Origin of the sequence: Arthrobacter rhizosphaerae (genome assembly GCF_023062595.1) — a bacterium.
In the GTDB taxonomy this organism is placed as follows: Bacteria; Actinomycetota; Actinomycetes; order Actinomycetales; family Micrococcaceae; genus Arthrobacter; species Arthrobacter rhizosphaerae.
In genome coordinates, this window is record NZ_JALLAN010000009.1 from 1 (window position 1) to 57,671 (window position 57,671).

The following is a 57,671-nucleotide window of genomic DNA, read 5'->3' on the forward strand; positions in this document are numbered from 1 at the left end:
GAAAATCCTGGACCTGGGCCGCGAAAACTTCGCAGGCGGCAATGCGTCCGTCTTTAATATGGCTAAACAGGGGCCTCCGCCTCCGAGGGTTCCCTGGCCGAGCGAAGCGAGGCGAGGGAGGCGGTGGGGATGGAGCTTTGAATCAGATGTTGAACCCGAGGGCGCGCATCTGGTCCTTGCCGTCATCGGTGATCCGTTCGGGACCCCATGGCGGCATCCACACCCAATTCAGACGCCATTCGTCCACAACACCGTCCAGTGCCTTGCCGACCTGCTCCTCGAGCACGTCCGTCAGCGGGCACGCAGCGGTGGTGAGCGTCATATCGATCAGCAGTGCGCCGTCGTCGTCGGAGTATTTCAACCCGTAGAGCAGTCCGAGGTCGACAATGTTAACCCCGAGCTCCGGGTCAATGACGTCCTTGAGGGCCTCTTCGACATCCTCAAGGCCCGTCCGGGCGGTATTGATTTCGGTCATGACTGGTCCTTACTAGGCCTGTGCTGCTGCTGCCGCGGCTGCGATGCTCGCTGCCCCGGCGCCTTTAGCGTAGCGGTCGTAGCCTTCTTCTTCGAGTCGGTCGGCCAATTCCGGGCCGCCCTCTTCGACTACCTGTCCGTCAACGAACACGTGGACGAAGTCCGGCTTGATGTAGCGCAGGATCCGTGTGTAGTGCGTGATGAGCAGGGTACCCATGTTGCCCTCGGCGTGAGCGCGGTTGACGCCCTCTGACACGACCTTGAGTGCGTCGACGTCGAGACCTGAGTCGGTTTCGTCGAGGATGGCGAAGCGCGGCTTGAAGAGTTCCAGCTGGAGGATCTCGACGCGCTTCTTCTCGCCACCGGAGAAGCCCTCGTTGACGTTGCGCTGCGTGAAGTCAGCATCGATGCGGAGCTGGGCCATTGCAGCCTTGACGTCCTTGGTCCAGTGACGCAGGGACGGTGCTTCGCCGTCGATTGCGGTCTTCGCGGTGCGCAGGAAGTTGGTCATGCTGACGCCGGGGACCTCCACCGGGTACTGCATGGCCAGGAAGAGGCCTGCCCTGGCGCGCTCGTCGACACTCATGGCCAGCACGTCTTCGCCGTCGAGGGTGATGGTGCCGCCCGTGACGTTGTAGCGGGGGTGGCCGGCAATGGTGGAGGCCAGCGTGGACTTGCCCGAGCCGTTGGGGCCCATGATGGCGTGGGTCTCGCCGGTCTTGATGGTCAGGCTGACGCCCTTCAGGATCTCTTTGGTGCCCTGTTCGGTGTCAATGCTGACGTGCAGGTCCTTGATCTCAAGAGTAGACATGTGTCTTGTTCTCCTCTGCACCATGCCCTCCGGCTGCGGTGCTGTTTCTTGGCTAGAAGTTTTTAATGTGCGGTTGGCGATTAGCTGAAGTTCGGGGCTTCGGCGCCATTGAGTACGTTGCTGAAGTCCACATAGACGTCGTCGCCATCGATGGTGACCGCGAAAACCGGCACCGGGTCGTAGGCAGGCAGCTGAAGTGGCTCTCCTGTACGGAGATCGAACTGGGATCCGTGACCCCAGCACTCGATCATGCAACCTTCGACTTCACCCTCCGAAAGGGAGACGTCCGCATGCGAGCAGGTATCGCCAATCGCGTGGATGTCACCCATCGAGTCCTTCACGATGGCGACGGGGTAATCGTCGATCAGGATCCGCAGTGCCTGCTTGAGTTTGATCTCACTGGCGCTGCAGACGAGGTCACCCTTCGGCTGTTCAGTCATGTGGTGGTTTCCGTACCCGTTCAGTTATTGGTAGCGGCGAGCTCGCGCTCGACCGCGGCAGTGAGGCGCTCCTCGAGCGCCGGAACCTTGATCTTCTGGATGATTTCGTTCAGGAAGCCTCGAACCACCAGGCGGCGGGCGACCTCTTCCGAGATTCCGCGTGCCATCAGGTAGAACAGGTGCTCGTCGTCGAAACGTCCGGTGGCGCTTGCGTGCCCCGCACCCTCGATCAGTCCGGTCTCAATTTCCAGGTTCGGAACAGAGTCGGCGCGGGCGCCATCCGTCAATACCAGGTTGCGGTTGGCCTCGTAGGTGTCCGTGCCTTCTGCTTCCTTACGGATGAGGACGTCGCCTACCCAGACGGTGTGGGCATTCTTGCCCTGCAGCGCACCCTTATACAGAACATTGGACTTGCAGTTGGCCACAGAGTGGTCAACGAACAGCCGCTGCTCAAGGTGCTGGCCGGCGTCGGCGAAGTACAGGCCCAGCAGTTCAACTTCGGCGCCGGTGGCAGTGAAGCGCGCTGACGGGGTCATGCGCACCAGGTCGCCACCCAGGCTCACCACGATGTGCTTGAACTTCGCGTCGCGGCCAAGCTTTGCCTGCTGTGAGGACGCGTGCACTGAATCGTCATGCCATTCCTGGAGGGAAATGACAGTGAGGTCAGCGCCGTCCCCCACCAGGATTTCGACGTTCTGCGAGACAACGGCGGTGCCTTGGTGATCAAGGACTACCACGGCCTTGGAGAACTTCTTCGCTTCGATGACGATGTGCTGTGCAGACGCCTCGGTGCCCTGGCCGGTGATCAGAACACTGATTTCATCCGTTACCTGAGCTTCAGCGGGCACCGTGATGACAGTTGCCTCAGTGAAGTTTTCCCAGGCATTGGCGGAGACCCTGTCCTCAGGAATCGCTGCGGAACCGATGCGCTTGTCGTTGCGGTCAACCGTTTCCACCAGGACTCCCAACGGCGCTGTGACAAGCACCTCGGGAGCAGTTCCGGTCAAGGCGTCCGTGTGGAGCCCGCGGAGGCGCTTCAGCGGTGTGAAGCGCCAGTCTTCCTCCATGCCCGTGAGCGGCTTGAAGTCGGCAAGGTTGTAGGACGTCAGGCGTCCGGCGCGTGAGCTGTCGGGAATCCCGACGCCGCCACCATGTGAGTGGCTCTTGGCGGAAGCTCCGGCCAACGGGGCCTTGGATTCAGCGGAATTGATGGGAGAAAGGCTCTCGCCCTCTTCGGTGAAACCGTTGATGAACGGCTGGGCTGACGGCGCGCCAATGCGTGCCTTTTCAGTAGTGATATCAGTCATCGTTAACCGACGGATCCTTCCATCTGCAGTTCAATCAAGCGGTTCAGCTCGAGGGCGTATTCCATCGGCAGTTCACGGGCAATCGGTTCGATGAAGCCACGGACGATCATCGCCATGGCTTCGTCCTCACGCATACCGCGGGACATCAGGTAGAAGAGCTGTTCTTCACTGACCCGGGAAACCGTTGCTTCGTGTCCCATAACGACGTCGTCTTCACGGATGTCGATGTACGGGTAGGTGTCCGAGCGGCTGATGGTGTCCACCAGCAGGGCGTCACAGCGGACGGTGTTCGCGGAGTGCTTGGCACCTTCGCGCACCTGGACCAGACCACGGTAGGCCGCACGGCCTCCACCACGGGCCACGGACTTGGACACAATCGAGCTCTTGGTGTTGGGCGCGATGTGGACCATCTTGGAGCCGGTGTCCTGGTGCTGGCCCTCGCCTGCGAAAGCGATGGACAGGGTTTCACCCTTGGCATGCTCGCCCACAAGGTAAACGGCGGGGTACTTCATGGTCACCTTGGAACCGATGTTGCCATCGATCCACTCCATGGTGGCGCCCTCTTCGCAGATGGCGCGCTTGGTGACCAGGTTGTACACGTTGTTGGACCAGTTCTGGATGGTCGTGTAGCGGACGCGGGCGCCCTTCTTCACGATGATCTCCACAACAGCCGAGTGCAGCGAGTCCGAGGTGTAAATCGGCGCGGTGCAGCCCTCAATGTAGTGAACATAGGAGTCTTCGTCCGCGATAATCAGGGTGCGTTCGAACTGGCCCATGTTTTCCGTGTTGATACGGAAGTATGCCTGGAGGGGGATGTCTACGTGGACGCCCTTGGGCACGTACACGAAGGAACCGCCCGACCAGACGGCAGTGTTCAGGGACGCGAACTTGTTGTCACCCACGGGAATGATGGTGCCGAAGTACTCCTGGAAGATCTCAGGGTGCTCCCGCAGTGCAGTATCGGTATCAAGGAAGATGACGCCCTGCTTTTCAAGGTCTTCACGCAGCTGGTGGTAGACGACCTCGGACTCGTACTGGGCGGCGACGCCGGAGACCAGCCGCTGCTTTTCGGCCTCGGGGATGCCGAGCTTGTCATACGTGTTCTTGATGTCGTCCGGCAGGTCCTCCCAGCTGGTGGCCTGCTTCTCGGTGGATCGCACGAAGTACTTGATGTTGTCGAAGTCGATGCCCGACAGGTCCGCACCCCAGGTGGGCATGGGCTTGCGGTCGAAGTACTTCAGGCCCTTGAGGCGGAGGTCCAGCATCCACTGGGGCTCGCTCTTTTTCTCCGAAATGTCCCGGACAACGTCCTCATTGATTCCACGGCGGGCGTTGGCGCCGACGTCGTTCTTGTCGGACCAGCCGTACTCGTAGTTGCCGATTCCGTGGAGCTCGGGATTCTTTTCCAGAATCTCCGAAATCACAGTAGAGTCAGCAACCTTTTTCTCTGATAGTTGGTCCGTCATCACGGCCTTTCTTGCAGATGGTTGGATACTTCGTCCGGGTTTTCCGGCAATACTTCTGAGGTCCCGGGTGCTGCGGGTGTTTCCCGCCCCTGAACCGCCGGTCGACCCGTAGGTATGTGGGTAGTACAAACATGCCCCCCGCGGGCCAACGTGGAGAGGCGGCGCACGTCAACGCCTACCAGCCGGGAAAAAACTTCGGTTTCCACGTCGCAGAACACCGGGAACTGGGCAGCGAGCTGTTGAACCGGGCAGTGGCCCTGGCAGAGCTGGACGCTGGAGAGCGCGGCGGGAAGGGGCGCCTTGGCTTCGATGGAAGCTGCGGATGAAACGTAACCGTCCCTGGAGAGGGCCGCGGACAGGGCCCGCGCCCTTGCAGTGATATCAGCCCCGGCTGCTTCAACTTCCGGAGCATAGCGGCGTTCCATATCGGAGAAACGCTCGACGGCGAACTCCCGGACTGCTTCCGAGCCAGCCATGTTCTCGAGCTGCTTGAGTGCAGAGCTTGCAATATTCAGGTAGTCGTCGCCGAGGCTCGACTGGCCCTGTGAGCTCAGAACATAACGGCGGGCGGGACGGCCTGCACCGGCGCCAGCCCTGGCCACGCGCTTTACTTCGATCACTCCCCTGCGGGCGAGGTGATCAAGGTGGCGGCGGACTGCAGCCGGGGTGAAGCCCAGGAGGTCGCCAAGCTCAGCGGCACTCACCGGTCCATGCTCCAGAACGGCGTTCAGAACGCGGTCGCGTGTACGCTCCTCAGCCTCGGCAGTTGCCGACGCCGGAACAGGGTGGAGCACCGCCGGCACGCCTGCTGGCGCGCTGCGGCTGATCAAGCGCGCAGAAGTGGATGAGCTCATGGAATACACAACATAATGATGTCGTAATTTAGTCCCGGCATCCAGTAAGGCTAGGCTCGCCTGCTCGCTGCCTCATTGTGATCTCGGACACCCCGGAACCCGGACTGAGTGCACTGCTACTACATCACGTAGAATGCTTTGGTGCAATCCCCCCAATCCACTGTTCTGTCCATAGACGGGTTAGTCAAGGACGTTGGTCCGCTCCCGGCCCTGGATGGCAAGATGCTCCGGATAGTGGGTGGCCTGTCCCTCGTGGCCGAACGCGGCAAGGTCACTGCCCTCCTGGGCGCCAACGGCGCTGGCAAAACCACCACGATTGAATGCGCACAAGGCCTTCAAAAACGCACTGGTGGAACTATCTCGCTGCTGGGGCAGGATCCGGATACAGCAGATGCAGGCCTTCGTTCCCGGGTAGGTGTGATGCTGCAGGATGGCGGACTGCCGCCGTCGGCCCGACCTATCCCGTTGCTCCGCCACATAGCGGGAATGTACCGGAACCCCTGGCCTCTGGACGAACTGATTCAGCGGCTGGGAATCGATACCTTCAGCAGGACCAGCGTGCGCCGTCTTTCCGGTGGGCAGAAGCAGCGCCTCGCCCTCGCTGCCGCCCTGGTGGGCCGGCCCGAGGTGCTTTTCCTTGACGAGCCAAGCGCAGGCCTGGATCCGCAGTCGCGCAACATCGTCTTTGAACTCATCACCGAACTGCGTTCGGCGGGGATGGGAATCATCCTTACAACCCACCTCATGGACGACGCACAGCGTCTCGCCGACTACGTCTACATCATTGACGCCGGAAGGAACGTGGCCGAGGGAACCGTGGCGCAACTGCTGCAGCGGAACGTTTCGCCTGACCCGAGCCAACCTCACATCCGCACCCTCCTGTTCGAGGCGAGGCCAGGCCTGGACTTCACCGGTGTTTTTGCTCCCGGAATCGATGTCAGGGAGAGCAGGGCCGGCAGCTACTCCGCCACAGGTGCGCTCAGCCCGGAGGACCTTGCTGCTCTAACAACCTGGTGGGCAGCGCGCGGCATCATGCCAGGATCCCTGAGCCTGGAAGCCCGCAGCCTCGAAGATGTATTCCTCGACATTTCCGGAAGGGATATCCGATGAACGCGACGCTCGGAGGCGCCCCTGCGCCGTTGTTCAAGCGGATTGCCCTGCAGGGCGGCTATGAAGCCCTGACGATGGTCCGGAACGGTGAACAACTGATTCTTGCCATCGTGCTGCCGCTCCTGGCCTTGGTAGGACTGACCGTCACGCCCCTGCTGGACGGCCTGGGCGGCAGCCGGGTCGACGTCGCGGTGCCGGGCATCCTTGCTCTGTGCGCCATGTCCACCGGTTTCACGGGTCAAGGCATTGCGACCGGATTCGACCGCCGTTACGGCGTGTTGCGGTTCCTGTCCACCACCCCGCTGGGCCGGACGGGACTCATCGCAGGAAAGATCCTTGCGGTGCTGGCAGTCCTTGCTCTGCAGGTACTGGTGATTGGTTCAGTGGCCGCGATCCTGGGCTGGCAGCCCAATCCGGCAGGACTACTACCCGGCCTTCTCCTCCTTGTAATGGGTGGAGCGGCCTTCACGGCCCTGGGCCTGCTGGTCGCGGGCACGGTCCGACCCGAAGCAACACTGGCCATCACCAACCTGCTCTGGATTCTGCTCGGCGCCCTTGGCGGCATCGTGATCCCCGCCGAACGGCTTCCCGGCGCGGCTCAGCACCTGGTGCACTTTCTGCCCTCCGGCGCCCTTGGTGAGGCCTTGAGGGACGCACTGGTGCATGGCGCCGTCAACGCCCCGGCCGTTCTTGTCCTGCTGCTGTGGACGGCTGTCGCCGGCGTAGCGGCCACCCGTTGGTTCAAGTGGAATTGAGAAAACTGTGAGCACGGCGTCGCGCCTCCCCGGGATCGTGTCCCGGTTTACTTCCAAGCTCCCCGCATCCGTTGACAGAACAGTGCTCCGCCTCGCGGTCCTGTCCCTCATCGGCCAGACGATTCTGGTGGTGACCGGAGGAGCCGTACGCCTCACATCCTCAGGACTGGGCTGCCCCACGTGGCCGCGTTGCACCGCAGATTCTCTGGTCAACACTCCCGAAATGGGACTGCACGGCTTCATCGAGTTCGGCAATAGACTTCTCACCTTCGCCCTGGCGGCCGTTGCGGCCCTGATGCTGGTGTATCTGTGGAACCTGCGCAAGGAACGTCGTGACTTGTTCCTCCTCGCCCTCGGACTGCTGGCCAGCATCCCGGCGCAGGCCATCATCGGTGGAATCACTGTCCTCACCCAGCTCAACCCCTGGGTTGTCGGCCTGCATTTCCTCGTGTCCATGGGGCTGGTGGTGCTGGCAACATTGCTGGTTAACCGGGCTTATGGCAGGACGGGCCGGTTCCGCTCAATACAGTTGGCCCCCCTGCCTGGCGTGGCCCGCCCGCTGATGGCCGCCGTCGCACTTTTCTCTGCTGTTGCTGTTTGCCTGGGAGTTGTCGTGACAGGGGCCGGGCCGCACGCCGGCGATGCCGATGCCCCGCGCAACAACCTCGATTGGGATTTGTTCTCGCACATCCATGCCGTCCCGGCGTACCTGATCACCGCAGGCTCCGTGGTTGCGCTGTACCTCGTATTGCGGGAAAGGATCAACGGTCCCTTCCGTTCCGCCGTTTTCCTGCTGCTCTCGGTCACCGTGCTGCAGGCAGTCATTGGCTTCAGCCAGTACTACAACGGGATCCCAGCGCTCCTGGTTGGCACACACATGCTCGGCGCGGCGCTGCTGATTATCGCCGCAACCAACGCAGCGGACCTCGCCCGCTCAAGCCCGGTCAAATAACACCGGACGCTCCCTCAGATCCCGCCCGCAAACACGAGACGCTCCCTCAGATCCCGCCCGCAAACACGAGACGCGCCCTCAGATCCCGCCAAAGCGTTTGTCGTTAGACGGCGGGACGTGAGGGAGCGTTCGGTGAAAACCTGCGAAACGTGAGGGAGCGTTTGTGCTTTAGCGGCGGGACGTGAGGGAGCGTTCGGTGAAAACCTGCGAAACGTGAGGGAGCGTTCGGTGAAAACCTGCGAAACGTGAGGGAGCGTTCGGTGAAAACCTGCGAAACGTGAGGGAGCGTCCGGTGAGGCTAGCCGCCCATGATCGGCGAGCCGACGAACGGATCGATGGCCAGGGCGATAAAGAGCAGGGTGAGGTAGCTGATGGAGCCGTGGAAAACCTTCATGGCACCCTTGTTCGAAACGTCTCCGGCCTGAGCCCTGGTATAGAGGGCGTGGGATTCGTAGAGGAACCATGCGCCTGCGAGTACGGCGGTTGCTGTGTAGACCCAGCCGGCGCCACCTGCGGGGACCATGAGCAGCGAACAGACCACCATGGCCCACGCGTAGAGGACCACCTGGACTGAAACCACGCGGGCCCCGGCGATGGCACCAAGCATGGGCACGTTGGCGTTCCGGTAGTCCTCGCCGTACCGCATGGAGAGCGGCCAGTAGTGCGGCGGGGTCCACAGGAAAATCACCATAAAGAGCACGACGGCGGGCCACTCAACGGTGTTGGTGACGGCGGCCCAGGCAATGAGGACGGGAAAGCACCCAGCAGCCCCGCCCCACACAATGTTCTGGGCCGTGCGCCGCTTCAGGATCATGGTGTAAATGACCACGTAGAAAAGGATGGCGCCGAGGCCGAGCCAGGCGGACAACGGGTTTGCGCCGAACCAGAGGATGGCAATCGCAGCGGCACCCAGGAGGGAAGCGAAAACCAGAGCTTCGCGGGGGGTGACCTCTCCCGTGACGAGAGGCCTCTTCTCAGTCCGGTGCATGAGTTTGTCGATGTCGCGGTCAATGTAGCAGTTGAAGGCGCCTGCACTGCCGGCGGCGAAGGCACCGCCAACCAGCGTCGCCAGGATGAGCCCGACAGATGGAAAGCCGCGCTCTGCATAGATCATGGTGGGGAGGGTGCTGACCAGGAGAAGTTCAATGACTCTTGGTTTTGTGAGGGCCAGGTACGCCTTGGCTTTGCGGGCGATGCCTGCCTTCCCCGGAAGCCGGGCAGCGTTGAGAGGCGTATCGGTTGTACTCACGTTGCAGTCACTCTGTTCTGTCTGGCTGTGTGTGGCGGTTTATTTCCGGTGGACCTCCACGGCGGGACCCGCAAAAACGGGCCTGCGCACCCCTTCGGCGGCCTTCGAATATCATACCGTGGAGCCACAGCCGGCATTGTTCACTGAGCATTACCCCGGCGTCGTTTGTTTTGCCTACGGCTTTGTCTGCGGCTTTCCTGCGAGTTTCCTAATGATTCCGGGACGTTAACTGATTCTCACAACCTCCCTGCTATACGGTGATTCATATAAGGAAAATTCAGTCCACTTAGTGAGATTCACGCTGACCAGAGTGTGGATTAGGGCTAAGCTGTCAGCAGATCAGCACGCAAGGGGTAGCGCTGGAAAGCGTATTCCCCCCTCTGCCATGCGACTGAAGTTAGATCAACGTTTCAATGGTGAACGGCTGGTACACACTGCAGCAGGCGCCATCAACTGCCCTGCTCCGGCCTGACCAGTACCAATTGCCGTCAGCACAGAGAGGGGCCCGGTTTTCGTGCCACATTTGGAAGAGCAAGAACTGTCATGGACCAGCTTGGACCAACGCGCCGTGGATACCGTCAGGGTATTGGCCGCGGACGCCGTGGAGAAGGTGGGCAATGGCCACCCCGGGACGGCCATGAGTTTGGCCCCCGCCGCATACCTTCTCTTCCAGAAGCTGATGCGCCACGATCCCCGAAATCCTGACTGGCTGGGACGCGACCGTTTCATCCTGTCACCGGGCCACACATCGCTGACGCTGTACATCCAGCTGTTCCTTTCGGGCTACGGCCTGGAGCTCAAGGACCTTGAAGCACTGCGTACCTGGGGTTCGCTGACCCCTGGGCACCCGGAGTACAAGCACACCGCCGGCGTGGAGATCACCACCGGGCCGCTGGGCCAGGGCCTGGCATCCTCCGTCGGGTTCGCATACTCGCAGCGCCGCATGCGCGGCCTGTTCGACGCCGATGCTGCCGCCGGCACCAGCCCGTTCGACCACACCATCTGGGTTATCGCGTCCGACGGCGACCTCCAGGAAGGCGTGACCTCCGAGGCCTCCTCGCTGGCCGGTCACCAGGAACTGGGCAACCTCGTTGTTATCTACGATGAGAACCACATCTCCATCGAGGACGACACCGACATCTCCTTCACCGAGGACGTGCTGAAGCGGTACGAGTCCTACGGCTGGCACACCCAGCGTGTTGACTGGACCAAGACCGGCGAATACAAGGAAGACGTGCAGGAGCTGTACTCGGCACTGCTCACCGCGAAGGCCGAAACGTCGAAGCCTTCCATCATTTCGCTGCGCACCATCATCGGCTACCCCGCTCCGAAGAAGCAGAATACGGGCAAGATCCATGGTTCGGCCCTGGGCGCTGAGGAAGTGGCCGGACTCAAAGAGGTCCTGGGCTTCGACCCCGCCAAGTCCTTTGACGTCGACCAGGAAGTCCTGGCCCACGCCCGCTCCGTAGTGGACCGCGGTGCCGAGGCCCGCAAGGAATGGGAAGAATCCTTCAACGCCTGGCAGGCAGCCAACCCGGAAAACGCCGCTCTGCTGGAGCGTGTCGAATCCCGCGAACTGCCTGAGGGCCTGGACGCCGCGCTTCCCGTCTTCCCGGCCGGCAAGGACGTTTCCACCCGCGCAGCCTCCGGAAAAGTGCTCAACGCGCTTGGCCCGGTCATGCCGGAACTGTGGGGCGGCTCCGCTGACCTTGCCGAATCCAATAACACCACGATCGAGGGCTCGCCGTCGTTCATTCCCGCGTCCAAGCAGACTGACGCCTGGTCCGGCAACCCGTACGGCCGCGTGCTCCACTTCGGTATCCGGGAGCATGCCGCGGCGTCAATCGTGAACGGCATTGCCCTCCACGGCAAGACCCGTGCCTTCTCGGGTACGTTCCTGATCTTCAGCGACTACCAGCGTCCGGCTATCCGCCTCGGTGCCCTCATGGGCGTTCCCTCGTTGTACGTCTGGACCCACGACTCCATCGGTCTGGGTGAAGACGGTCCCACCCACCAGCCTGTGGAACAGCTCGCCTCACTGCGCGCCATCGTTGGCCTGGACGTAGTCCGTCCCGGCGACGCGAACGAGGTTGCTGCGGCATGGAAGACCATGCTGGAGAACCACGAGAACCCGGCCGGCATCGTGCTGACCCGCCAGAACATTCCCACGTACGCCCGTGGCGAAGGCACCGCCGACGGCGACACCTTCGGTTCGACGGCGGGAGTCGCCAAGGGCGGTTACGTCCTGGCCGAGGCTTCGAAAGACGGCGCAACGGTCCCGGCAGACGTTATCCTCATCGGCACCGGCTCCGAGGTCCAGCTGGCCGTCCAGGCCCGCGAAGCCCTTCAGGCCGAAGGCATCGCTGCCCGCGTTGTCTCCATGCCCTGTGTCGAGTGGTTCAACAAGCAGGATGCCGCCTACCGCGAATCCGTGTTGCCCGCCGCCGTCAAGGCCCGGGTCTCCGTTGAAGCCGGGCTCGCCCTGGGCTGGAGGGAGTTCGTCGGCGACGCCGGGCGCTCCGTCTCGCTCGAGCACTATGGCGCTTCCGCTGACTACAAGCGCCTTTTCCAGGAGTTCGGCATCACTGCGGAGGCTGTTGCCGCCGCCGCCAAGGACTCCCTCGCTGGCCTGCAGGCCTGAATTCGAATTCCAGGAGATAAGAAAATGACTACCCCCACACAGCAGCTGTCCGACGCCGGAGTTTCCATCTGGCTTGATGACCTTTCCCGCGGACGTCTGGAAACAGGCACCCTGCAGAAGCTCATCGACGAGAAGAACGTTGTCGGCGTCACCACCAACCCGTCCATCTTCCACGCCGCCATCACCACCGGCACGGACTACGACGCCACGATCGCCGCGCAGGCAGCTGCCGGCGCCTCGATCGAAGAGACCATCTTCGAAATCACCACCACCGACGTCGCCGACGCCTGCGACCTGTTCGCTCCGGTCGCCGCAGCAAGCAACGGTGTTGACGGCCGCGTCTCCATCGAGGTGGACCCCCGCCTCGCCTGGGACACCGCAGGAACCGTGGCCGAGGCCCAGCACCTGTACAAGAAGGTCAACAAGGACAACGTCCACATCAAAATCCCGGCAACCCTTGAGGGCCTCGAAGCCATTACCACCACCCTGGCCGCGGGCATCAGCGTGAACGTGACGCTGATTTTCTCCCTCGAGCGATACCGCGCTGTCATCAACGCGTTCCAGTCAGGCCTGGAGCAGGCCAAGGACAACGGCCACGACCTCTCCAAGATCCACTCTGTGGCATCGTTCTTCGTCTCCCGCGTCGACTCCGAAATCGACAAGCGCCTCGACGCCATCGGCACCGAGGAGGCCAAGGCACTCAAGGGCAAGGCCGGCGTCGCGAACGCCCGCCTGGCCTACCAGGTCTACGAAGAGCTGTTCTCCACCGAGCGCTGGGCCTTGCTGGCCGACGCCGGAGCCCTCCCCCAGCGCCCGCTGTGGGCCTCCACCGGCGTGAAGGACCCGGCCTACCCGGACACCCTCTACGTTACCGAACTCGTCGCCCCCGGCGTTGTGAACACCATGCCGGAGAAAACCCTCGACGCCACGTTCGACCACGGAGTCATCACCGGTGACACCATCACCGGCCGCTACGACGAGGCCAACGCGACCCTTGACGCCCTGGATGCCCTGGGCATCTCCTACAACGAGGTCGTCGCGCTCCTCGAGTCCGAAGGACTCGACAAGTTCGTCGCCAGCTGGAAGGAACTGCTGGCCGACGTCGAGGGCGCCCTCGCCGCCGCACGGAAGGCTTCCTAGTCCACCATGAGCACACTCAGCTACGACGCCACCGGCGCAGCACGCCAAGCTCTTGAACACCACGTCCCTACCCTTGTTGAGGATCGGATAGCGAGCCGCCTTTTTGCAAAGGACCACACCCTGTGGGGTCCTGATGCTGAAGCCGAATCCGCCATTCGCCTGGGTTGGGTCGAGGCCGCCACCGTTTCACAAGCACTGGTCGCCCCCATCCTGGAACTCCGGGACGCACTTCGCGCAGAGGGCATAACCCGGATCGTTCTCTGTGGCATGGGCGGCTCCTCGCTGGCTCCGGAGGTTATGGCAGGAACTGCAGGCGTCGAGCTGAGTGTGCTCGACAGCACCGACCCTGAACAGGTCAGTGCTGTCCTCGCCGACAGGCTCACCGAAACCGCTGTTGTAGTCTCTTCCAAGTCAGGTTCAACGCTTGAGACCGACTCCCAGCGGCGCATTTTCGAGCAGGCCTTTACTGAGGCCGGACTCGATGCGAAGAGCCGGATCATCATCGTTACCGACCCCGGTTCCCCGCTCGATAAGGCTTCCCGCGAAGCGGGTTACCGGCAGGTGTTCAACGCGGATCCCAATGTGGGCGGGCGTTACTCCGCCCTTACTGCGTTCGGGCTCGTTCCCTGCGGACTGGCCGGCGTAGACATCCAGGCCTTCCTCGACGAAGCCGAGGAAGCCGCGGAAATCCTCAACGACGACGCCCCTGAAAACATCGGCCTTGCGCTCGGCGCTGCCCTCGGCGGCACCACGCCTTTGCGGAACAAGATTGTCATCGCCGAGGACGGGTCAGGAATTGTCGGTTTCGCCGACTGGGCTGAGCAGCTGATCGCAGAGTCCACCGGCAAGCTTGGGACTGGCGTCCTTCCAGTGGTGGCAGGACCCACATCGCCTGAGGTCACTGGCGGAGCCGACGACGTCCTGGTGGTGCGGCTCGTGGCCGCGGATGCCGACGTCGAACTCGGGGAAAACGAAGTTGCAATCGCCGGCGGTCTCCCCACCCAAATGATGGTGTGGGAATTCGCAACGGCGGTTGCCGGCCGGCTCCTGGGGATCAACCCCTTCGACCAGCCCGACGTCGAGGCCGCCAAGGTGGCCGCCCGCGGTCTCCTGGACGCACAGCCGGAACCTACCCCGGCCAGTTTCGTCGACGGCGCCATTGAGGTTCGCGGCGGGGAGTGGCTCGGCGGGTCTGCGACGGCCGCCGACGCTGTTACATCCCTGCTTTCCCAGCTGGGCGACGACGGCTACCTCAGCGTGCAGGCATATTTTGACCGTCTGGCCTTCGCGTCCCTCGAGACCGTCCGTGACCAGCTGGCAGCCCTGAGCGGCCGTCCTGTCACCTTCGGCTGGGGACCACGGTTCCTGCACTCCACAGGCCAGTTCCACAAGGGAGGACCCGCGATCGGTGCCTTCCTGCAGGTTACGGCCGCAGCCGCAAAGGATCTCCCCATCCCGGAGCGCCCGTTCACATTCGGCGAACTGATTTCGGCGCAGGCAGCCGGCGACGCGCAGGTGCTGAGCGAGCACGGCCGTCCGGTCCTTCGCCTCCACCTCACGGATCGTGCAGCCGGTGTGCAGCAGCTGCAGGAGACCATTGCTGCGCTGGCCGGCCAGGCCGCGTTCCGACTCGAAAGCTAAGGCACCGAGCTACCATGCCAGAAACTGAAAACGGCGGCAGAAGGCCGGCTCCATCGTCGCGTGGGGGCATGCGTAATCCTCTCCGGGATCCGCGTGACCGCCGTCTGAACCGGATTGCCGGGCCGTCCTCCCTGGTGCTTTTCGGAGTGACCGGAGACCTCGCCCGCAAGAAGCTGATGCCGGCCGTCTACGACCTCGCCAACCGCGGGCTTCTCCCGCCAAGCTTCGCCTTGGTGGGGTTCGCCCGCCGTCAGTGGGAGAACGAAGACTTTGCCGCAGAAGTGAAGGAGTCGGTCAAGGCCTACTCCCGCACACCCTTTGATGAAGCCGTCTGGAACCAGCTGTCAGAAGGCATCCGTTTCGTGCAGGGTGAATTCGACGACGACGCGGCTTTTGAGCGGCTCGGCGACGTCATTGATGAGCTCGATGCACAACGCGGAACCCGCGGCAATCATGCGTTCTACCTCTCGATTCCGCCGAAAGCATTCGAGCAGGTGTGCCGGCAGCTGTCCAAGCATGGACTGGCTCAGGCAGCCGGGGACAATTGGCGTCGTGTGGTCATTGAGAAGCCGTTCGGGCACGATCTCGAATCCGCGCGGCAGCTCAATGACATTGTGGAGTCGGTGTTTCCGCAGGACGCCGTCTTCAGGATCGACCACTACCTCGGTAAGGAGACGGTGCAGAACATCCTGGCATTGCGTTTCGCGAACCAGCTGTTCGAACCGTTGTGGAACGCGAACTATGTGGACCACGTCCAGATCACCATGGCAGAGGACATTGGTACCGGCGGCCGGGCGGGGTATTACGACGGCGTCGGGGCAGCCCGGGACGTCATCCAGAACCACCTGCTGCAGCTCCTTGCTCTCACGGCCATGGAAGAGCCCATTTCCTTTAACGCCGATGATCTGCGCGCCGAAAAGGAAAAGGTCCTCGCTGCTGTCAAACTGCCCGACGATCTTTCAACGCATTCAGCGCGTGGCCAGTTCGCCGGTGGCTGGCAGGGCGGGGAACAGGTCCTGGGGTACCTGGAGGAAGACGGTATCCCTGCCGATTCCACCACTGAGACCTTTGCGGCAATCCGCGTGGACATCAACACCCGCCGCTGGAGCGGCGTTCCGTTCTATCTCCGTGCCGGAAAACGCCTGGGCCGGCGGGTCACCGAGATCGCCGTCGTCTTCAAGCGTGCACCCAACCTCCTGTTCCGCGACCATGCAGAGGACGATTTCGGTCAGAATGCCGTGGTCATACGTGTCCAACCGGACGAGGGCGCCACTATCCGCTTCGGCTCCAAGGTCCCCGGCACTCAGATGGAGGTCCGGGATGTCACTATGGACTTCGGCTACGGCCATGCCTTCACAGAGTCCAGCCCGGAAGCCTACGAGCGGCTGATCCTGGACGTACTGCTGGGCGAGCCGCCGCTCTTCCCGCGCCATCAGGAAGTGGAACTGTCCTGGAAGATCCTGGATCCCTTCGAAGAGTACTGGGAGGGCCTGAACGAACAGCCTGAGCCGTACGCCCCCGGGAGTTGGGGACCTGCTTCGGCAGATGAACTGCTTGCCCGCGACGGACGAACCTGGAGAAGGCCATGATCGTAGATCTTCCCGACACAACCACCTCGAAAATATCCAAGAAGATCATGTCCCTGCGCGAGCAGGGCGGCGTCATCGCCTTGGGCCGGGTGCTGACGCTCGTCGTCGTCACCAAATCAGGGCTCGAGGAAGAAGCCATCGAGGCAGCCAACGAAGCCAGCCGGGAACACCCCTGCCGGATCATTGTGCTCGCAGACGCAGGAGCCTCCGCCCCGACCAGGCTGGACGCCCAGATCCGTGTCGGTGGGGACGCCGGAGCCTCCGAGGTCATTGTGCTGCGGGGCTTTGGAGAACTGGCCGAGGAAAGCGAATCACTGGTGGCGGCCCTGCTTCTGCCGGACGCCCCCATCGTCGCGTGGTGGCCGCATGGTGCGCCAAAGAGCGCCTGCGACACTTCAATCGGCAGAATTGCGCACCGCAGGATTACTGACTCCGCCAACGAGCCCGATCCTGCGACGGCCCTGGAGAACATCCGCAGAACATACAAGGCGGGCGATACGGACCTCGCCTGGACCCGTCTCACCAACTGGCGGATCCAGCTGGCGGCAGTCCTGGACCAGGTGGATTCTTCTCCCGTCACGGCCATCGCGGTCGAGGGTGCCTCCGATTCCCCCAGCACGCTGCTCCTCGCGGCGTGGCTTACGCTGGCGCTGGACGCACCCGTCACCATCGTTGCCGATCCCGCGGGGACAGGCATCCGGCGCGTCCGGCTCAGCAGGGCAAGCGGGGATGTGCAGCTGTTCAGGCCGGGCCTGTCCGTCGCGGAACTCACCCAGCCAGGGCAGCCCGCACAGCGGATCTCCCTCCCCCGCCGGAGCCTCCAGGACTGCCTCGCCGAGGAACTCCGCCGCCTGGATCCCGACGATGTGTTCGGTGAAGTGATTACTATTGGACTTCCACTGACTAATCTAAGGAGTGTCCATCCAAGTGAGCGCTGAGCCCAGAGTAAGTATTCATCCTGACTCCTCGGTATTGATGGCGGCGATCGCTGCCCGCCTCATCACCAAGCTTGTGGACGTTCAGGACCGATACGGCGAGGCCACGGTTGTACTCACCGGAGGCACGGTGGGCATCGGTACCCTCAAGGCTGTTGCCGACTCCGCCGCTGCCCCGGCTGTCAACTGGTCCAAGGTCAACTTCTGGTGGGGTGACGAACGCTTTGTAGCCGCCGACGACGACGACCGGAACACCCGCCAAGCACATGCGGCCCTCTTGTCGCACATCGGAGTGGATCCTGAACGGGTCCACGAGCCCGGTTCCGCCGATCAGTTTGGAACACCGGAGGAAGCGGCTGAAGACTATGCACGCAGGCTGGCAGAAGCCGCCGCCGCGGAGCATGCAGCAGATACCTCCGATGATCGCCCGGACACCCCACGAAAACTTCCACGCTTCGATATCCTCCTGCTGGGGGTTGGACCTGATGCCCACATTGCGTCGCTGTTCCCCGAGCAGGCAGGGATCAGGGAGAAGGAACTCACTGTAGTGGGTGTCCGGAATTCACCCAAGCCTCCGCCGCAGCGTATTTCCTTGACGCTGCCTGCCATCAACACGGCGGCCGAAGTCTGGATGGTGGTTGCAGGCGAGGACAAGGCCGGAGCCGTTGGCTTGGCCTTGGCCGGCGCCAATCCGGTGCAGGTCCCGGCGGCTGGTCCCGCCGGCCGCTCCCGGACTCTGTGGCTCATCGATGAGAACGCCGCTTCGCGGGTTCCGGAGCAACTAATCCGGAAGAGCCCCGCCAGCGCGTAGCCTTTCAAGCGCTCCAGCCAGGACGTCTTCGGCGTCTTGGCTGGAGCGTCGTTCTTTAACGTATTCCAGATGGCTTTTGTAGCCGTCCTCCGGCTCCTCCAACGGTGCTTCCGGCTGAAACTGGCCACGGGTCGCCGTCCCGCCGCATCGGCGGCAGTCCCAAACGACTGGGATCTGATCCTCCGGGAGCTTAACAAAAACAGGCCGCGTCTCGTGTCCTTTGGAGCACCAATAGGAGACACGCATACGCGGCAGGCTGTCACCGACGGCATTTCCGGGCTGGTTCTTGGGGGCGAAGCCCTCCGCGGCACCGGCGCGGGTGCCCCTGAAGCCTGAAGCAGCATGCACCATCGGGAACTCCTGGTTACTCGGCTGGACGACTTATAAAACGTCAACAGCCATAGTTTAGGCGGAGTTCCCGATGGTGTCAGTGGCAGCGGGTGGTGAAGATGTGTGAAGAGGCGAAAGCCCAGCTGTGCCTAGGAGTCTCCGCCAGCTGTGAAACGCATCAGCAGGCCCAACGCAATGATGACTACTCCCCAGGTGACACCGAGGATGACCGTGAAGCGGTTCAAGTTGCGCTCGGCCACTCCTGACGAGCTGAGTCCGGAGCTCATACCGCCACCGAACATGTCCGACAGACCGCCGCCCCGTCCTTTATGGAGGAGGATGAGCAACGTCAGCAGGAGGCTGGTGATGCCCAGGAGGATCTGCAGAATGACATGAAGAACGTCCACGACGGCCTTTCAGAAGATGGAAATTGCGGGAGCTTGCCTGTGTCCGGACTAATCCGTCAGCAGGTGACTCTCGAACCTGACAATATTAGCAAACTCGGCGGGATCAAGGCTTGCGCCGCCCACCAACACGCCGTCGACGTCGGTCTCGTTCAGGATGGCTGCAACATTGTTGGCCTTGACCGAACCGCCATAGAGGAGCCGGATCTTGGCCGCGACGTCGTCACCGAAGATGGTGGCAAGTTCGGCTCGGATTGCGGCGCACATTTCCTGCGCATCCTCCGGGCCGGCAACTTCGCCGGTTCCAATGGCCCAGACGGGCTCATACGCTACAACCAGTTCGGCGGCCTGCTCGGGTGAGAGCCCTTCGACGTCCGCACGAAGTTGCTCAAGCGTGTGGCTGACGTGGGTGCCGGCTTGGCGGATATCCAGGCCCTCACCGACGCACAGGATCGGAACGAGGCCGTGACGGTAAGCCGCCTTGACCTTGTCATTCAGGACAACGTCGGATTCGTTGTGGACAGTGCGTCGTTCGCTGTGGCCCACCAGGACGTACTTGCAGCCGAGCTTCTTAAGGAACTGGCCGGAGATGTCGCCAGTATAGGCACCCGAGTCGAACTGGGACAGATCCTGGCCACCGTACGCTACTTCCAGCTCGTCGCCCTGGACGAGGGTCTGGACGCCGCGAAGGTCGGTGAACGGAGGAAACACCGCCACCTCGACCCTGTTGTAGTCGTGCTTGGCATCCGAAAGGGTCCATGCCAGCTTCTGCAGCAAGGTGATGCCCTGGACGTGGTCCATGTTCATCTTCCAGTTGCCTGCAATCAAGGGCGTGCGGTCGAAGGTGCCATTCATTGACGTTGTCACGTTTTCTCCAAAAGTCATGGTCATGTAAACGGCCGGCAGGGCACCCACTGGTGCCCTGCCGGCCGGAGCGAAATCAGCGGTCCAGAACGCTCAGGCCGGGGAGTTCCTTGCCCTCAAGGTATTCCAGGCTGGCGCCACCGCCAGTGGAAATGTGACCGAACTGGCTGTCCTCGAAACCGAGGGTACGCACGGCGGCTGCGGAGTCGCCGCCACCGACGACGGTGAATGCATCCGTTCCGGTCAAGGCTTCGGCGATCGCCCGGGTTCCCGACGCAAATGCCTCAAACTCAAAGACGCCCATGGGTCCGTTCCAGAAAACGGTCTTGGCGCCCTTGATGCGATCAGCGAATGCAGCTGCAGAGTCAGGGCCTATATCCAGGCCAATACCTTGCGTTCCGAAACTGCTGCTTTCGATGGCGTCGGCAGGCACGGTCTGGTGCTCGGCATCAGCGGCGAATTTGCTTGCGACGACAACATCGCTTGGAACCACGAATTCGGTTCCAGCATCCGCTGCCCGCCTCAGGTACTCCTGGACAACCGGAATCTGGTCTTCTTCCAGAAGACTGCCGGCGACCTTGTGGCCCTCGGCGGCCAGGAAGGTGAAGAGCATGCCGCCACCTACCAGGATGGTGTCAGCCTTGCCGATGAGGTTGTCGATCACTGCGAGCTTGTCCGAAACCTTCGAGCCGCCCAAAACTACAACGTAAGGCCGCTGCGTGTCAGTGGTGAGCTTCCGGAGGACTTCCACTTCGGTGTGGACGAGGTCGCCCTGATACGACGGGAGCCGGGTGGCGACGTCGTAAACGCTGGCATGCTTGCGGTGCACGGCACCGAAGGCATCATCGACGAACGCGCCGTTGTCGCCGGTAAGTGCGACAAGCTCGTCCGCGAAGGCTCCGCGCTCGGCGTCGTCCTTGCTGGTCTCGCGGGCATCAAAGCGTACGTTCTCAAGGACGAGTACTTCGCCGTCCTGCAAGGAGGCAGCCAACTGCCTGGCGGACTGCCCGACAGTATCTTCTGCGAGCGTGACGTTGAAGGAAGCAATCCCGGCAAGCCGCGTTACTGCGGGCTTAAGGGAATACTTCTCTTCTGGAGCGCCCTTGGGGCGGCCAAGGTGGGCTGTTACCAGCACGCGGGCACCGGCGTCCGTGAGCTTTGCCAGGACCGGAAGGGAGGCCTTGATACGGCCATCGTCAGTCACTGTAGAGCCGTCGAGCGGCACATTCAGGTCACTTCTGACAAGAATGTACCGCCCTCGGACACCTTCAGCGATCAGTTCGTTGAGGGTGTGAAATGTCATGTAGCTAACCCTAGCCCAGCTTCGCTGCTACGAGCTCCGTGAGGTCCACGAGGCGGTTGGAGTAGCCCCATTCGTTGTCATACCAGGAAACAACCTTGACCTGGTTGCCAATAACCTTCGTCAGGCCAGAGTCGAAAATGGACGAAGCGGGGTCTCCAACGATGTCCGACGAAACGATCGGCTCGTCCGTGTAGGTCAGGATTCCCTGCAGCTCGTCGGACTCAGCAGCCTTCTTCAGGGCCGCGTTTACTTCCTCGACCGTGGTCTCGCGGGAGACGGTGACGGTGAGGTCCGTAGCGGAGCCTGTGGGAACCGGGACGCGGATGGCGTAGCCGTCGAGCTTGCCCTTGAGCTCCGGCAGGACAAGGCCGATTGCCTTGGCAGCGCCGGTGGAGGTAGGAACCATGTTGACGGCGGCGGCGCGGGCGCGGCGGAGGTCGTTGTGGGGGCCGTCCTGCAGGTTCTGGTCAGCGGTGTAGGCGTGGATGGTGGTCATCAGGCCGCGCTCGATGCCGAAGGCGTCGTTGATGACCTTGGCCAGCGGGCCAAGGCAGTTGGTGGTGCAGGAAGCGTTGGAGATGATGTTGTGGTTCGCGGAGTCGTAGAGTCCGTCGTTAACACCCATCACGATGGTGATGTCCTCATCAGAGGCAGGCGCGGAGATGAGTACCTTCTTGGCGCCGGCATCGATGTGCTTCTGAGCGGCGGCGGCCTTCGTGAAGAAGCCGGTGGATTCGATAACGATGTCAACGCCGAGCTCTCCCCACGGGAGGTTGGCGGGATCGCGCTCGGCCAGCACCTTGATGGCGTTGCCGTTGACGATGATGTTGCCGTCCTTGACCTCAACGGATTCCTTCAGCCGGCCGCCGACGGAATCGTACTTGAGCAGGTGGGCGAGTGCTTCGGGGCTGGTGAGGTCGTTGACTGCAACAATCTCGAGGTCAGCGCCCTGCGCCAGTGCTGCGCGGAAGTAGTTGCGGCCGATGCGGCCAAAGCCATTAATACCAATACGGGTCGTCACTTGTAGTCTCCTTGGTGCTCTTGCAAGCACACCTAATTGAGTCGGGCGTTCAAAGCCAACTAACAGATCCCGCACGCCATTGGGCAGAGATGATTACCAGATCGGAGGGCGACCAGCCACATTGCTGAAGGCTAACCGCCTTCCGTGATCCATCTTACGTTTAAGAAGGTCGGCCCCCGCAAGTGCGAAGGCCGACCTTCCACGATTCGGTCAGAATCAACCTAAATGTGAAGTTTGTTACAGGCGCGTGTAGTCCTGATCACGCGCCGATGGTGATGAGGCCGGTTGCGTTGGCGCGTGCGCCCTCGAACCGCTTGGCCACATCTGCCCAGTTGACGATGTTCCAGAACGCCTTGACGTAGTCAGCCTTGACGTTCACATAGTCCAGGTAGAAGGCATGCTCCCACATGTCCAGCATCAGCAGCGGGGTGGTGCCCAGCGCAACGTTGCCCTGCTGATCGTAAAGCTGCTCAATGACAAGGTTGCCCCCAATGGGCTCGTAGGCCAGGAAGCCCCAACCTGAGCCCTGAAGCCCCAGGGCGGCGGCGGAGAACTGGGCACGGAAGGCGTCAAACGATCCGAAGGCGTCGTCAATTGCCGCTGCGAGCTCGCCTTCTGGCTTGTCGCCACCGTCCGGGGAGAGGTTGTTCCAGAACACGGAGTGGTTTACGTGCCCGCCGGTGTGGAAGGCCAGGTCCTTGGAGAGCCTGTTGATGTTGGCGAAGTCACCCTTGTCCCGGGCATCAGCAAGCTGGGCCAGTGCGTTGTTCGCGCCAGCCACGTACGCGGCGTGGTGCTTGCTGTGGTGCAGCTCCATGATTCGGGCGGAGATATGGGGCTCCAGCGCTGCATAGTCGTAGCTGAGTTCGGGCAGTACGTACTCGGTCACAAAATCCTCCAATGTCGTGGACGGTTGTCCGGTTCGGTAACTCTCGGATTGTGCATCCGGATGGCTGTGCACCCGGAAAACTGCGGTGGCTGACCCCTGACGTTCCGGTGGCCTCCCGAGGGGCATAACCTCCGGTCGCTTCAGGGTATTTCCATCGTCCGTTCTTGATTCTAGGGGCGGCCCTACTCGTCCAGCATTTCAGGCGTCACATTGGCTTCTGTCCCCGGTATACCCAAGTCAAGCGCCTTTTTGTCCGCCATAGCCAACAAGCGGCGGATTCTTCCGGCGATCGCGTCCTTGGTCATGGGCGGGTCTGCAAGCCGTCCCAGTTCGTCCAGGCTGGCCTGTTTGTGAGCGACCCGGAGCTCGCCGGCGTACTTCAAATGGTCCGGGACATCGTCCCCGAGAATCTCGAGTGCGCGGTCTACCCTGGCGCCAGCTGCAACAGCCGCCTGGGCTGAACGCCGAAGATTCGCGTCATCGAAGTTGGCGAGCCGGTTGGCCGTTGCCCGGACTTCCTTACGCATCCGCCGTTCTTCCCAGACCATCAGGGCGTCATGGGCGCCCATGCGGGTCAGGAGTGCTGCGATCGTATCGCCGTCGCGGATCACCACGCGGTCCACTCCCCTGACCTCGCGGGCCTTGGCCTGGATATTGAGCCGCCGCGCCGCGCCAACAAGCGCCAGTGCTGATTCGGGTCCCGGGCAGGTGACCTCCATAGACGAGGACCGGCCCGGTTCCGTCAGGGATCCGTGCGCCAGGAAAGCACCCCGCCACACAGCTTCTGCGTCGGCCGCTGAGCCGTTGACAACCGCAGAGGGCAACCCCCGAACGGGGCGTCCGCGGGCGTCCAGAAGGCCTGTCTGGCGGGCGAGGGCTTCGCCATCCCGCACCACCCTGACCACGTAGCGGTTCCCGCGGCGAAGGCCACCGCCGGACACAACGATGATTTCACTCTGGTGGCCATAAACCTCAGCGATGGCTGCACGCAGTCGCCGGGCAGTTGACGCCAGATCAACCTCGGCCTCTATCACGATCCGGCCCGAGATGATGTGGAGTCCCCCGGCGAAGCGCAGCATTGCTGACACCTCGGCCTTGCGTACCGAGGACTTCTTGATGTCCAAACGGGACAGTTCTTCCTTGACCGATGCTGTCAGTGCCATGAGGCCTTCCTAACTGTTCCCGAAAATATCGTTGTACGCCGTTGCCAATCGAAGCGGGTCATGGATCGGACGGCGGCTCGACGCCCCTACTTTACCCAAGACCACCTCGGCCCCCAGCATCCCGGCCGCTTCCTCGAAATCCTTGACATCCGGCACTGATGCGGGGTCAGCAAGCACAACATCAACTGTGAACTCCGGAGCATAGGTGCGCAGGACCTTGAGATGGTCAGCAGCAGACATTCCCGACGTTTCCTTCGTGTCCGTCGCCAGGTTCATCGTCAGGCACCGCTTTGCCGGTGTATCGCACAAAGCCTGGCGCATTTCGGGCAACAAGAGGTGGGGAAGGACGGAGGTGTACCAGGATCCGGGCCCGAGGACCACCCAATCAGCAAGTTCAATCGCCATCAGTGCCTCGGTGCAGGCGGGTGCGCCTTCGGGCAGCAGACGGACCCGGTCCAGTGAACCGGCGACGGCACAATTGGCCTGACCGTGGACGGTGTGCACGACGGTGGTGCCGTCCGGAGCCTGAACCCGGACATCGCCTTCGATGGTCAGGGGCACACTTGACATGGGGAGGACCTGCCCCCGGGCCCCGAGCAAGGCGCCTGCCCACTTAAGCCCGGCGACGGTGTCCCCCAGGAGTTCCCACAGGGTCACGATGAGCAGATTTCCCATGGCGTGGCTGTCGAGCGAACCGCCTGTGCCGTTGACGGGGCTGAAGCGGTGCTGCATGACGTCGCGCCATGTACGGCCCCAGTCGGTATCATCACACAGGGCGGAGAGCGCCATGCGGAGGTCCCCCGGGGGGAGTACACCGTACTCCTCGCGGAGCCGCCCCGAGGATCCGCCGTCGTCAGCAACGGTTACAACGGCCGTGAGCTCGGAGGTCAGGAGCCGGAGTGCGGACAGCGACGCGGACAGTCCGTGGCCGCCGCCCAGCGCGACCACCGTGGGGCCCTTTTGCTGGGCTCCCGTGCCGCCGGCTGGCGGCACCAAAGGCAAGGGACCGGTAAGCAGACCCATTATTCGCGGCCCAGGTCCCGGTGCGTCGTCGTCACGGTCACCCTGGGATACTGGGCAAGCTTTTTGGAAAGTTCGACGGCGACCGCCACCGAGCGGTGTTTGCCTCCAGTGCAGCCGACGGCAATGGTGGCATAGTGCTTGTTCTCCCTCCGATAGCCGTCCAGGACCGGTTCCAAGGCCAGAACGTAGCGATCCACAAAGTTTTTCACGCCATCGGCCTCCAGGACGTAGTCGCTCACGTCTTCGTCCAGTCCGGTGTGGGGCCGTAGATTCGGCACCCAATGGGGGTTGGGAATGAAGCGGGCGTCGGCGACGAAGTTGGCATCGACAGGGAGGCCGTACTTGAACCCGAAGCTCATAACGTTGAGGCGAAGGGCCACCGGACCAGTTTCGCTGAACAGCTCCGTGATGGCAGTGGCGAGCCCGTGGACGTTGAATTCGGAGGTGTCCAGGACGACGTCGGAGGAGTCCCGCAGTTCCTGCAGAATCTCCCGCTCAGCGGCGATGCCGTCAAGGATCCTGCCTCCGCCCTGGAGCGGGTGGGGCCGCCGTCCCTGTTCAAAACGCCTGACCAGCACGTTGTCATTGGCATCGAGGAACAACACCCGGAACGTGACGCCGCTCGCCTCCAGCGCCCCAAGGGCGCTGCGGATGTTCGCGAAAAGGGCCTTGCTGCGGACGTCCATGACCACAGCGAGCTTGGGGATGGACTGGGGTGCATGCGACACGAGCTCAGCCAGGGTTCCGAGCATCTGCGGAGGCAAGTTCTCCACCACATACCAGCCATGGTCCTCCAGGGCGTCAGCGGCGGTACTCCTGCCCGCACCCGACATGCCGGTGACCACCAGCAATTCCGCTTCCACAGGCTTGACCGGCGAGGATCCGTCCTGTTCAGCTTCGGATCCTGTCGTCGACTTTGCCATCAGTTCAGCCCCATTTCTGCTGCGCGGGTGAAGCGCAGCTGCACGTATGTTTGTCCCGTCCTTACCCTAGCCAAGATTCCGTGGCCGGGCTAAGTTTCGAGGATTTCCCCGGTGGTCATGTTCACTGCAGGCGCGACGGCGTCCCCGGCCCCGTCCGCTCCGGTAAAGTGCGTCACTATTGCCTCCGCCAACGACGGACCGATCCCCTTGGCAGCTGTCAGTTCCGTCGCCGTAGCCGCCTTGATCTTTTTGACGGAACCAAACTCGGCCAGGAGTGCCTTTCGCTTGGACTCCCCCAAGCCGGGAACACTGTCCAGTGCGGAGAGTGTCATGGCCTTGCCACGCTTCTGCCGATGGAAGGAAATTGCGAACCGGTGTGCCTCGTCGCGGATGCGCTGAAGCAGGTAGAGGCCTTCCGACGTGCGGGGAAGAATCACGGGGAAATCGCTGTCCGGGAGCCAGACTTCTTCCAGCCGTTTCGCCAGTCCGACGACGTAGACGTCATCGATGCCAAGGTCGGATAAGGCGCGCGCTGCGGCATTCACTTGAGGCTTTCCGCCGTCTACCACCACCAGGTTGGGAGGGTAGGCGAATTTGGCCCGCGGCACCGGTGTGGTGGTGTCGAGCACTGCTGCTTCAGCCATCGCATTGACGGCGGCCTGGTGTCCGGGTAGCTCAGCAGCTTCCACCTGGGCCGTTTTGTCCTGGAGGTAATGCCGGAACCTGCGGGTCAGGACGTCATGCATCGCCGCGGTATCGTCAGCAGCTGCCGGCCCGGTAACAGCGAACTTGCGGTAGTCGGATTTTTTTGGCAGTCCGTCCTCCACCACCACCATCGAGGCCACAACATTGGTTCCCTGGACGTGGGAAACGTCAAAACACTCGATGCGGAGCAGGGCAACTGGCAAATCCAGGGCTTCCTGCAGTTCCTGCAACGCCAGGGAACGGTTGGTGAGGTCCCCGGCACGGCGGGACTTATGCAGCTTGAGCGCCTGCTCTGCGTTCTCCCTGACGGTTGACATCAGGGCGGCCTTGTCGCCGCGCTGGGGAACCCGGATATCGACTCTGGCCCCGCGAAGTCCGCCCAGCCACAAAGCCAGATCCTCGCTGTTGCTTGGCGCTTCGGGTACGAGCACCTCCCGGGGGATCCGCCCCTCGCTTTCGCCGTCTTCGCCGTAGACCTGTTGGAGCAGATGCTCTACCAGGTCAGGAGTCGTGGAATCCTCGACCTTGTCCACCACCCAGCCACGCTGGCCACGAACACGTCCTCCGCGGATGTGGAACACCTGGACGGCGGCCTCGAGTTCGTCTTCATGGAGTGCAAAAATGTCGGCATTGGTGTCCTCCGCAAGGACAACGGCGTTCCGCTCGAAGACCTTCCTCAGGGCGATGATGTCATCGCGCAGCCGGGCCGCACGCTCGTAATCCAGCTCTGCAACTGCCGCAGCCATGTCCTTTTCAAGCCGTGAAATGAACTTCTTGGCTTCGCCGCCCATAAAGGCGCAGAAATCCTCCGCCAGCGCCCGGTGTTCCTCCGGAGTAACCCGGCCTACGCAGGGCGCCGCGCATTTATCGATGTAGCCAAGCAGGCAAGGGCGCCCGCTGGCCTGGGCACGTTTCAGGACGCCTGCGCTGCAGCTGCGCACCGGAAAGACCCGCAGCAGCGTGTCCATGGTTTCGCGAATGGCTCCGGCGGTGTAGGGCCCGAAATAGCGGGTCCCTTTTCGCCTCTCGCCCCTCAGGACCTGAACGCGCGGATACTTTTCCCCCATGGTGACGGCGAGGTAGGGATACGTTTTGTCGTCCCGGAGGACCACGTTGAACCGGGGCTTGAACTCTTTGATCCAGGTGTATTCAAGCTGCAGGGACTCCAGTTCGCTGCCTACCACTGTCCATTCGACGCTGCTCGCCGCAAACACCATGGCATGGGTCTTTGGAAGCAGGCCACCGGGATTCGCGAAGTACGAATTCAACCGTGCACGCAGATTCTTGGCCTTGCCGACGTAGATGATCCGCCCATTGGGGTCCCGGAACCGGTAAACGCCGGGATTGGTCGGAATTTCGCCCGTCTGTGGACGGTAACTTGCTGGATCTGCCACTAAACCAGTCTACTGAGACGCCGCGACAACGAAGTCAACCGCACGTCCGCCAGAGGCTGCTACGCCAACGGCTTAAGGGTTGGAGGGCCCCGTCGGGTCCGTCCGCTCAGTCGGTGATCTTGCTTTGGTTGTAGCCGGAGGCCCGCTCCTGGCCGCTCAGTGCGGCGATGGCGTCCATGATGGTATCGGTGACTTGCCGCCGGGCCGGAAGTGAGTGGTCCGGACCTGTCTTTTCGAAGTACAGGGGTTCCCCCACCTTCATGGTGAAGTGCTGGGGTTTGACCGCGTTGCGGCCGGCAGGTTGAAGGTGTTGGGTTCCGATCAGCCCTACCGGAATAACGGGAGCGCCCGTGGTCAAAGCCAACCAGCCCACTCCCGTGCGTCCCCGGTACAGAATGCCGTCGCGGGAGCGTGTTCCCTCCGGGTAGATTCCGATTCCTTTTCCGGATTCGAGGATGTCCAACAGCGTCTTCAGCGCCTGGACACTCGCGGCCTGTTCCCCACGCTCCACCGGGATGGAGCCGACGGCTTCAAAGAAAGACTTCATGACCCGGCCCTTGACGCCGCCGGTTGTAAAGTATTCTGCCTTCGCAAAAAAGGCCACAGGGCGGGGCATCAACGCCTGGACAATGACACTGTCCAGGAAGGATAAGTGATTGGGTGCCACAATAAACGGGCCGTCAGCCGGAACGTTTTCCAGCCCGATAACTGTGGGACGGCACGACCCTGAAATGAGGCCTCGGGTGGTCCACCGGATTGCATCAAACAATGCCATCGTTGTGCACCTCATTCAGAATGGCTGTCCGGACTTCGTCCAGTCTGTGGATGGTGGCGGCAAGCGCAGCCGAGTCGTCGACGATGACCATTGCGCCTGCCTCCTGCAGTTCGCCATCCAGGGCGAACCCCCATCCAACGCCGATGCAGTCCAGTCCGTTGGCCAGGGCGCCTGCCACGTCCTGGGCGCGGTCACCGACCATTACTGCTGATTGCGTTCCGAGGTCCGCCAGTGCGGCGGCGACAATTGCGTTCTTTCCCCGTGGACCCGAGTGTTCAAGGGTTTCGTCTGCGGCCGAACCCCTCGTGGATTTGAAGAATTCAGCGATGCCGTGATGCTCGAGCACTATCCGCGCCAGTCCCTCTGGCTTTTGGGTGGCAACAGCAATGGGCCTGCCTGCTGAAGCATAAGCTTCGACCAAGTCGCCGATGCCCGGATACAGCCGGCCTTGCGCAATGCCACGGTCCAGGTAATACGCCCGATACAGCCTGATGGCTTCCGGGAGCAGCCCTTCGGGAACCCCGGCTACGTTCAACAGAGAATCACTCAGCTTCGGACCGATCATCGCTTTGAGCTGGTCCGGTTCCGGAACCTCAAGGTTAAGCTCGGTCAAAGCGGCGGCGATGCCGTCGGTGATACCACCGGCAGGATCGACAAGAGTGCCGTCCAGGTCGAAGATTACAGGCACTGTTGAATGGGTCACCGGCTTAGTTTCTCACGACTCCGCACGAGCCTGAAACTCGCATTCCACGTACGGAATATATCTCAGCTCTGCCCCATGCCGAAGAGCCGCTGGCTGAGCACCCCGGGGCGTTACCCGAGTATCTCGGCCAGGAAGGTGGCGGTGTAACTGTCCTTCGACCGTGCAACCTGCTCCGGAGTGCCCGTGGCGATGACCTGCCCGCCGCCGGAACCGCCGTCGGGGCCAAGGTCCACAATCCAGTCGGCACTCTTGATGACATCGAGGTTGTGCTCGATGGTAATCACCGTGTTGCCTTTATCCACGAGGCCCTGGAGCACCAGGAGGAGCTTACGGATGTCCTCGAAGTGGAGTCCGGTGGTGGGCTCATCAAGGACATAGACACTGCGGCCGTTTGACCTTTTCTGGAGCTCTGCGGCCAGCTTGACACGCTGGGCCTCGCCGCCGGACAGCGTGGTTGCCGGCTGCCCCAGGCGGACATAGCCGAGGCCGACGTCCACCAGGGTGTTCAGATGCCTGGCAATAGGCGAGAAGGCTGCAAAGAACTCAGCGCCCTCTTCGATGGACATGTTCAGTACGTCCGCGATGGTCTTGCCCTTGTAGTGGACTTCCAGCGTTTCCCGGTTGTAGCGGGCTCCGTGGCAAACTTCGCAGGGCACGTAGACGTCCGGGAGGAAGTTCATCTCGATCTTGAGCGTTCCATCGCCGGAGCACGCCTCGCAGCGTCCGCCTTTGACGTTGAAGGAGAACCGGCCGGGCATGTAACCCCGGACCTTGGCTTCCGTGGTCTCGGCGAACAGCTTGCGGATGTTGTCGAACACTCCCGTGTATGTCGCGGGGTTGGAACGCGGTGTGCGGCCGATGGGGCTTTGGTCCACGTGCACAACTTTGTCGAGGTGCTCAAGGCCCTGGACGCTCTTGTGCCTGCCGGCGACCTGCTTGGCGCCATTGAGTTTATTGGCCAGCACCTTGTAGAGGATTTCGTTAACCAGGGTGGACTTTCCTGAGCCGCTGACTCCGGTGACCGCAGTCATCAGTCCGAGAGGGAACGCTGCATCAACGTTCACCAGGTTGTTTTCCTTGGCCCCGATGACCTTCAGTTCCCGCTTCTTGTCGTATTTCCGGCGTTTCTTCGGAATGTCGATGGATTTGCGTCCGGAGAGGTAGTCACCGGTCAGCGACTTCCTGTTTTCCAGCAGGGCAGTGTATGAACCGGAGTGAACCACCTGGCCGCCGTGTTCGCCGGCGCCTGGCCCGATGTCCACTATCCAGTCCGCTTCCTGAATGGTGTCCTCATCATGCTCAACGACGATCAGGGTGTTTCCAAGATCGCGGAGCCTGGTGAGGGTCTCGATGAGCCTGCGGTTGTCCCGCTGGTGGAGCCCGATGGAGGGCTCATCAAGGACGTAAAGTACCCCCACAAGGCCCGAGCCGATCTGAGTGGCGAGACGGATACGCTGCGCCTCGCCGCCGGACAGGGTGGCAGAGGGCCGTTCAAGGTTGAGGTATTCGAGGCCGACGTCGAGAAGGAATGTCAGCCGGGCCTGGATTTCCTTCAGCACCTGATGGGCGATTTGGGCTTCACGGCCGGTGAGAACCAGGTTGTTGAGAAAGTGTGCACATTCCCGCATAGGCAGGGCTGCGACGTCAGCAATGGACTTGCCATTAATGAGCACGGACAGCGATGCAGGGTTGAGGCGTGCGCCGTTGCAGGCAGGGCAAGGGATCTGCCGCATGTACTCTTCGTAGCGGTCACGGGCCCAGTCGGAGTCCGTCTCGCCATGCTTGCGGTGCACGTACTGGATGGCTCCCTCAAAACCTGTGCTGTATTTCCGTTCGCGGCCAAAGCGGTTGCGGTACTGCACGACGACGTTGTGGTCCTTGCCGTGCAGGACGGTTTGCCGTACCTCGGAGGAGAGATCTTCCCAGGCCGTGTCCATGGAGAAGCCCAGTTCGTGGGACAGGCCCTCAAGCAGCCGGTTCCAGTATTCCGTGGTGGCTGTACCGAGCGACCAGGGTGCGATGGCGCCCTGGGACAGTGACAGCTCGGAGTTCGGGACGATCAGGTCCTCATCGACTTCAAGCTTGGTCCCGATGCCGCTGCACGCAGAACAGGCCCCGAAGGGGTTGTTGAAGGAGAACGACCGTGGCTCGATTTCGTCGATGGCCAACGGGTGTTCGTTCGGGCAGGCTAGGTGCTCGGAAAAGGCCCGAAGCCGGCCGTCATCCTTTGGATCAAGGTCCACAAATTCGGCCAGGACCCTGCCTTCAGCGAGCCCCAGGGCCGTTTCGATGGAATCAGTGAGGCGCTGGCTGATGCCTTCCTTGACCACGAGCCGGTCAACGACGACTTCGATGGTGTGCTTGAACTGCTTCCCGAGCTTTGGCGGATCACTCAGCTGCACGAGCTCGCCATCAACACGTGCGCGTGAATAGCCTTTCGCTGTGAGCTCTTTGAAGAGTTCAACGAACTCGCCTTTGCGACCACGGACTACCGGAGCCAACACCTGGAACCGCGTGCCCTCCCCCAGTTCGAGCAACTGGTCCACGATCTGCTGGGGAGTCTGCTTTGTAACAGGCTCGCCGCAGGTGGGGCAATACGGACGGCCCACCCTGGCCCACAACAAGCGCATGTAGTCGTAGATTTCTGTAATGGTGCCCACCGTTGACCGGGGGTTTTTGCTCGTTGACTTCTGATCGATGGAGACGGCGGGAGACAGGCCCTCAATGAAGTCAACATCCGGCTTGTCTACCTGGCCCAGGAACTGGCGGGCGTACGCGGAGAGCGACTCGACATACCGCCGCTGCCCTTCGGCGAAAATGGTGTCAAAGGCCAGCGAGGATTTTCCCGAGCCCGAGAGGCCGGTGAAAACGATCATCGCGTCCCTGGGCAGATCCAGGTCCACGTTCTGCAGATTGTGTTCCCGGGCGCCCTTGACTATGAGGCGCGACAGGTCCGGACGGAGCGGCGTGGCATGGGTGAGCGGCGCGACGGCAGAGTGGACATCAACGGCTGGATCTTCAGCTACGGCTTTAGGCACCCACTAATGCTAATCGAAAACTTCTTCGAATTTCCATGACCTGTCATTATTCCGCATCGTAGGCTGCAGCCAGCAACTGCACGGCGGCAGCAAAGCTCGCCCCCTGGGCTTTTGCCCTTGACGCATACTCGGCGGCAGCCTCGGACAGGGAGCTCCAGGCGTCATCGCGTGCACACACCACTGTGCCGTTCCTGCCGCGCGTCGCCACCACACCTGCGGCCTCAAGTTCCTTGTACGCCCTTGCCACGGTATGCGGCGCGACTCCCAGCTCCGCGGCAAGGTTCCGCACCGCCGGAAGTTTCGTTCCGGGCGCGAGCTTCCCTGCATCGGCCCGCTCAATGACGTTCAGCCGTAGTTGCTCGAAGAGCGGCACCGAGCTGCTGTGGTTGGGTTTCCACGTTCCGGGGAACGCTTCGGCGGCAGTCACAGTGGTATCTCCATGATGAGAATTAGACCAGCGTCCTTCTGCCTGAACAAGCCGGTATCCCTGCCCTCTGAAGAGAAACGTCCGGCCCCCTGGCCAGGAAACTCAGGCGGGCTTGTGCGCAACCGCGAAGATCCTTCGGAACGGGAGCACCGTTCCGTGGCCGGTAATGGGATACGCCTTGTCAAGCAAAGCGGAGTATTCGGCCTCAAACTCCAGCGCCTCAGTGGGCGGCAGCGCCGCCAGCACGGGCCTGAGCCCGGTACCCCGAACCCATTCCAGGACGGCATTTTCCCCCTGAAGCACCTGGTAATAGGTGGTTTCCCAAGCGTCAGCCTCACAGCCGGCGTCGAGCATCACCTCGAGGTATTCATCCGGTTCTCCCACGGCGTCGTTGTGGCGCAGAATCCCCGAGAGCCTGTCAGCCCAGTCCGCCGATTCGGCAAGTTCGCGCATCAGGGTATGGGACGGGGCGTTGAAATTGCCCGGGACCTGCAGGGCAAACCACGCCCCGGGTTCAAGGGCATCCAGCCACTTCTTCAAAAGTCCCACGTGACCGGGCACCCACTGGAGAGCGGCATTGGTAACCACAACGTCCGTCCCGGAAGACGGCACCCATTCCGCGATCCCGCCCAGACTGAAGGTGAGGTTGGGCAGCACGGTGTCGGCTGTGGCATGGCGCAGCATTTCTACGGAGGAATCCAGCCCGATCACTTCCGCCTTGGGCCAGCGTTCAGCGAGGGTTGCCGTAAGGTTGCCCGGCCCGCACCCCAGATCCACCACCAGTCGAGGTTTCCCGGCCCGGATGCGTCCTACCAGATCAAAGAACGGCCTGTTGCGGTAGTCGCCGAATTGCACGTATCTCGCCGGATCCCACTTCATAAGTGCCTCGCTCCCCAATTGTTCCGTCCCAGCGAGCGTAGCAGCGGGCACTAAGCTGGAAGGCAATGAAACTCGTTGATCAGCTTCCCGTCCCCTCCGCACTTACTTCCACAGGAGCAGGTCCGGATGCAGACGTGCTGTACAGCCGCTTTGTGGACTGGACGGAAAGCCGCGGCCTGGCCCTCTATGAGGCCCAGGATGAAGCCATCATGGAGCTTGCGGCCGGCGCCAACGTCATCCTGGCCACGCCAACCGGATCCGGAAAATCCCTCGTTGCGATCGCCGCCCACTTCCAGTCCATGGCGCGGGGCGAACGGAGCTACTACACGGCACCGATCAAGGCCCTGGTTTCGGAAAAGTTCTTCGCACTCTGCGAGATTTTCGGGGCAGAGAATGTTGGCATGATCACCGGGGACTCGGGTGTGAACCAGGACGCCCCCATCATCTGCTGTACAGCAGAAATCCTCGCGAATATCGCCTTGCGGGAGGGTGCGTCAGCAGATCTGGGTGCCGTCATCATGGACGAGTTCCACTTTTACTCCGACCCTCAACGCGGGTGGGCGTGGCAGGTTCCGCTCCTGGAGCTGCCCCAGGCCCGGTTCCTGCTGATGTCTGCAACCCTGGGTGATGTCAGTCGCTTTGAGGACTGCCTGACGGAACTGACTGGGCGCCCGACGACGACCGTCAGTTCCGCTGAACGTCCCATTCCGCTGCACTACTACTACCAGCAGACCCCTGTTCACGAGACGCTGGAAGAGCTGCTTTCCACCAAGCAGGTGCCCGTCTACGTGGTCCATTTCAGCCAGTTGGAAGCGATTGACCGGGCGCAGAACCTCATGAGCATTAACGTCTGTACAAGGGACGAAAAGGACAAGATTGCCGAGCTGATCGCGAACTTCCGTTTTGCTGCAGGTTTCGGAAAAACGCTCAACCGCCTGGTGCGGCACGGGATCGGCGTACATCATGCCGGCATGCTTCCGAAGTACCGGCGCCTTGTTGAGCAGCTTGCGCAGGCCGGACTGTTGAAAGTCATCTGCGGCACCGACACCTTGGGAGTCGGAATCAACGTCCCCATCCGCACGGTGCTCCTGACCGCGCTCAGCAAGTACGACGGCGTCCGCACCCGCCTGCTCAACTCCCGCGAGTTCCATCAGATAGCGGGCAGGGCGGGCAGGGCAGGTTACGACACGGCCGGCACGGTAGTCGTCCAGGCACCCGAACATGTCACCGAGAACATCAAAGCCATGGCCAAGGCAACAGCGAAGTTCGGGGATGACCAGAAGAAGCTCCGGCAGGTTGTTAAACGGAAACCGCCGGAAGGATTCGTCTCCTGGGGTGAACCCACCTACAAGCGCCTTGTCGAATCTGTTCCTGATCCACTGACGTCAAGTTTCGCCGTGACCCATGCGATGCTGATGAACCTGATGGAACGGCCCGGCGATCCCTTCACAGCAACCCGGCGCCTCCTGACGGAAAATCACGAGCCGAGGTCGTCCCAGCTGCAGCTCATGAAGAAGGCCCTCGGTATTTACCGGGAGCTGCTGGCCGCGGGTGTGGTGGAACGCATCCCTGAACACGAACAGGGTCCGGACGGCAGGAGTGTCCGGCTCACAGTGCACCTGCAGGCCAACTTTGCCCTGAACCAGCCGCTCTCCCCGTTCGCCCTCGCAGCCCTTGAACTGCTTGACCCGGAGTCGCCGTCGTACGCCCTTGACGTGGTGTCCGTCATCGAAGCGACACTGGAGAAGCCCCGCCAGATCCTGTCCGCCCAGCAGAAGAAGGCACGCGGCGAAGCCGTGGCCGCCATGAAGGCTGACGGCATTGACTACGACCAGCGCATGGCCATGCTGGAGGACGTGAGCTACCCGCAGCCTCTTGCGGAGATCCTGGGCGAGGCCTTCGACGTTTATCGCAAGGCGGCACCGTGGGTTGGCGATTTCGAACTCGCACCCAAGTCGGTGGTGCGGGACATGTATGAACGCGCCATGAACTTCGGTGAATTCGTCCAGTTCTACGGGCTGGCCCGTTCCGAGGGCATTGTGCTCCGCTACCTCGCAGACGGTTACAAGGCGCTGCGCCAGACAGTGCCGCAGGATGCGTTGAGGGAGGACCTGGAGGATCTCATCGCCTGGCTCGGTGAGCTGGTCCGCCAGGTGGACTCCAGCCTGTTGGACGAATGGGAGGAGCTCACCTCCGGCGCCGCGCCCACTCCTCACGACGCTCCCCCGCCTCCGCCTCCGTCCTTGACCTCGAACATCCGGGCCTTCCGGGTTATGGTCCGGAACGAGATGTTCCGCCGGGTGGAGCTATTCGCGGATGAGGCCGCCAGCGCCCTTGGGGAGCTCGACGCCGGCACCGGCTGGGACGCCGAGCGTTGGGAGGATGTCCTGGACGACTACTTCGACGAACACGACGACATCGGAACCGGCCCGGACGCCCGCGGCCCTGGACTCCTCATCATCACCGAGGAACCGGGGGTCTGGAAGGTCAGGCAGATCTTTGACGATCCCGCCGGGAACCACGACTGGGGTATTTCGGCCGAAGTGGACCTCGCTGCTTCGGACGAAACGGGGACAGCTGTTGTCCGGGTGACGGACGTCAACAGGCTCTGATCGCCCTAGTATGCTCGGATAATGAGTGTAATCAGGCCCGCCACGGCAAGCGACGTTCCCGCCATCCTGCAAATGATCCACGACCTGGCCATTTATGAAAAAGAACCCGACGCCGTCCGGAACACTCCGGAGATGCTCACTGCGGCGCTCTTCTGCGAGCAGCCGAGCGTGTTCGCCACGATGGCTGAAAACGAGGCCGGCGATGTGCAGGGGTTCGCTGTCTGGTTCCTGAACTACTCCACGTGGGAGGGGGTCCACGGCATCTACCTTGAGGATCTGTACGTCACCCCGGACTCACGGGGCGAGGGTCACGGCAAGGCGCTGCTGCAGTACCTGGCTGATACCGCCGTCGAACGCGGCTACGCACGCGTGGAATGGAGCGTGCTCGACTGGAATGAGCCCTCCATCAACTTTTATCGGAAACTCGGGGCCGTGCCCATGGACGGATGGTCCACATTCCGGCTCACGGGCAGTGCTTTGGAAGCCTTTGCCCGGCAGGAAGCCAGGGTCGGTGGCTAAGCCCGCGCCCACTGTCCCGCACCTGATCAAGGCGCGGCACGAATTCCGTGGCATGCGGACCACCGAGCACTTTTTTGAGCTTCCGCTCGACCACTGTCGCAACGGCAATAACGGCGAAACGATTACCGTGTTTGCAAGGGAATATGTCTCGTCAGACCACAGTCCGGAAGCTGCCGCGGAGTTGCCCTGGCTGGTCTACTTCCAGGGCGGGCCGGGGGGCCGCGGCAACCGATTCACCTCGCTGGGCGGGTGGAGCAAAGCCGCAGCCAGGGACTTCCGCATCCTGATGCTGGATCAGAGGGGAACAGGGCTCTCCTCCCCGATTGACCGGAAAACTCTGCCGCTGCGCGGAAATGCCCAGGACCAGGCTGAGTACCTGACGCATTTCAGGGCGGATTCCATCGTGGCGGATGCCGAAGCAATCCGGCTTGCCCTCGGTTCAGGTCCCTGGACTGTTTATGGGCAGAGTTACGGCGGCTTCTGCGCGCTGACCTACCTCTCCCAGGCATCTGCCGGTCTGCGCGAGGTTCTCATCACTGGAGGGCTTCCGCCCTTGTCCGGCCCGGCTGAACGCGTCTACCGGGCAACGTTCCCGCGGGTAGCCGCCCGGAATGCCGAGTATTTCAACCGGTACCCCGAGGACCGTGAGGTGCTGCAACGTATCGCACGGCATCTGGCACGTGTGGATGAGAGGCTCCCGAGTGGGGAACGCCTCAGCGTGGAACGTCTCCAGATGGTGGGCTCCTTCCTTGGCGGCAATACCCGGATTGATGCGCTCCACCATCTTTTGGAAGATGCGTTTTCGCCCACGCCTGATGGCGACCGTTTGTCCGATACTTTTCTGGAGCAGGTGTATTCCCTGGTTTCGAGGGCTTCAGGGCCTCTGTACGCCCTGATGCATGAGTCGATTTATGGGCAGGGTGAGGCAACGGACTGGGCCGCCTGGCGCGTCCTTAAGGAATTTCCGGAGTTCCTGCCTGATGCCGAGCCTGTCCTCCTCACCGGGGAAATGGTGTATCCGTGGTATTTCGAGCAGGACCAGTCGTTGGTGCCGCTGCGTACTGTGGCGGAGCTCCTGGCCCGGAAAAGCGACTGGAAGCCGCTGTATGATCCCGTCCGTCTGGCGGCCAACGCCATACCTGTCGCTGCCGCCGTGTACACGGAGGACATCTATGTGGACAGGGAGCTTTCGTTGGAAACGGCGGCAGCGGTGCGTGGACTTCAGGTCTGGGAATCCCCGGATTTCCACCACGATGGCATTGCCGACGACGGCGAAGCGATCTTCGGCCGACTCCTCGGCATGGTCCGGTCTGTTCGGCCCGCCGCTTTGTCAGCCATCCGCACCTGATCCACCGGGAAGATTTCGGCCGGGCTGTTTCCGCCGGGTATATGGCAGGCTGGGATTCCTACCCTGAGGCGACCTTGCTGCCGCCCTGAATCCTTGTCCGCTCGGCGAGGATTCTGGCAACGGCGGCGGCAAGCACGGCCGCGGCCACCAGCCCACCAACCATGTTGAGTCCCTGATACCCCACCCAGCTCAGGACCAGGCCTGAGAAAGCTCCGCCCACGGCGCCGGCCATGCCCATGAGCATGTCGGACGTCCCTTGCACGACGATCCGCTCCCCCGGGCTGACACTCTCGGCCAGCAGGGTTGATCCTGCGATGCTTGCAGCGGACCAGCCGAGCCCCAGAAGGACCAATCCGATGGCGACTGACGTTGTGGAGGCATGCCCGAGCCCCGAAACCACTACGGCTGCCACAAGGGTCAGATAGCCCAAGGCGATGGTTTGGATCCGCCCGGCCTTATCGGTCAGCCACCCCATAACAGGCGACAGAGCAAACATGCCTGCGATGTGCAGGGAGATTGTGATGCCGATGATCACCAGGACATCCCCGCCGGCTGAATGATCCGTATGGGAGACGCCCGGTCCGGCCACCAGGTCCTGCAGGTGCAGGGGCGTCATGGACATCACCCCTACCATCACCGCATGAGCACCCACTACAGCGGCCAGGGCAAGGATTGCGGCCGGTGAGCTGCGCACCGCACGCAGCCCCCTGGCCAGTGAACCGCGCTTGGCAGTCCCCGGTGTCCGTTGCCCGGCGGAAGGCGGAGCGGCAGGCTGTGCAGTGCCCACCGTTTGGACAGTGTCGGCCTCGGCCAATTGCCGGGCAAGGAGCAGCGGGTCCGGACGGAGCCCCACCAGCAGCAGGATGGCGGCAAGAAGGAGCCCTGCGGCCGAAATAACAAATGGCCCCGCAATAGGCGGCAAACCCAGTGCCTGGCCGACAACTGCCCCTGGCTGGATCAGGTTGGGCCCGGCAACGGCCCCGATGGTTATGGCCCAGACAACGGCTGAGAGGGCCCGGCCGCGGTGTTCGGAGTCCGCAAGGTCGACGGCGGCGAATCTGGCCTGAAGGTTTGAGGCTGCGCCCACTCCCACGCCGGCAGCACCGAGGATCAGCAGCAGGAAAATCCCGGTCACCACGGAGAGCACCATCAGCAGGGTTCCTGCCAGGGCAGTGGCAAGCCCCGAGACGAGACCGATCCGCCGTCCCCGGTGGTCGGCGAGTGACGCCAGCGGTAAGGCCGCCAGCGCAGCGGCGAGGGTCATTACAGTTGCGACAGATCCTGCCCAGGCGTTTGACCCGGACAGGTCCACTGCAAGCAGGGAGCCTATAGACACCGTGGCTCCGGTGACAATTGCGCTAAGAAGTTGTGCCGATCCGAGGATCCAGACGGTGCGGCGCTGTACCTGTATGACGCTCGGTTCGGCCTTGGAGGAGGTAGCCATTCTCAGAGCATAGACCGCGGGGGTACAACCTGACAGGGCGCCCGGCGTGCAATCGGCACGCCCGTTGAAAACAAACAACCCCGGCCACGAGAGTGGCCGGGGTTGGCGTTGAGTTTCAGTGCTGTGGCGCGTGGCCCCTAGTCGACGTCGCTCAGGCTTTTCCGGGAGTCTTCCTCGAGGCGGGCATCCAGCTTTGCCTTGGTTGCCTTGGAGCTGACCAGGCTGGCGATGACCGCAACCACGATGGTGCCCACGATCACTGCGAGGGAGACGTACGTGGGGATCTCGGGTGCCCATTCGATGTGGTGGCCGCCGTTGATGAACGGAAGTTCGTTGACGTGCATAGCGTGGAGAATAAGCTTGACGCCAATGAATGCCAGGATTACCGAGAGCGCGTGCTTGAGGTAGATGAGCCTGTTCATCAGCCCGCCGAGCAGGAAGTAGAGCTGCCGGAGTCCCATCAGGGCGAAGATGTTGGCCGTGAAGACGATAAACGCGCTCTGGGTCAGGCCGAAGATAGCGGGGATGGAGTCTACTGCGAACAGCAGGTCCGTCATGCCGATGGTCACGAACACGATGAGCATCGGCGTGAAGACCTTCTTGCCGTCAACTACGGTACGGAGCTTGCCGCCGTCGAACTTCTCGGACATGGGGAGCACCTTGCGGATCCGGGCGATGAGCGGGTTCTCCGTCTCTTCCTCATCTTCACCGTTGTCCGTGGCCTGCTTCCAGGCGGTCCACAGCAGGAATGCGCCGAAGATGTAGAACACCCAGCTGAACTGTTCGATCACGATGGCGCCGAGGAGGATGAAGATGCCTCGCAGGATAAGGGCGATGATGATGCCCACCATGAGGACTTCCTGCTGGTACTTCCGAGGTACAGAGAAGCGGGCCATGATGATGATGAAGACGAAGAGGTTATCGATACTGAGGCTGTATTCCGTTACCCAACCTGCCACGAACTGGCCGCCGAATTCCGGGCCCGCAAACGCGAACATGCATCCGGCGAAAACGAGGGCCAACGCGACGTAGAAGGTGACCCAGAGGCCGGCTTCCTTCATCGAGGGTTCATGCGGCCGCTTGACCACCAGCAGCAGGTCGAAAAGCAGGATGACACCGAGGACGATGAAGGAACCGATCTCAAACCAGACGGGAAGTGTGGGCACGGGTGCTACCTTTCGCAGGGTACAAAAAAACGGTGTAAGTCTCTCCGGCTGACCGCGCACTTGGTGCTGAATGGCCGCCCGCTACACCCGGCAAGGCGTCTGTGCCTTGCGTGTTGACGTTCGTAGCGCTTGGGATACTCCCCTACGTCAGAACAACTTTACCCTACCGCTCCGCGTGCCCGTCACCCGGACGTGATCTTTGGGCAACGTACGTGACCTAAACGTTACCTGGGCGGGTGTTGAGGAGCGTCGCTAGGCGTGTCCGGCGGCCTGCATCTGGCGCAGTTCCTTCTTCAGGTCCCCTACTTCGTCGCGGATGCGTGCTGCCAGTTCGAACTGCAATTCAGCCGCCGCCGCATGCATCTGCTCAGTCAGCTGCTCGATCAAACCGACAAGATCCTCAGCCGGAGCAGCAGCCAATCCGTCCGTCCTGACAACGGCAGGACCTTTGCCGGAAGGCTTTCCACGCTTGGCCCCCTTCGCCAGGCGGTTGTTGTTCAACAGTTCCTGGGTGTCGGCGTCTTCCTTGGCAAGCTGGTCGGTAATGTCCGCGATCTTCTTGCGCAGAGGCTGAGGATCGATGCCTTGTTCTGTGTTGTAGGCCACCTGGATTTCCCGGCGCCGGTTCGTTTCGTCGATTGCCTTCGCCATGGAATCGGTGATGCGATCCGCGTACATGTGGACCTGACCGGAAACGTTACGGGCCGCGCGGCCAATCGTCTGGATGAGCGAGGTGGCGGAGCGAAGGAAGCCTTCCTTGTCCGCGTCCAGGATGCTCACCAAGGACACCTCGGGCAGGTCCAGGCCTTCGCGCAGGAGATTGATGCCCACCAGGACGTCGAAACTGCCCATCCGCAACTCCCGCAAGAGCTCGACACGCCGGAGGGTGTCGACGTCCGAGTGAAGGTACTGGACCTTGACGCCATGACCCAGCAGGTAGTCGGTGAGGTCCTCGGCCATCCGTTTGGTCAAGGTGGTGACCAGCACCCTTTCGTTCTTCTCCACCCGGGTATTGATTTCGCCGAGGAGATCGTCGATCTGGCCCTTGGTCGGCTTGACGATAACTTCCGGATCGATCAGGCCGGTGGGGCGGATGATCTGCTGCACGTAGCCGTCGGCCTTCCCGAGTTCGTACTTACCGGGAGTGGCGGACAGGTAGACCGTCTGGCCGACACGTTCGAGGAATTCGTCCCATTTCAGGGGTCGGTTGTCCATAGCCGACGGCAACCTGAATCCGAAGTCCACCAGGTTCCTCTTGCGCGACATATCGCCCTCGTACATCGCGCCGATCTGGGGCACCGTGACGTGGGATTCATCGATAACCAGCAGGAAGTCATCGGGGAAGTAGTCAAGCAGGCAATGGGGAGCGGTCCCGCGGGCGCGGCCGTCAATGTGAGCGGAGTAGTTCTCGATGCCGTTGCAGAAGCCCATCTGCTGCATCATTTCAAGATCATAAGTGGTGCGCATGCGAAGCCGTTGAGCCTCCACCAGCTTGTTCTGGCTCTCCAGTAACTGCAGCCGTTCCGCGAGTTCGTCTTCGATCCGCTTGATTGCCCGGGCCATTCGCTCAGGGCCCGCAACATAGTGCGAGGCAGGGAAGACATACATTTCCTCTTCGTCCCGGATCACCTCTCCGGTCAGCGGATGCAGGGTGTGAACGGCCTCGATCTCATCGCCAAAAAATTCTATCCGGATGGCCAGTTCCTCGTACATCGGAATGATCTCCACGGTATCGCCCCGGACCCGGAACGTGCCGCGGTGGAAGTCCATGTCGTTGCGCGCGTACTGCATGGAAACGAACTTCCGGAGGAGGTCGTCGCGGTTCATTTCGGCACCTCTGCGGAGCGTCACCATCCCGGCGATGTATTCCTCAGGGGTGCCCAGGCCGTAGATGCAGGAAACCGTGGCCACAACGATCACGTCCCGACGGGTCAGCAGGGCGTTGGTGGCGGAGTGCCGGAGCCGTTCAACTTCCTCGTTGATCGAAGAGTCCTTCTCGATGAAGGTGTCCGTCTGCGCCACATAGGCCTCGGGCTGGTAGTAGTCGTAGTAGGAGACGAAATACTCCACCGCATTGTTCGGCAGCAGTTCGCGGAATTCGTTGGCGAGCTGGGCCGCGAGCGTCTTGTTCTGCACCATCACCAGGGTGGGCCGCTGTACCTGTTCGATCAGCCACGCCGTGGTGGCGCTCTTGCCGGTACCCGTCGCGCCGAGCAGCACAACGTCCTTCTCGCCGTTCCTGATGCGCTCCGTCAGTTCAGCAATCGCTGCCGGCTGATCACCGGCTGGCTTGAATTCACTGATGACCTCGAAAGGGGCCACGACACGGTTGATTTCCTGCGCAAGACTCATGAATCTAATCTACCGCCGGCCACGGACATGGGAAGTACGCCCTAGGACAGCCGCTGTCCGCAATCTAGGTGTTCACGCTTGAAGCGTACGACGGCGGCCTCCAGCCGGTGCGTTTAACCCACCGCTCCATCCCGGGGTCTGCGACCTCCGTGAACCAGGCTTCCTTGTCCACCGCATAGCCAACCGTGGACGTGTCGTTCGCATGGAGGGCTGCTACCCTCCGCTTCTCGGCGCGGTAGGCCTCCAGTGCTGCCGCGTCAGCTGTGAGCCAGTCTCGGAAGCACAGTGCGTACCGCCATCCTGGCGAGCCGACGGCACGAATGTGCAGGTTAACATCCCGTCCCGGATCAGCGTTGCCGTGGAGTCTTTTCCGCCACTCGGACGGATGCGGGGAGGAAGGCCGGGGATGGTCCGCAAGGACATCGGGAAAAGGCGGAAAACCAGCGGCCGCAAGCACTGGAGAAATTCGGTCGGCAGTCTCCAGGTCTTCCACCGCGAGTTGAAGATCGATGACGTCCTTCGCTTCCAGGCCAGGGATGGCAGTGGAACCGATGTGGTCCAGGGCTACAACATCATCGGGTGCCGCTGCCTTGATGCGGTCCATCAGCAGGGTAGCCTGCCTGCTCCAGTCCGGGTGGGGCGCCACGAGGACTGGTCCGCCCCTGCGCGGAGCCCTAAGTCCTTGCACCAGGTTCTTTGCGAAGGGAACAAGCCTTTCCCCCCACAAGCGGTCCACCTGCTGCAGGAGCGCCTCAGGGGGGCCGGAGTTGTCCAATACGACGTCTGCTGCGGCCAGCCGGACTCCCCTGGATGCCTGGGCCGCCATCCGGGCCACTGCTTCCCGCTCGGTCATCTGGCGGTACTCCATCATGCGGCTGACGCGCACATCATCCGGAGCATCGACAACTATCACCAGATGGAAACCCGGCCCCTGGCCACTCTCGACGAGGAGGGGGATGTCCTGAACCACAACCGCCCCGTGGGGCGCTGCGGTTGCCATCGCGGCGGCCTCTTCCCGGACAAGGGGATGAACGATGCCGTTCAACACTGCCAACTTTTGCGGATCGCCGAAGACGACGGCGGCCAGCCGTGCCCTGTCAAGCCGGCCCTCCTCCCCCAGCATGCCGGGGCCGAACGCCTCCACCACCCGGGCCAGGCCCTGGGTTCCGGGTTCAACCACTTCACGGGCCAGCGCATCGGCGTCAATGACAACCGCTCCGAGTTCCCGCAATCGTGTTGCCACCAGTGACTTCCCGGAGGCGATTCCGCCCGTCAATCCAATCTTCAGCACTCCACCAGACTAAACTGATGCAGTGCTGAACGACGCTGATCCAGTGGAAAGCAGGGCAACGGCCTACGCAACACTGCCGCAAGGACGTGATTTCCGCTCGGAACTCGAAATCCGCCACTCACGGTTCATCACTGTTCTTCGGCGCACGGACAGTGAGGACGCTGCCCGCACCCTTGTTGCAGAACTCCGAAAAGAGTTTCACGATGCCCGGCACCACTGCTCGGCCTTCGTGCTGGGTGCCGATCGCACCATCCAGCGATCCAATGACGACGGCGAGCCCTCCGGATCCGCCGGCATCCCTATGCTGGAGGCATTGCTGAAACGGGAGACCGCACCAGGCGGTACAGACCTCAGCGACGTAACCGCCGTCGTCGTCCGGTATTTCGGGGGCATCCTCCTGGGGACGGGCGGATTGGTCCGCGCCTATTCTGACTCGGTCTCATCAGCCTTGGACAACGCTCCGCTGGTGCAGCGCCAAAGGCTGAGGCTCTGCAGCGTTACCGTTGCTCATGCCCAAGCCGGCCGATTGGAAAATGAACTCCGCACCGCCGGCTATCTCCTCGCACCGACCCGCTATGAGGCCTCCGCGGCTGTTCTGACGCTGGCGTTGAAGGATGATCCCCGAACGGTTTCCGAAGCAGCAGACCGCCTGGCTACACTCACCTCCGGCGCAGCCACACTCGTTCGCTCCGGCACGGAGTGGGTCGATGGATGACTACAAATCATCAGCTTGCTTGTTATTTTCGCCCTGAATAATGTTGGTCGAGTAAGGCATTACCCTCACCCATCTGGAGGAGAAACATGTCAACGCACAACATTTCCGGAAAGAAAGTGGCGTTCCTGCTGACGGACGGTGTGGAGCAGATCGAACTCACCAGTCCCTGGAACGCGGTCAAGGAAGCCGGTGGCATTCCCACCCTCGTTGCTCCCAAAAGCGGCTCCGTGCAGGGGTTCCAGGGGACGGAGAAAGGTGACACGTTCGACGTCGACACCACTGTGGCGGAGGCGGAGGCGTCGGATTTTGATGCCCTTGTCCTTCCTGGCGGCGTGATCAACGCCGATCACCTCCGAATGGACAAGGATGCGCAGGCTTTTGCCCGGAACTTTTTCGAACAGCACAAGCCAGCGGCAGCGATCTGCCATGGGCCGTGGCTGCTGATCGACGCCGGAGTGGTCCGCGGGCGTAACCTCACCTCGTACCGCAGCCTGCAAACGGACCTGTTGAACGCAGGCGCGGAGTGGATGGATGAAGAAGTGGTGGTCGACAACGGCCTCGTGACGAGCAGGACTCCTGATGACCTGCCGGCCTTCAACCACAAGCTCCTGGAGGAGATTGCCGAAGGAAAGCATTCGGGCCAGACCGTCTGATCCGAAACTCCAAGGGTTTAACGAAAGGTGGCCGCCCCCAATGGGGACGGCCACCTTTCGTTACTGGATCAGCTCACTATCGTGTGCCGGCCAGCGGGACAGACTAGTTGCCCGTGAGCTTCTCGCGCAGTGCTGCGAGAGCCTCATCCGAAGCAAGGGTGCCGGCGTTGTTGTTGTTCTCGGCGGCAGCCGGCTCGGAGGAGTAGCTCGTGGTGCCTGAGTCACTTTCACCGGACGTTGCGGCAGCAGCGTCGTCGGCAGCGTGCTGGGCAACCTGCTTCTTGTGTGCTTCCCAGCGGGTCTGGGCATCAGCGTACTGCTGCTCCCAGGCTGCGCGCTGGTTCTCGTAGCCTTCAAGCCACTCGTTGGACTCCGGGTCGAAGCCCTCCGGGTACTTGTAGTTGCCCTCTTCGTCGTACTCAGCGGCCATGCCGTAGAGAGCCGGATCGAATTCGGTGCTCTCGGCGTCCACGCCCTCGTTAGCCTGCTTGAGGGAGAGGGAGATGCGGCGGCGCTCGAGGTCGATGTCGATGACCTTGACGAACAGCTCGTCGCCAACGGAGACAACCTGCTCAGCCAGTTCAACGTGGCGGACTGCAAGCTCGGAGATGTGAACCAGACCCTCGATGCCGTCTTCGACGCGAACGAACGCACCGAACGGAACCAGCTTGGTGACCTTACCCGGCACAACCTGCCCAAGGGCGTGGGTGCGGGCGAAGGTCTGCCACGGGTCTTCCTGCGTAGCCTTGAGCGACAGGGAAACACGCTCGCGGTCCAGGTCGACCTCGAGAACCTCGACGGTGACTTCCTGGCCAACTTCGACAACCTCGGACGGGTGGTCGATGTGCTTCCAGGACAGCTCGGAAACGTGAACGAGGCCGTCTACGCCGCCAAGATCCACGAATGCACCGAAGTTGACGATGGAGGAAACGACGCCGGGACGGACCTGGCCCTTTTCCAGCTTGTTGAGGAACGTGGAGCGGACCTCGGACTGGGTCTGCTCGAGCCATGCACGGCGGGAAAGCACAACGTTGTTGCGGTTCTTGTCCAGCTCGATGATCTTGGCTTCGATCTGCTGACCGATGTACGGAGCAAGGTCGCGCACACGGCGCATCTCGACGAGGGACGCCGGCAGGAAGCCGCGCAGACCGATGTCGAGGATAAGACCACCCTTGACAACCTCGATGACGGTACCGGTGACGACACCGTCTTCTTCCTTGACCTTCTCGATGTCGCCCCAGGCGCGCTCGTACTGAGCACGCTTCTTGGAGAGAATCAGGCGGCCTTCTTTGTCTTCCTTGGTGAGCACCAGGGCTTCGACCTGATCGCCGACGGAGACGACGTCTCCGGGATCAACATCGTGCTTGATGGAAAGCTCGCGGGAGGGGATGACACCTTCGGTCTTGTAACCGATGTCGAGCAGAACTTCGTCGCGGTCGACCTTGACGACGGTACCTTCGACGAGGTCTCCGTCGTTGAAGTACTTGATGGTGGCGTCGACTGCTGCGAGGAAGTCCTCAGCGGTACCGATGTCGTTAATTGCGACTACGGGGGTACCGGGCTTCTCGGTGGAGGTGATGGTCATGTAGTAGGGGCTCCGTTGTGGATAGTTAGTCGGTCAGGCAAACCGCCAGGCACGCGTTATGGAACGCATAGCTGGAAGACGGCAGAACACGCGGAACTGCCGGGTCATCCTGATTTTGTGGATTCTAGATACGTGCACGTAGTACACGCCCGTTTATTCTAGTCGTACCCGCCAAGCAGGGTCAAAGCGTGCAGCACGGATCAGGCCCGGACTCCCCGCTCGGCGGCACCCGCGGCGATCCAACGGAATCGCTCCCAGGGGCGTACGGCAGGTACCGGCTTTAGAAGTGCGTCATGCAGTGCGTCGAGCGCTCGACAGCAAACATTTGCCGGGCCTTTAGTGCCGCCCCGGGGATTTTCTCCGTGATTCTTCCGGCGGCAGTCAGCGTTACCGGGCAAACGGCCCCCAGATAGATGGAACCAAGTTCGGCAACATCCAGGGTGAGCTCCGGTGACTGGTCCTCCCCGGCGTTAGTGAGGCTGGCTTCTCCATCCCGAACCTCCAGACGGTAGGTGCCGGAGGCGAAACCCAAGGTGTCAGAGACTTCGAAAACGAGCGTGCCGTCAGCCGAGTAGCGGCGGGCCGTCAGCGCACCCGCGACGTCGAGGATGCGAAGCCAGAGCATGTCCCTGTGGTCCGAAGACTCAATGCAGCGCGGATCCTCAAGTGCCCAGCCCAGGGGATCATCCACCGGGGCTTCCTCCCAGCTGATGCGCTCGACCAGATCGATGGCGCCCAGGAATTTCCACAGATCCAGGTAGGCGGCATCGGAACCCGCTACCAGATCGACAATGTTCACGGTGTAGGGCTTTGCCTCCCAGCCCGCAAACTTGTACGAGACGTAGCCGTCAACCTCGCCGTCGGAGTTGTAATGGAGAGCGCACCTGATGCCCTGGTCTTCCGAACCGTCCTGACCGAAGGCGCCCGAGACCCTCTGGCGGTAAGACTCTTGACGCATTATCGATCCCGGCGTGGCTTGATGAGATTGGGCGAACACCCTGGGTGCAACCTCCAGCAGCACCTTTCGGTCCGCGATCTCCACTGTTCCTGCAGGCTCGTGGCGCAATTGGAACCGGGGGCCGGTGTCCACTTTGATGCTGCGCTCGAATGTGGCCACCCCGTATCCAAAGCGCCGGTAGATGGACCCTTCGGAGGCCGTCAGCGCGGCCATGACCTGCCCCTGTGTCTTGGCTGAAGCCAGGTCCTCCGTCATCATCTGGCGCAAGAGCCCTCGGCGGCGGTGGGTTCCCCGGACGGTGACCGCGGTAACCAGTCGTGTGTCCAGTTGCCTTCCATAGCCGGTGTTCAGCGTCTTGAGGAGGCTCCCGAATGTTGCCACCGGGATATCAGCTGCCAGGGAATGGGGCAGAACGGAACCGGTCTGGTAAACACCCGTCAACTCGCGGTCGTCGGACCGGTACATGGAAAAGATCTTGTCCACGAACTCCGCGCTGCGGCGGTTGTCGTAAAAACCATCCTCGACTGCCCGCATCCAGTCCGTGCTTCTTGAATAGTCGGGCGAGTCCTTTTCGGCAACCCGGAAACGCCTTACTTCATACTTCTCTCCCACGTGATTCTCCCCAAGTTAGGTCTACTGGCCGGCGCACGATCGACGCGCGCCGGCCATCTCAAATGCCTGCTGCTGGTTGTTGTCTCAGTGCCCGGCTTCGTACCAGCTCGAGCCCACGCCGATCTGCACGTCCAAGGGAACGGTCAGCTGGGCTGCTGCACCCATTTGCTCTGTCACAAGCTTCTCCACCGCAGCCCGTTCGCCATTTGCTACCTCCAGGACGAGCTCATCATGGACCTGCAACAGCATTCGTGACTTGAGCCCCTGCGCCTCGAGTTCGGAATGCACGCCAAGCATGGCCCGCTTGATGATGTCCGCTGCCGATCCCTGGATAGGCGAGTTCAGTGCGATGCGCTCCGCATTCTCGCGAAGCTGGCGGTCCGTGCTGGTCAGGTCCGGCAGGTAGCGGCGCCGTCCTTCGATGGTTGCTGTATAGCCGTCGACCCTTGCCTGGTCCACGACGCCCCGAAGATAGTCGCGCACGGCGCCGAACCGGTCGAAGTAATCCTTCATCAGCGTCCGTGCCTCATCGACGGAAATCTCCAGCTGTTTGGAGAGCCCGAAGGACGTCAACCCGTAGGCCAGGCCGTAAGACATGGCCTTGACCTTTGAACGCATGGCACTGGTGACTTCTTCGGTAGGGACATGGAAGATGTTGGAGCCAACAAACCGGTGCAGGTCTTCACCTTCCTTATAGGCCTGAATGAGGCCAGCATCGCCCGAGAGGTGCGCCATGATTCGCATCTCGATCTGCGAATAATCGGCGGAGAGCAGGCAATCATAGCCGTCGCTGACCACGAAGATGCCACGGACCCGCCGGCCTTCCTCGCTGCGGATGGGGATGTTCTGCAGGTTGGGGTTGTTTGACGAGATCCGGCCCGTAGCTGCAACGTTTTGCGCGTAGGTGGTATGGATCCTGCCGTCGTCCGTGACGGACTTCTTGAGTGATTCCAGCATCTGGCGTAGCTTCGAGGACTCGCGGTGGGCCATGAGCTGAACCAGGAACTCGTGCCCCGTCTTCTCCAGCAGGTTCTTCAGCGAGGCCGCGTCCGTGGTGTAACCGGACTTGATCTTCTTGGTCTTCGGCAGCTGGAGTTCCTCGAACAGGACAGTCTGGAGCTGCTTCGGCGACCCGAGATTCACCTCGTGCCCGATCGCTGCGAACGCCAGCTCCTGGGCGTTGTCAATCACTTTGGAGAGATCGGCCAGCTGCTCCTCGAGGCGCGGCATATCGATGGCAATGCCAGCCAGCTCCATGTCGGCGAGGACCCGGCTGACGGGCAGCTCCAGGGTGGTCAGCAGGTCCTCGGCCTTACGCTCTTTCAGTTCTGATTCGAAATGACGGCTCAGAGCCTGGACCACCGCGGCCGCTTGGACGAGGGCACCCGACGCGGCGGCGTCGTCGCCGTCGAAGGACAGCTCAAGCTGGCCCGCCTTGGCGGTCTCGGGCGAGATGCTGATGTTGAGGTGATGCTGGGCCAGTTCGGAGAGCTCATAGGTGCGGCGGTCCGGCTGGATGAGATAGCCGGAAATCGACGTGTCATCCACCACCCCTTCCAAGCCCAGGCCACGGCTGGACAGGGCCTTTAACGCAGCCTTGTAGCCGTGCATGACCTTCGGGGCTTGCGCGTCCCGGAGCCATTCCGCGAGGACGTTTTCGGCTTCAGCGTCCTGGGACGCGAGGTCGATGTAGACGGCGGCGTCATCACGGACGATGGCCAGGGCTGCTGCGTCCTCGCCGATCCTGCCGGGCACCAGGTCGACGGCGACGGCGGACCGCGTGCCTGCCCCGGACGCCAGGAAGGCGCTCAGCTCCGTCGCACCGGCCGGGGTGGTGAAGTCAGGCGTGTCGATGCTCTCGCGCTCAGCGGATTCCAGTTCTTCGCTGCTGTAAAGCGCAAAAAGCCGGGTGCGGATGGTCTTGAATTCAAGGTCGTCGAACAGTTGCTCCAGAGCGGCCTCGTCCGGGCGCGGTTCCGCAAGATCGTCCAGCGTCAGCGGGAGATCAAGGTCTGTATGGAGCCTGTTCAGCCGCCGGTTCCGTTTGACGGCCTCCACGTTTTCCCGGAGCGCGTCCCCAACCTTGCCGCCGATGGCGTCCGCGTTTTCCAGGACCCCTTCGAGCCCGCCGTAGAGGTTGATCCATTTGGCTGCCGTCTTGGGGCCCACTCCTGGAATGCCTGGAAGGTTGTCCGCGGACTCCCCAACCAAGGCGGCCAGGTCCGAGTACTGCGGGGGCGTCACAAAGTACTTCTCCTGAATGGCAGCGGTGTCGAGCCGCGGAATATCGCTAACGCCCTTCCTGGGGTAGAGCACAAAAACGTTGTCGGTGATGAGTTGGAATGCGTCACGGTCGCCCGTCACCAGGAGCACCTCGTAACCGGCCTTTTCACCCATTGCAGCGAGTGTTGCCAAAATATCGTCAGCTTCATAGCCCGGCATTTTGATGGTCTTGATGCCCCATGCCTGCATGACCTTGTCGATGAGGTCGATCTGGCCGCTCATCTCCATGGGAGTTTCATTGCGGCCGCCCTTGTACTCGCTGTACTCGGCCTTACGGTGGGTGGTCTCATCCGATACGTCAAAGGCTACGGCCACGTGGGTGGGCTTCTGTTCCTTGATCAGGTTGATGAGCATTGACGTGAATCCATGGATGGCGTTGGTGTGCTGCCCATTTGCCGTAGAGAACTTGTCCGCCGGCAAGGCGAAGAAAGCCCGGAAGGCCATCGAGTGCCCGTCCAGGACCAGCAGTCGCGGTTGGTCGGTGATAGGAATCACTGGCGCTTCCGTGGCCGAAACCGAACGGTCACCGGGGGGCGGGACCTTCACGTCCTGCAAGGCAGCGTCAGTGGGCAGGGCTGCGTCTGCACCAGCGTTGGTCTTCACGGCGGCGTCGTCCTGAAGGTCAGCGGTTTCGAACGGGAAGGGGGCCGGTTTGGTAGTTTCACTCACAGGTGCCAGCCTAGTTGGCATGATGGACAATTTCACGCCCCACCGGTTTGCGGACGAACTGACCTCAGCCGGAATCCCCGAGGAACTGCATGATTGGCTCGGCGGCTACGGAATCGGTGCCTTGGTGGTCAAGATGGGCATCCGCTTCGTCGAGATGAGTCCGGAACGCACCGTGGCCACGATGCCAGTGGAGGGCAACACCCAGGTGGCCGGCATCCTGCACGGAGGGGCGCACGTTGTCCTCGCCGAGACCCTGGGATCCTTTGCAGCAGGAATGCATGCGGGTCCCGGCAGGCAGGCGCTGGGAATTGAGGTCGGCGCTACCCATCACCGGTCCATCTCCGCTGGCACCGTGACTGGAACGTGTACCGCCATCCACTTGGGCCGCACGCTCACCACCCACGAGATCGTGATGACAGACGAGCAGGGCCGGAGACTGTCAACCGCCCGCATCACCAACCTCATTCGGGATATTGACGGCTGATCAGTGACTGAACCGGTACCGCAATTCCATTACCCCACGCCCCAGGGCGGCTGAAGAGACCAGCTCCAGGGGTGGCGTCGGCTTCCGCAGCGGCAGGACCGGCTTGCCATCCCCAAGAATCAGGGGGATGACCGAAACAATCAGTTCATCCAGCAGCCCGGCATCGGCGAATTGCGCTGCGAGGTTACCGCCACCCACCACCCACACGTTCTTGCCTTCGGCATCTGCCTTCAGGTCAGCGACGAAAGTTCTGACGTCGCCGTGGGCAAAGGTAATATCAGCGTCTTTCGGAACCGTTCCCTCGTGATGGGTGAAAATCCAACAGGGCATGTTGGGGTAAGGCCATTTGCCGGGTTCGTGCGCCAGCAGCCAGCGGTAGGTTTCCCCTCCCATGACGATGCAGCCGACGCCCTCCATAAAGGAGTCGTAGCTTTCTTTCCCGCCTTCGAAACCGTCGAACTGCAGCAACCAGGCAAGGTCATCGTCGGGCGTGGCGATATAACCGTCAAGGGAGGCGCCAACGTAGTACTGGAGACTCGACATGGCCCCAGCCTAATCACTTCCGGTCAGGCTTCAAATACTGCGCATCAACCCTTTGACGCGGTACCCCTGCCGCCTGAATTTATTTGCTGAAATAGGGAATGATCAGGTAGAGCCCAAAGAGAACTGCGAGGCCGCAGAGTCCGAAACAGACGTAGGCAAGAGGCTGAACCCAGCGGGGGGCTTCGGGAGCAACATCTCCGGCAATGGCTGTCAGGCGAACACCCAGGGAATAGAGCCCTACAACTGTGATAGCGGCCACCAGGGTGGCTCCGCCCACCATCAAAAGTTCCAACCACTTCATTTCTGGCCGCCCCTCTTCTTGTTAGCGCGTGCTGCCGCTGCCGCCTTCTTCTTTTGGAACCGCACGGCGTGACCGGCTTCCTCAACCTCCACGGCGTTGTGATGGCCGACGTGGGATTTGCGCGATTCGAAGTACATCAGCAGCACTGAGGCAAATCCCGCCGCTCCGGCAATGACCACACCGACGACGCCGGTACCGACCAGCCAGGCCGTCAGGGCGCCCATGATGCCTGCCGCCGGGAGGGTAAACAGCCAACCGACGGCGATTTTTCCCGCAGTCGCCCATCTGACCGAGGTTCCCTTGCGGCCAAGCCCTGAGCCGATGACAGACCCCGAAGCCACCTGCGTGGTGGACAATGCGAATCCGAGGTGCGATGAAGCCAGAATGGCTGAGGCCGTGCTGGTTTCAGCGGCGAACCCCTGCGCAGGCTTAACATCGGTCAGCCCTGAACCCATGGTCCTGATGATCCGCCAACCGCCGGCGTAGGTGCCTATTGCAATGGCGAAGGCACAGGCAGCAATAACCCAGAACTGCGGCCCGGAACCCGTGGGCTGGGTTCCTGCAGCGATCAGCACCAAGGTGATTATGCCCATGGTCTTCTGGGCATCGTTGGTTCCGTGGGCGAGTGCCACCAGGCTGGACGTGAAAATCTGCCCTGTGCGGAAGCCCCCGCGCTTCTGCGTCAGCTTGTCCCCTGTTTCGGGATCATGCCTGGAGGTCAGCGCATAGGCCAGACGGGTACAGACATAAGCCACTGCTCCTGCGATAACCGGGGCAAAAATCGCCGGAAGGATCACTTTTTGCATCAGCGATTCAAAGTTGATCGAATGCAGCCCGATGCCGGCGATCGCGGCCCCGATCAGGCCGCCGAAGAGGGCATGTGAGGAACTGGACGGCAGGCCTTTGAGCCAGGTAATCATGTTCCAGAGAATGGCTCCCATGAGCCCGGCAAAGATGATCTCCGGAGTGATTTGAACGCCTTCGGAGCCTTCCCTGATAATTCCGCCGGAAACAGTCTTAGCCACCTCGGTGGAGAGGAACGCACCCACGAGGTTCAGAACCGCCGCCAACGCCACGGCCGTCTTGGGCTTGATGGCCCCGGTAGCAATCGGAGTGGCCATGGCATTCGCCGTGTCATGAAAGCCGTTGGTGAAGTCGAAAAAAAGTGCCAGCGCTATAACCAGCGCCACCATGAAGGTGATATCCACCTGTTGCCCAATCTGCAGAGTCGACGGTCAGCAGTTCCACTCCCCGTTGCCCGAAGCCGAACAGCACAGTTCACGGGAAGTTAACCGTGGGGTTGTGCGGTGTTCAGCAAAGCAGGCTTGAAACCCTATAGATCGTACGCGTCAACGGCATCAGGACAAAACATGGGCGGCGAAGCCATTGTGCGCCCATTCTCCGCGGGCGTACCGTGACGTTGCTGGGGCTTATCGAAGGAGAAACGAACATGTTAAACGCTCACCCGGCCAGATTCCGTGCCATGGCCGTTTTAGCTGCCGTGACTGCCCTTGCCACTGCCAATACCGGCCCTGCCACAGCGGCTCCCGGCGGTGGAGGAGCAGCCATACCGCTCAATGTGGGACAGGAAACCACCGGTTCCGATACCGGCGCCCATGGATTCTTCAGCTACGACATTGTCAATGGGGAATTTTGCTACACGCTGTCCGTCGAAGACCTGTCAGCACCGGTAGCGGCAGCCCATATCCATGTGGGGGCCCGTAAGGTTGCTGGCCCTATAGTCATTCCTCTTGAAATCGGGACGGGAACTACCTGGACGGAGACCGCTTGCGTCCCTGCGGACGCCACGGTGTTGGCGGCTCTTGAGGCAGACCCCCGGGCCTACTACGTCAATGTGCATACGCCAACGTTCCCCGGCGGAGAGATCAGGGGACAGCTGAAGTAGTAGCGGAACACCGCCCTAGTCGTCGTGGCCGACTTTGTGGAGCCTGGTCACGACGGTAGGGCAAGGAACCCGCACGAGGACGGCGTGAGCGGTTGATCCGAGGACGAGCCTGGCAAACGCTCCACGCCCCCGGCTTCCGATAACAAGGACCCGCGCCGTCGCTGCGTGTTTTACCAATGCCTGGGCAGGGTCCAGGTCCTTTACCAGCCGCTGATGCACCACGAGGTCCGGAAAGGAGATCCGCAGGCCGGCGACGGACTCCGCGAGTACGATTTTCTCCTCTTCCTCAATCACCTTGTCCAAACCACTGGACGGAGTCTCCCGCTCAATCCACCGGACAGGCCGGTTCACGGCAAGCACTGCCGTCAGCTCATCGCCCCCGCGGTCCGCCTCAGCGGCAGCAAAGGAGACAGCCTGCAGGGACTCCTCCGACCCGTCGACGCCCACAACCACGCCCGGCCTCCCCGGTACGAATTCCCGGGGAACCACCACTACCGGGCAGTCCGATGCCGATACGATCTGGAGCGCACGGTCAGTTGCCGGACCGCCGTCGGGCCACTGCCGTGTGTGGGAACCGATAACGATCATGGCTGCTCCAGGAGACATTTCTCTCAGCACCGCTCCGGGGCTGCCGTAATGCAGCTGGACCTGGACGTCGACGTCGGGTGCCTTAAGGGCAGCATCCGCCTCAACTGTCTTCAGCAGTTCCGCTCCTCTGTCCCTGATCAGATCGTGATACTGGAACTCAGGGGAAATCCACCGGTCGTCGGCAGCATGCACAGCTATCACCGAAAGGCGGAGGGTGGAGGCCCGCTCCAATGCCCATGCCATGGCCGCGTCGCTTGCCGCAGACCCGTTGATCCCAACGACTATTGGCTTCCTCATTATTTTCCTGATTTCTGGAGGTGCCTTCCCGATCTAAGGGCGCGACTAAAAGCCGCTGGGCTCCGTTTCGAATTCCGGCCCGACGGGTGGACCCTCGTGGTGGAGCGGGCGCAGTGCCCCAGTATGTTCCAGCCAGATAAGCGCGTCATAGCGGGCGCCCATCACGGTCGGAACATAGTTGGCGTGCTCATTTTCCGGACTGTAGACCACGCCTATGGCCCGGTGGCCAAGCCTCCGGGATAACCACGGCCCGGGACGGTCCCTGCCGAATTCCAGGACGGCTGGCACGCCCAGGCAATGGTGCAGCAGGTACTCATGACTTCCAGTCCGGGCCTCCGGCACCCTGACAACCTGTTCACGGGATCCCCAGTCGTCGGCGGCAACCACCGTACCGCCGTAACCAGCGAACCCGACCAGCAGGACGCGGTCCGCTCCGTACCGTTCGCGGATCAACTGGCCAACGTTGACGAGACCGGTACGTGCCATATCGGTCGCCCTGGCATCCCCGATGTGAGAGTTATGCTCCCAGATGATCCCTTTCGACGCCGGATCCAGGTGCTGACGGAGCCGCTCGATGGTATCCACCATGTGGTGGTCACGGATGTTCCACGAGTCACGGCTACCGCTGACCATGGTGCGGTAGTAGTGCTCGGCGTTTGCGGCCACTTCGGCATTCTGCAAGGCGCCAAAAGCGTCGTCGTCGTGATGGTCTATGGCTGCGAGCGCGTGCTTCCGTACTTCCTCAAGCAGCGCGACGACGTCCGTTTCGCAGGTCTCGGGGACCAGCCGCGTGTTCCACGCGTATTCATGCGGATCCTCATGATGCGGCTGGAAACAACGCCAGGCGCGTTTTGCTGCAGGAACAGCTTCCGGAGCGCGCTCTTCCAGCCAGCCGATGGTCTCCCTCAGCGAGTCCCACAGCGAATAGACATCGAGGCCGTAAAAACCCACGCGTTCGGCCAGCGGACGTTCCATGTTCCAGCCGCGAAGCCAGTCCAGGAAACCAGCCACTTCCTCATTGGCCCACATCCACGTAGGCCACCTTTCAAAACCCGCCAGCAAGGCGTGCACTCCGACGTCGAGCCCGCTTTGCCCCTTGACCCAACGGTTGATCCGCCAGCAGTCCGGCCAGTCGCCTTCAACACCGATCCAGCTGTAGCCCTGCTCTTCGATCAGCCTGATGCTCAAGCGGGACCGCCACGTGTAGTACTCGTGCGTTCCGTGGGACGCTTCACCGATGGCCACCAGCTCACACGCCGCGGAGCGCCGCACCAGGCCGTCGAGATCGCGCAGGCCCGAGAGAGGGTGGGCAAGCGCAAGGATCTCCGC

Annotated in this window: 50 protein-coding genes (1 of these 50 running past the window's edge); 16 read left to right on the plus strand and 34 right to left on the minus strand. The window is 62.0% G+C overall.

Annotation, left to right across the window (positions count from 1 at the left end):
• Window positions 1-142 precede the first annotated feature (142 nt).
• The 6 genes from MU551_RS13115 to MU551_RS13140 form a co-directional block, all read right to left on the minus strand.
• On the minus strand, window positions 143-475 hold the full coding sequence (locus MU551_RS13115; protein ID WP_247045237.1) for a metal-sulfur cluster assembly factor: 333 nt from the start codon (window positions 473-475) through the stop codon (window positions 143-145).
• 12 nt (window positions 476-487) lie between these two features.
• Window positions 488-1,285: a Fe-S cluster assembly ATPase SufC gene (sufC, locus tag MU551_RS13120; protein WP_247045239.1), complete on the minus strand. Its 798-nt coding sequence runs from the start codon at window positions 1,283-1,285 to the stop codon at window positions 488-490.
• An 80-nt stretch (window positions 1,286-1,365) separates the two neighbouring features.
• Window positions 1,366-1,725: a non-heme iron oxygenase ferredoxin subunit gene (locus MU551_RS13125; RefSeq protein WP_247045241.1), complete on the minus strand. Its 360-nt coding sequence runs from the start codon at window positions 1,723-1,725 to the stop codon at window positions 1,366-1,368.
• Window positions 1,726-1,745: 20 nt separating this feature from the next.
• Window positions 1,746-3,032: a Fe-S cluster assembly protein SufD gene (gene sufD / locus MU551_RS13130; protein WP_247045243.1), complete on the minus strand. Its 1,287-nt coding sequence runs from the start codon at window positions 3,030-3,032 to the stop codon at window positions 1,746-1,748.
• A gap of 2 nt (window positions 3,033-3,034) precedes the next feature.
• A complete protein-coding gene (sufB, locus tag MU551_RS13135) occupies window positions 3,035-4,498 on the minus strand; it encodes a Fe-S cluster assembly protein SufB (protein ID WP_247045245.1) in 1,464 nt (487 codons plus the stop codon).
• On the minus strand, window positions 4,498-5,352 hold the full coding sequence (locus tag MU551_RS13140) for a helix-turn-helix transcriptional regulator (RefSeq protein ID WP_247045246.1): 855 nt from the start codon (window positions 5,350-5,352) through the stop codon (window positions 4,498-4,500). Before MU551_RS13140 ends, sufB begins: the two co-directional genes overlap by 1 nt.
• A gap of 141 nt (window positions 5,353-5,493) precedes the next feature.
• Between MU551_RS13140 and MU551_RS13145 the strand changes: the two genes are divergently transcribed.
• From MU551_RS13145 to MU551_RS13155, 3 genes are read left to right on the plus strand one after another with little or no spacing between them, the layout of a single operon-like run.
• A complete protein-coding gene (locus MU551_RS13145; RefSeq protein WP_247045248.1) occupies window positions 5,494-6,462 on the plus strand; it encodes an ABC transporter ATP-binding protein in 969 nt (322 codons plus the stop codon).
• The gene (locus tag MU551_RS13150; protein WP_247045250.1) at window positions 6,459-7,217 is read left to right on the plus strand and encodes an ABC transporter permease; all 759 of its coding nucleotides are present in this window, start codon (window positions 6,459-6,461) and stop codon (window positions 7,215-7,217) included. The genes MU551_RS13145 and MU551_RS13150 overlap by 4 nt, the downstream gene beginning before the upstream one ends.
• A 7-nt stretch (window positions 7,218-7,224) precedes the next feature.
• Window positions 7,225-8,169 (plus strand): COX15/CtaA family protein, encoded by a 945-nt coding sequence (locus MU551_RS13155; RefSeq protein ID WP_247045252.1) that lies wholly within the window; start codon window positions 7,225-7,227, stop codon window positions 8,167-8,169.
• Window positions 8,170-8,467: 298 nt separating this feature from the next.
• Here MU551_RS13155 and MU551_RS13160 read toward each other — a convergent pair whose 3' ends face one another.
• The gene (locus MU551_RS13160; protein WP_247045253.1) at window positions 8,468-9,418 is read right to left on the minus strand and encodes a heme o synthase; all 951 of its coding nucleotides are present in this window, start codon (window positions 9,416-9,418) and stop codon (window positions 8,468-8,470) included.
• Window positions 9,419-9,941: 523 nt separating this feature from the next.
• Between MU551_RS13160 and tkt the strand changes: the two genes are divergently transcribed.
• From tkt to pgl, 6 genes are read left to right on the plus strand one after another with little or no spacing between them, the layout of a single operon-like run.
• Window positions 9,942-12,059: a transketolase gene (gene tkt / locus MU551_RS13165; RefSeq protein WP_247045571.1), complete on the plus strand. Its 2,118-nt coding sequence runs from the start codon at window positions 9,942-9,944 to the stop codon at window positions 12,057-12,059.
• Window positions 12,060-12,083: 24 nt separating this feature from the next.
• Complete coding sequence (tal, locus tag MU551_RS13170; RefSeq protein ID WP_247045254.1) at window positions 12,084-13,199, plus strand: transaldolase; 1,116 nt, start codon at window positions 12,084-12,086, stop codon at window positions 13,197-13,199.
• Window positions 13,200-13,205: 6 nt separating this feature from the next.
• On the plus strand, window positions 13,206-14,840 hold the full coding sequence (locus tag MU551_RS13175; RefSeq protein WP_247045255.1) for a phosphoglucose isomerase-related protein: 1,635 nt from the start codon (window positions 13,206-13,208) through the stop codon (window positions 14,838-14,840).
• A gap of 14 nt (window positions 14,841-14,854) precedes the next feature.
• Window positions 14,855-16,429: a glucose-6-phosphate dehydrogenase gene (zwf, locus tag MU551_RS13180; protein WP_247045256.1), complete on the plus strand. Its 1,575-nt coding sequence runs from the start codon at window positions 14,855-14,857 to the stop codon at window positions 16,427-16,429.
• Entirely contained in the window at window positions 16,426-17,367 is a 942-nt protein-coding gene (locus MU551_RS13185) for a glucose-6-phosphate dehydrogenase assembly protein OpcA (protein WP_247045257.1), read from the plus strand. The genes zwf and MU551_RS13185 overlap by 4 nt, the downstream gene beginning before the upstream one ends.
• On the plus strand, window positions 17,357-18,175 hold the full coding sequence (gene pgl, locus MU551_RS13190; protein ID WP_247045258.1) for a 6-phosphogluconolactonase: 819 nt from the start codon (window positions 17,357-17,359) through the stop codon (window positions 18,173-18,175). The genes MU551_RS13185 and pgl overlap by 11 nt, the downstream gene beginning before the upstream one ends.
• Here the strand turns inward: pgl and MU551_RS13195 are convergent.
• From MU551_RS13195 to MU551_RS13265, 15 genes are all read right to left on the minus strand, one after another.
• Window positions 18,146-18,526 (minus strand): RNA polymerase-binding protein RbpA, encoded by a 381-nt coding sequence (locus tag MU551_RS13195; protein WP_247045259.1) that lies wholly within the window; start codon window positions 18,524-18,526, stop codon window positions 18,146-18,148. The two genes, pgl and MU551_RS13195, sit on opposite strands and share 30 nt — an antisense overlap.
• Before the next feature lie 128 nt (window positions 18,527-18,654).
• Window positions 18,655-18,912: a preprotein translocase subunit SecG gene (gene secG, locus MU551_RS13200; RefSeq protein ID WP_247045260.1), complete on the minus strand. Its 258-nt coding sequence runs from the start codon at window positions 18,910-18,912 to the stop codon at window positions 18,655-18,657.
• Between the two features lie 48 nt (window positions 18,913-18,960).
• Entirely contained in the window at window positions 18,961-19,776 is an 816-nt protein-coding gene (tpiA, locus tag MU551_RS13205) for a triose-phosphate isomerase (protein ID WP_247045261.1), read from the minus strand.
• Window positions 19,777-19,849: 73 nt separating this feature from the next.
• Window positions 19,850-21,076: a phosphoglycerate kinase gene (locus MU551_RS13210; RefSeq protein WP_247045263.1), complete on the minus strand. Its 1,227-nt coding sequence runs from the start codon at window positions 21,074-21,076 to the stop codon at window positions 19,850-19,852.
• Window positions 21,077-21,086: 10 nt separating this feature from the next.
• A complete protein-coding gene (gene gap, locus MU551_RS13215; protein WP_247045265.1) occupies window positions 21,087-22,097 on the minus strand; it encodes a type I glyceraldehyde-3-phosphate dehydrogenase in 1,011 nt (336 codons plus the stop codon).
• 259 nt (window positions 22,098-22,356) lie between these two features.
• Window positions 22,357-22,986, minus strand: a complete 630-nt coding sequence (locus tag MU551_RS13220; RefSeq protein ID WP_247045267.1) for a superoxide dismutase — start codon at window positions 22,984-22,986, stop codon at window positions 22,357-22,359.
• Window positions 22,987-23,168: 182 nt separating this feature from the next.
• Entirely contained in the window at window positions 23,169-24,149 is a 981-nt protein-coding gene (gene whiA / locus MU551_RS13225) for a DNA-binding protein WhiA (protein WP_247045268.1), read from the minus strand.
• Between the two features lie 9 nt (window positions 24,150-24,158).
• Window positions 24,159-25,172 carry a gluconeogenesis factor YvcK family protein gene (locus MU551_RS13230; RefSeq protein WP_247045270.1) on the minus strand — a complete coding sequence of 338 codons (1,014 nt, stop codon included), beginning with the start codon at window positions 25,170-25,172 and terminating at the stop codon, window positions 24,159-24,161.
• On the minus strand, window positions 25,172-26,095 hold the full coding sequence (gene rapZ, locus MU551_RS13235) for an RNase adapter RapZ (RefSeq protein ID WP_247045272.1): 924 nt from the start codon (window positions 26,093-26,095) through the stop codon (window positions 25,172-25,174). Before rapZ ends, MU551_RS13230 begins: the two co-directional genes overlap by 1 nt.
• An 89-nt stretch (window positions 26,096-26,184) precedes the next feature.
• On the minus strand, window positions 26,185-28,194 hold the full coding sequence (gene uvrC, locus MU551_RS13240) for an excinuclease ABC subunit UvrC (RefSeq protein ID WP_247045274.1): 2,010 nt from the start codon (window positions 28,192-28,194) through the stop codon (window positions 26,185-26,187).
• A gap of 106 nt (window positions 28,195-28,300) precedes the next feature.
• Entirely contained in the window at window positions 28,301-28,969 is a 669-nt protein-coding gene (locus MU551_RS13245; RefSeq protein ID WP_247045276.1) for a lysophospholipid acyltransferase family protein, read from the minus strand.
• Window positions 28,956-29,672, minus strand: a complete 717-nt coding sequence (locus MU551_RS13250) for an HAD hydrolase-like protein (protein ID WP_247045278.1) — start codon at window positions 29,670-29,672, stop codon at window positions 28,956-28,958. Before MU551_RS13250 ends, MU551_RS13245 begins: the two co-directional genes overlap by 14 nt.
• A gap of 110 nt (window positions 29,673-29,782) precedes the next feature.
• Window positions 29,783-32,710 carry an excinuclease ABC subunit UvrA gene (gene uvrA, locus MU551_RS13255; protein WP_247045280.1) on the minus strand — a complete coding sequence of 976 codons (2,928 nt, stop codon included), beginning with the start codon at window positions 32,708-32,710 and terminating at the stop codon, window positions 29,783-29,785.
• 46 nt (window positions 32,711-32,756) lie between these two features.
• Entirely contained in the window at window positions 32,757-33,137 is a 381-nt protein-coding gene (locus MU551_RS13260) for a GntR family transcriptional regulator (protein ID WP_247045282.1), read from the minus strand.
• A gap of 102 nt (window positions 33,138-33,239) precedes the next feature.
• The gene (locus MU551_RS13265) at window positions 33,240-34,016 is read right to left on the minus strand and encodes a trans-aconitate 2-methyltransferase (RefSeq protein ID WP_247045284.1); all 777 of its coding nucleotides are present in this window, start codon (window positions 34,014-34,016) and stop codon (window positions 33,240-33,242) included.
• A 65-nt stretch (window positions 34,017-34,081) separates the two neighbouring features.
• On the opposite strand from MU551_RS13265, the gene MU551_RS13270 reads away from it, so the two are divergent.
• From MU551_RS13270 to MU551_RS13280, 3 genes are read left to right on the plus strand one after another with little or no spacing between them, the layout of a single operon-like run.
• The gene (locus MU551_RS13270) at window positions 34,082-36,628 is read left to right on the plus strand and encodes a DEAD/DEAH box helicase (RefSeq protein WP_247045286.1); all 2,547 of its coding nucleotides are present in this window, start codon (window positions 34,082-34,084) and stop codon (window positions 36,626-36,628) included.
• 21 nt (window positions 36,629-36,649) lie between these two features.
• Window positions 36,650-37,147, plus strand: a complete 498-nt coding sequence (locus MU551_RS13275; RefSeq protein WP_247045288.1) for a GNAT family N-acetyltransferase — start codon at window positions 36,650-36,652, stop codon at window positions 37,145-37,147.
• 52 nt (window positions 37,148-37,199) lie between these two features.
• A complete protein-coding gene (locus MU551_RS13280; protein WP_247045573.1) occupies window positions 37,200-38,495 on the plus strand; it encodes an alpha/beta fold hydrolase in 1,296 nt (431 codons plus the stop codon).
• Between the two features lie 58 nt (window positions 38,496-38,553).
• Here MU551_RS13280 and MU551_RS13285 read toward each other — a convergent pair whose 3' ends face one another.
• From MU551_RS13285 to coaE, 4 genes are all read right to left on the minus strand, one after another.
• A complete protein-coding gene (locus tag MU551_RS13285; protein WP_247045290.1) occupies window positions 38,554-39,939 on the minus strand; it encodes an MFS transporter in 1,386 nt (461 codons plus the stop codon).
• Between the two features lie 137 nt (window positions 39,940-40,076).
• Window positions 40,077-41,105: a TerC family protein gene (locus MU551_RS13290; RefSeq protein WP_247045292.1), complete on the minus strand. Its 1,029-nt coding sequence runs from the start codon at window positions 41,103-41,105 to the stop codon at window positions 40,077-40,079.
• A gap of 252 nt (window positions 41,106-41,357) precedes the next feature.
• Window positions 41,358-43,457 (minus strand): excinuclease ABC subunit UvrB, encoded by a 2,100-nt coding sequence (gene uvrB, locus MU551_RS13295; RefSeq protein ID WP_247045294.1) that lies wholly within the window; start codon window positions 43,455-43,457, stop codon window positions 41,358-41,360.
• A 64-nt stretch (window positions 43,458-43,521) separates the two neighbouring features.
• Window positions 43,522-44,748, minus strand: a complete 1,227-nt coding sequence (coaE, locus tag MU551_RS13300; RefSeq protein ID WP_247045296.1) for a dephospho-CoA kinase — start codon at window positions 44,746-44,748, stop codon at window positions 43,522-43,524.
• A 22-nt stretch (window positions 44,749-44,770) separates the two neighbouring features.
• Between coaE and MU551_RS13305 the strand changes: the two genes are divergently transcribed.
• Together MU551_RS13305 and MU551_RS13310 are read left to right on the plus strand one after the other, a co-directional pair.
• Window positions 44,771-45,463 carry a YigZ family protein gene (locus MU551_RS13305; protein ID WP_247045298.1) on the plus strand — a complete coding sequence of 231 codons (693 nt, stop codon included), beginning with the start codon at window positions 44,771-44,773 and terminating at the stop codon, window positions 45,461-45,463.
• A gap of 86 nt (window positions 45,464-45,549) precedes the next feature.
• Window positions 45,550-46,116 carry a type 1 glutamine amidotransferase domain-containing protein gene (locus MU551_RS13310; RefSeq protein ID WP_247045300.1) on the plus strand — a complete coding sequence of 189 codons (567 nt, stop codon included), beginning with the start codon at window positions 45,550-45,552 and terminating at the stop codon, window positions 46,114-46,116.
• 103 nt (window positions 46,117-46,219) lie between these two features.
• Here MU551_RS13310 and rpsA read toward each other — a convergent pair whose 3' ends face one another.
• From rpsA to polA, 3 genes are all read right to left on the minus strand, one after another.
• Entirely contained in the window at window positions 46,220-47,701 is a 1,482-nt protein-coding gene (rpsA, locus tag MU551_RS13315; RefSeq protein WP_247045302.1) for a 30S ribosomal protein S1, read from the minus strand.
• A gap of 280 nt (window positions 47,702-47,981) precedes the next feature.
• Window positions 47,982-49,271 (minus strand): GNAT family N-acetyltransferase, encoded by a 1,290-nt coding sequence (locus tag MU551_RS13320; protein ID WP_247045305.1) that lies wholly within the window; start codon window positions 49,269-49,271, stop codon window positions 47,982-47,984.
• 84 nt (window positions 49,272-49,355) lie between these two features.
• The gene (gene polA / locus MU551_RS13325) at window positions 49,356-52,049 is read right to left on the minus strand and encodes a DNA polymerase I (RefSeq protein ID WP_372489858.1); all 2,694 of its coding nucleotides are present in this window, start codon (window positions 52,047-52,049) and stop codon (window positions 49,356-49,358) included.
• A 193-nt stretch (window positions 52,050-52,242) separates the two neighbouring features.
• On the opposite strand from polA, the gene MU551_RS13330 reads away from it, so the two are divergent.
• On the plus strand, window positions 52,243-52,707 hold the full coding sequence (locus MU551_RS13330) for a hotdog fold thioesterase (RefSeq protein WP_247045307.1): 465 nt from the start codon (window positions 52,243-52,245) through the stop codon (window positions 52,705-52,707).
• Here MU551_RS13330 and MU551_RS13335 read toward each other — a convergent pair whose 3' ends face one another.
• The 3 genes from MU551_RS13335 to MU551_RS13345 form a co-directional block, all read right to left on the minus strand.
• Window positions 52,708-53,250: a dihydrofolate reductase family protein gene (locus MU551_RS13335; RefSeq protein WP_247045309.1), complete on the minus strand. Its 543-nt coding sequence runs from the start codon at window positions 53,248-53,250 to the stop codon at window positions 52,708-52,710. It lies immediately after the preceding gene.
• A 79-nt stretch (window positions 53,251-53,329) separates the two neighbouring features.
• Window positions 53,330-53,551, minus strand: coding sequence for a hypothetical protein (locus MU551_RS13340; protein ID WP_247045310.1), 222 nt, complete (start codon window positions 53,549-53,551; stop codon window positions 53,330-53,332).
• Window positions 53,548-54,759: an inorganic phosphate transporter gene (locus MU551_RS13345; RefSeq protein WP_308198306.1), complete on the minus strand. Its 1,212-nt coding sequence runs from the start codon at window positions 54,757-54,759 to the stop codon at window positions 53,548-53,550. The genes MU551_RS13340 and MU551_RS13345 overlap by 4 nt, the downstream gene beginning before the upstream one ends.
• 242 nt (window positions 54,760-55,001) lie before the next feature.
• Here MU551_RS13345 and MU551_RS13350 point away from each other — a divergent pair, with 242 nt between their 5' ends.
• Window positions 55,002-55,457 carry a CHRD domain-containing protein gene (locus tag MU551_RS13350; RefSeq protein WP_247045312.1) on the plus strand — a complete coding sequence of 152 codons (456 nt, stop codon included), beginning with the start codon at window positions 55,002-55,004 and terminating at the stop codon, window positions 55,455-55,457.
• A gap of 15 nt (window positions 55,458-55,472) precedes the next feature.
• Here MU551_RS13350 and MU551_RS13355 read toward each other — a convergent pair whose 3' ends face one another.
• A complete protein-coding gene (locus tag MU551_RS13355) occupies window positions 55,473-56,342 on the minus strand; it encodes a universal stress protein (protein ID WP_247045315.1) in 870 nt (289 codons plus the stop codon).
• 45 nt (window positions 56,343-56,387) lie between these two features.
• Window positions 56,388-57,671: the 3' portion of an erythromycin esterase family protein gene (locus MU551_RS13360; RefSeq protein WP_308198307.1), read on the minus strand. The gene runs 63 nt beyond the window's last position; the window shows 1,284 of its 1,347 coding nt (coding positions 64-1,347); the start codon falls outside the window, past its right edge; its stop codon occupies window positions 56,388-56,390.

What these genes read in the sequence shown, in the direction of transcription:
- MU551_RS13270 (WP_247045286.1), top strand. Translation starts at nt 34,082, where the DNA reads ATGAAACTCGTTGATCAGCTTCCCGTCCCCTCCGCACTTACTTCCACA.
- MU551_RS13115 (WP_247045237.1), bottom strand. Translation starts at nt 475, where the DNA reads ATGACCGAAATCAATACCGCCCGGACGGGCCTTGAGGATGTCGAAGAG.
- MU551_RS13175 (WP_247045255.1), top strand. Translation starts at nt 13,206, where the DNA reads ATGAGCACACTCAGCTACGACGCCACCGGCGCAGCACGCCAAGCTCTT.
- whiA (WP_247045268.1), bottom strand. Translation starts at nt 24,149, where the DNA reads ATGGCACTGACAGCATCGGTCAAGGAAGAACTGTCCCGTTTGGACATC.
- MU551_RS13185 (WP_247045257.1), top strand. Translation starts at nt 16,426, where the DNA reads ATGATCGTAGATCTTCCCGACACAACCACCTCGAAAATATCCAAGAAG.
- MU551_RS13275 (WP_247045288.1), top strand. Translation starts at nt 36,650, where the DNA reads ATGAGTGTAATCAGGCCCGCCACGGCAAGCGACGTTCCCGCCATCCTG.
- uvrB (WP_247045294.1), bottom strand. Translation starts at nt 43,457, where the DNA reads ATGAGTCTTGCGCAGGAAATCAACCGTGTCGTGGCCCCTTTCGAGGTC.
- rapZ (WP_247045272.1), bottom strand. Translation starts at nt 26,095, where the DNA reads ATGGCAAAGTCGACGACAGGATCCGAAGCTGAACAGGACGGATCCTCG.
- MU551_RS13265 (WP_247045284.1), bottom strand. Translation starts at nt 34,016, where the DNA reads ATGAAGTGGGATCCGGCGAGATACGTGCAATTCGGCGACTACCGCAAC.
- MU551_RS13280 (WP_247045573.1), top strand. Translation starts at nt 37,200, where the DNA reads ATGCGGACCACCGAGCACTTTTTTGAGCTTCCGCTCGACCACTGTCGC.
- MU551_RS13310 (WP_247045300.1), top strand. Translation starts at nt 45,550, where the DNA reads ATGTCAACGCACAACATTTCCGGAAAGAAAGTGGCGTTCCTGCTGACG.
- tal (WP_247045254.1), top strand. Translation starts at nt 12,084, where the DNA reads ATGACTACCCCCACACAGCAGCTGTCCGACGCCGGAGTTTCCATCTGG.
- sufB (WP_247045245.1), bottom strand. Translation starts at nt 4,498, where the DNA reads ATGACGGACCAACTATCAGAGAAAAAGGTTGCTGACTCTACTGTGATT.
- MU551_RS13245 (WP_247045276.1), bottom strand. Translation starts at nt 28,969, where the DNA reads ATGGCATTGTTTGATGCAATCCGGTGGACCACCCGAGGCCTCATTTCA.
- MU551_RS13330 (WP_247045307.1), top strand. Translation starts at nt 52,243, where the DNA reads ATGATGGACAATTTCACGCCCCACCGGTTTGCGGACGAACTGACCTCA.
- MU551_RS13195 (WP_247045259.1), bottom strand. Translation starts at nt 18,526, where the DNA reads ATGGTGCATGCTGCTTCAGGCTTCAGGGGCACCCGCGCCGGTGCCGCG.
- MU551_RS13140 (WP_247045246.1), bottom strand. Translation starts at nt 5,352, where the DNA reads ATGAGCTCATCCACTTCTGCGCGCTTGATCAGCCGCAGCGCGCCAGCA.
- zwf (WP_247045256.1), top strand. Translation starts at nt 14,855, where the DNA reads ATGCCAGAAACTGAAAACGGCGGCAGAAGGCCGGCTCCATCGTCGCGT.
- MU551_RS13285 (WP_247045290.1), bottom strand. Translation starts at nt 39,939, where the DNA reads ATGGCTACCTCCTCCAAGGCCGAACCGAGCGTCATACAGGTACAGCGC.
- sufD (WP_247045243.1), bottom strand. Translation starts at nt 3,032, where the DNA reads ATGACTGATATCACTACTGAAAAGGCACGCATTGGCGCGCCGTCAGCC.
- MU551_RS13355 (WP_247045315.1), bottom strand. Translation starts at nt 56,342, where the DNA reads ATGAGGAAGCCAATAGTCGTTGGGATCAACGGGTCTGCGGCAAGCGAC.
- MU551_RS13350 (WP_247045312.1), top strand. Translation starts at nt 55,002, where the DNA reads ATGTTAAACGCTCACCCGGCCAGATTCCGTGCCATGGCCGTTTTAGCT.
- MU551_RS13335 (WP_247045309.1), bottom strand. Translation starts at nt 53,250, where the DNA reads ATGTCGAGTCTCCAGTACTACGTTGGCGCCTCCCTTGACGGTTATATC.
- MU551_RS13125 (WP_247045241.1), bottom strand. Translation starts at nt 1,725, where the DNA reads ATGACTGAACAGCCGAAGGGTGACCTCGTCTGCAGCGCCAGTGAGATC.
- MU551_RS13230 (WP_247045270.1), bottom strand. Translation starts at nt 25,172, where the DNA reads ATGGGTCTGCTTACCGGTCCCTTGCCTTTGGTGCCGCCAGCCGGCGGC.
- sufC (WP_247045239.1), bottom strand. Translation starts at nt 1,285, where the DNA reads ATGTCTACTCTTGAGATCAAGGACCTGCACGTCAGCATTGACACCGAA.
- MU551_RS13210 (WP_247045263.1), bottom strand. Translation starts at nt 21,076, where the DNA reads ATGACATTTCACACCCTCAACGAACTGATCGCTGAAGGTGTCCGAGGG.
- MU551_RS13150 (WP_247045250.1), top strand. Translation starts at nt 6,459, where the DNA reads ATGAACGCGACGCTCGGAGGCGCCCCTGCGCCGTTGTTCAAGCGGATT.
- MU551_RS13340 (WP_247045310.1), bottom strand. Translation starts at nt 53,551, where the DNA reads ATGAAGTGGTTGGAACTTTTGATGGTGGGCGGAGCCACCCTGGTGGCC.
- rpsA (WP_247045302.1), bottom strand. Translation starts at nt 47,701, where the DNA reads ATGACCATCACCTCCACCGAGAAGCCCGGTACCCCCGTAGTCGCAATT.